Origin of the sequence: Paractinoplanes globisporus DSM 43857 (assembly GCF_000379645.1) — a bacterium.
GTDB lineage: Bacteria > Actinomycetota > Actinomycetes > Mycobacteriales > Micromonosporaceae > Actinoplanes > Actinoplanes globisporus.
Genome location: NZ_KB903302.1, coordinates 115344 through 170260, shown reverse-complemented (window position 1 = coordinate 170260; position 54917 = coordinate 115344). Strand labels below are relative to the sequence as shown.

Genomic DNA, 54917 nt, shown 5'->3' with positions numbered 1-54917 from the left:
GTCAGCCTGCACATGGTGTTCACCGGCAACCCGGGCACCGGCAAGACGACCATCGCGCGACTGATCGGGAAGATCTTCGCCGGCCTGGGGCTTCTGCGGCGCGGGCAGCTCATCGAGGCCAAACAGGCGTCGCTGGTGGCCGGCTACGTCGGACAGACAGCGCTCAAGACTTCCGAGGCGGTGTCGTCGGCGCTGGACGGCGTGCTCTTCATCGACGAGGCGTACACGCTGACCCAGGGCGGGGAGAAGAACCACGACTTCGGTCAGGAAGCGGTGGACACGTTGCTCATCGCGATGGAGGACCACCGGGAGCGACTGTCCGTGATCGTGGCCGGGTACACCGCACCGATCGAAGAGTTCGTCAGGTCGAATCCGGGGCTGTCCTCACGCTTCACGCGGGTGATCCACTTCGCCGATTACGCGCCCGACGAGCTCACGGCGATCTTCACCGCGCGCTGCCGCGAGGCGGACCTGGAGCTCAGCGCCGACGCTGCGGCCGCCGCGCGCGAGCTGTTCGCGCGCCTGTACGCAGGCCGGGACGCCCATTTCGGCAACGGCCGCGTGGCCCGGACGCAGTTCGAGACCGTCGTCGAGCGGCAGGCGGCCCGGCTGCTGGACGACGTAGAGGCGTCGACGCGCATCATCACGGCGGAAGACATCCCGGCCCTTCCCTGAATCTCTGACGCGGACGGGCCGGAGTCGCTGAGCGGCCCCGGCCCGTCGTGGTGGGTCAGCTGCAGGTGGTGCCGTTGAGTTTGAAGCCGGTGGGGGCGGCGGCGTTGCCGGTGTGACTGGCCTGGTATCCGATGGTGGCCGAGCCTCCCGCCGGGAGGGAGCCGTTGTAGCTGACGTTGGTCGCGGTCACCGTGCCGCTGGCCGGGGAGTAGGTGGCGCTCCAGCCCGAGGTGATCGTCTGTCCGGCGGCCAGGGTGAAGGTCAGGGTCCAGCCGTTGATGGCGGCGGTGCCGGTGTTGGTGATGGTGATGTTGTTGACCAGGCCGGTGTTCCACGCGCTGACCGCGTTGCCGATCCGGCAGGTGCCGGTGCCGCCGGGGCTGGTCGTCGGGGCCGTGGTGGGCGGCGTGGTCGGTGCGGTGGTCGGCGGCGTGGTGGGCCTCGTGGTCGGCGGCGTGGTGGGCTGGCCGCCGCCCGCCGCGGTGATGATCGCGCTGAGGATGCCCTGCTGGGTCACCGTGGCCGAGCTGCGGTTGAACAGCCCGAAGCCGTACTGCCCGTTGTAGCCGTTGTCCCAGTAGGCGGTGGCGGCGCCGTACTTCTTGGCCGTGGACACCAGGGCGCGCGCGAAGTTCGCCCGGTACGTGTTGTTCGCCGAGTCGAAGGAGGTCTTGTCGATCGAGCCGTATTCACCGACAAAAACCGGATATCCGCGTACGACGAAAGCGTCGTACATCTTCTTCAGCATGGTGTCCATGTAGTCTTCCTGTCCCCAGGTCGACTTCTTGGCCGGATTGGTCGCTGCCGATCCCCACTGCGTGATGTTGCCGTCCTCCTGGCCCGTGAAGTCCCACGGGTCGTAATAGTGGACGGAGATCATGATCCGCTGCTCGCCACTGGGGATCGAGCTGGACCGGTACTGGTCGGTGGGCAGCACGAAGCCGTAGTTGCCGGCGGTGTACTCGATGTTGGTGTTCCAGCCGGGGACGAGCAGCCATCGCGAAGCATTGGTGCCGCCGGTCCGCCGTACGGTGTCCACGAAGATCTGGTTGTAGGCGTTGATGTTCGAATAGCACGCCGAGGTCGGGTTGCCGTACTGCCCGTCGAACTCCTCGTTCATGGATTCGAAGATCAGGTGCTCGTTGTAGCTCTGGAACTTCGTCGCGATCTGCTGCCAGACCTTCTGGTATTTGTCCTTGATCGTCGTCTGGTCGGCGGAGTCGCAGATCAGCCAGGAGCCGGTGACGGACTTGTACCCGTCGCCATGCATGTTGATGAGCACGTAGAGGCCCTGGTTGTAGGCGTAGTTGACGACCTCGGCGATTCTGCTGAGCCAGGCCGAGTTGATCGTGTAGTTCGGGCCGGCCCCGATGTTTCCCAGGTAGGAGACCGGGATGCGGATCGTCTTGAAGCCCGATGCCTTCACCCGGTCGATCAGGGCCTGCGTGACGACCGGGTTGCCCCACGCCGTCTCGCTGGGGATTCCGTTGGCGTTGGCCTCCAGCTGGTTTCCCAGATTCCAGCCGGCGCCCATGTCGGCGACCAGCTGAGGAGCGGTCAGCTGGGCCGTGACGTCGGCCGATGCCGGCCTGGTCACGCCGTACACGGCTCCGGCGAGGGCCAGGGCGGCGGCAGCGAGTGCGAGCCCGGCCCTCCTTGCTGTCGAACTCATGGATCTTCCTCTCGTACGGTCTCGAGCGCTGGAACCGGCGGTGGATCCGGTCCGCGCCCGGCGAGGAGAGTCGCCGCGGACGCGCCAGCATGGCCATCGAAGCGCTTCGATGGCTACCCGGTCAAGGGGGCTAGCATCGGCCGATGAATGTCAACCCGGACGCGCGCACGGTGCTGTGCTTCGGTGACTCCAACACCCACGGGCAGCGCGCCGAGGATGTCGACAGGGGACGGTGGCCGATCGACATCCGCTGGACCGGGCGCCTGCAGCGGCTGCTCGGCGACGGCTATGCGGTGGTCGAGGAAGGACTCAACGGCCGGACCGTCGACCTCGACGAGCAGCGGCCCGGCCGCAACGGCCGCACGTACCTGATCCCCTGCCTGGAGAGCCAGCAGCCGGTTGACGTCCTCGTGCTCGGGCTCGGCTTCAACGATCTCAAGCCGCAGTTCCGGCGGGATGTGCCGGAGGTTGCCGCCTCCCTGGGCCAGCTGCTCGACGACGTCGCGACCGCGCCGGCCAACTGGGGCGGCCGGCCACCCCGGGTCGTGCTGCTCGCCCCGCTGCCGATCGACGACACCCGGCCCGATTTCCACGAGTTCTTCCCCCGCGACATCGCAACCGATCTGGTCGTACGGTCACACGCGCTGGCCGCCGCGGTCCGGGCCCTGGCGGCCGACCGCGGGCTGGGCCTCGTCGACCTGGGCAGTGTGGCCAAGACGGGCGACGACGGGATCCACCTCAGCGTCGACTCGCACCCGGCCGTCGCCGCGGCCGTCGCCGCCGAGGTTCGGGCCGGCTGAGCACCGAGCCCACGAAGATCCGCGAGATCGTTAAGAAATGCCCGCCTTCGGCCGATGAGCTGCTCGGACCGGAAACGGTCCCGGCATCTTGCGGAGGGCAGATGACAGCGCACGAGGACAGCAGAGCCGCGGACAACACCCGGTGGATGTCGGTGGGAAACTCCGTTCTGAGCGATTCCTACCAAGCCGGGCAACAGGCCGCGGCCGAGGCCATCACCGGCGAGGATCCGAAGCTGCTGCTGGTTTTCGCGGCAATCGGGCATGATCCCGAACGACTGGCCGAGGGGATCGCGGCCGCGGCGCCCGGCGTGCCGATGATCGGCTGTTCCACCCACGGCGAGATCCACCCGGACGGCCCCCGGGACGGCAGCGTCGTCGTCACCGCGCTGGGCGGTGCGGGCTTCTCGGTGTCCACGGCCGCGATCGCCGAGATCAGCGGTCGCCAGCGGGAGGCCGGAGCTGAGGTCGCCGAGGTCGCGAAGACCGTCGACGACGAGTTCCCGCACCGCGCGCTGGTGCTGCTCACCGACGGCCTGGCGCGGGATCAGGAACTGGTCCTTCGCGGTGCCTACGGCGTACTCGGCGCCGGTGTGCCGCTTTTCGGCGGGGCCGCCGGCGACGGGTGGCGGATGACCGGCACCTTCCAGCTGCACGGCACGCAGACCTTCGGCAACGCCGTCGTGGCCGCCTGCATCTCGTCCGTGGCGCCCATCGGCATCGGCATCAGCCACGGCTGGCGCCCGACCGGCGAGCCCATGGTGGTCACCGCGAGCGGCGACGGCCGGGTGCACGAGCTTGACGACGAGCCCGCGCTGGACGCTTACCTCAACCGCCTCGGGGCTCCCGAGACGGTCTACCGCGACCGTTCCGAGCTGCAGCAGTTCGCCCTCAGCCGTCCCCTCGGCGTACAGCGGCGCAGCGGGATCGAGGTGCGCAACATGAGCACCGAGGTGGACGTCGAGGGCCGCTCGATCGGCGGTGGCGGCGACCTGTCGCTCGGCGGTCTGACCTGGGCCATGGAGGGCGACGAGGACTCCGTCCTGACGGCGTCGGCCGAGGCCTGCCGGTCGGCGATCGACCAGCTCGGTGACCGCAGTCCGGTCGGGCTGCTGACGTTCAGCTGTGCCGCCTGCCGTGCCGTGCTGGGCGACGACGGCATCGTGAAGGAGGGCGCCCGCATCGCCGAGCAGGCACACGGAATCCCGTTCGCGGGCTTCTACACGTACGGCGAAATCGCTCGTACCAAAGGAATCAATGGCTTTCACAACCAGACCATGGTGGTCATGGCTCTGGGCTGAGCCCTCCGCGCCGAACCGGGGAAATCGTGAGGGAGGAGGCACCGGCCGTGTCCGGCGAGGGACTTGCCGCTCAGCAGCTTGTCGAACTGCTGGCCGTTGTCTCATCCAGCGACGACGAGGAAAGCGCGATCCGGGCCGCGGTGGAGCGGGCGGCCGAGACACTGGAGGCCGAGATCGGTGCCGTCGTCTTCGACGGCACCGTCGCGCAGGCGGTCGGGCTGCCCCAGGGCTCCGGCGGCTATGACGCACTCGCCGCCGTCACGCCGGGCGCGAGCCAGACACTGGAGCTGGCCGCCGTGGGCCTCTGCCATGCCGGATCGGCGCATCTCGGCGCCGCCGGGGAGGGCATCCTCGTGCTGGCCCGGTGCGAGCAGTCCTTCTCCGCGGCGGAGCGCAATCTGATCCGCGGCATGGCTCGCGTTCTCGGTCTGACGCTGCGGATGCTGCGCACCCTGGACGCCGAACGCCGGCGGCAGCGGGTGATGCAGCACCTGTACACGCTGCAACGGGCCATTTCCCGGCGGGTTCCGCTGCCCGACGTCCTGGGGATGACCGTCGCCGCCGCCCTGGACGTCCTCGCCAACGGGACCGGGCGCGTCCAGCTCTGGCTGATCGACACTCACGACGCCGGCGCGGCCGTCCTGGTCTGCCAGGCCGGCGAGCTGCTGCACCACGTCGAGGGCGAATCACGGCTCTCCGTCGCCGACGATGAGCTGGCGGCCGGCGCCATCCGCGCCGACCGGGTGCACGAGATCGAGACGGGCGCCGACGGCCGGCCGGGATGGTCCATGGCCGCGCCCGTGCACGAGGACGGCCGCACGGCCGGTGTTCTCATCGTCACCGGTTCCGCCGAGCGCCGCCGTACCGATGCGGAACGCGACAACCTGCTCTCCTTCGCCGAGCACATCAGCCTGGCGCTCACCGATGCCAAGACGCAACGCGAGATCAACAACGCCATGCACGACACGGTGACCGGACTGGCCAACCGCGCGCTGTTCACCACGCGCCTGCGGGCACTGCTGGCCGAGGACGGCGGCCAGGGCCGGGTGACACTGCTGTTCGTCGACCTCGACCGCTTCAAGGCCGTGAACGACACGCTCGGGCATGCCGCCGGCGATGCGCTCCTGAGTCAGGTCGGACAGCTCATGCTGCGGACGATCAGGCACGGCGACCTGGCCGGCCGGCTGGGCGGCGACGAGTTCGCGCTCGCTCTCCGCGACACGTCCGAGGATGACGCCGCGGCGGTCGCCGACCGGATCATCGACGAGATCGCCCAGCCGTTCCACGTGCCCGGCGGCCGCGCCGAGGTGGGCGCCAGCGTCGGGATCGCCTCGAGCCTGCGGGCCGGACCCGATGAGCAGGAGCTGATCCGGCGGGCCGACATCGCCATGTACCAGGCGAAGCGGGGTGGCCGCAGCCGGCACGTGACGTACCGGAACAGCATGGACGCGAGCTCCACTGTGGTCGAGGAAGCGGAGAGCGTGCTGCGCGCGCTGGTGGATCCCTAACGGATGTGGTCGGTCGCGGCCGCGGCCAGTTGGGCTCGCGTGGTGGTGTCGAGTTTGGTGAAGATGTGGGAGAGGTGGGTCTTCACCGTGCCGCGGCTCATCAGGAGACGGGCACCGATCTGCGGGTTGGTGAGGCCCTCGGCGACCAGGCGGACGACTTCGAGTTCGGTCGGCGTGAGGCTGGACCAGCCGGTGGCCGGGCGGCCCCGGCGTCCGCGGGCCCGGCGGGCGTACTCGACGGCCTGGTCGAGGGTGAGTCGCGCGCCCTCGGCCGCCGCCCGATCGAACGTGGTCGCCCCGAGCGCCCGGCGTAGGGCGGCGGTCGTGTCGTCGTACGACCGCTGCTGGTCGGCACCGCGAGGAAGGCCGGTGGTCGCGCGGGCCAAGTCGGCCGCATGCAGGATGCGTACGTCGTCGGCGGCCGGCTGGATGGCCGCACCGACCCGGGCGAGTGCCTCCAGGCTGTCGATCTGGGCGGTGCGGAGCCGATGGTCGACGCGGATGGTCAACGCCGCGTGGTGGAGCTCGACGGCATGGGTGAGCCCGTCCGGGTCGGTGGCGGCCAGGTCGGCCCGTGCGGCGTACGCCTCGGCCAGTGGTCCCGGCATGTCCAGGCGTCGAGCCACCTCCACCGCCCGATCGAGCGTCGCCACCGCCTCATCGGTACGGCCGGCGGCAGCAAGGGCCGCACCGAGCCGGGGCAGGGCCCGAGCAGCGAGCCAGGTCGCGGCGCCCCGGTCGGTGGAGCCGGCGGCGCGCCGCCACGAGTCCATCGCGGCCGACGGGTCATCACGGCGCATCGCCAGCACCGCCATCGCGTGGTCGAGACCGGGGATGAACACGTCGGCCAGGCGCAGCACCGGGTCGATCACTTCCGTCGCGCCGGCCAGGTCGCCGGTCAGCGCCTTGATCTGGGCGAGCACCGAGCGGGCCATCCCGACCCGCAGGTGGTCGCCGAGGGGTTCGGCGACCAGCAGCGCCTCCGTGGCGAGGTCCAGCGCACGGACCGGGTCGCCGCCGGCCAGGGCGCCCTCCGCCTGGTAGGTCAGCAGCGTGGACAGCACGCCTCGGTGGGCTTGCAGGCTCTTCCGGACGGACTCGTCGACGACCAGCTCGGCTTCGGTGTGCCGATCCCGCAGGTGAAGGATCATCGCCTGCAGCGCCCGTGCGCCACCAAGAACGAACCCCGCCTCCGCCGCGGCGTACGCCTGCTCACACAGCCGCCAGGCCTCGTCGAAGTCGGTGTAGAACGAGCCGACCGCCAGCAAGGTCAGGCAGAGCGCACGCAGTCCTTCATCGCCGACGTCGGTCGCCAGGTCGAGCGCTCGCGTGGCGGCGTCATGCTCGACGTCGAGCGGGCCGGCCGTGTCGGCGACGAGGGCAAGACCGGTCATGAGCCGGGCCTGAAGCCGGGAGCGTTCGCCGGGTGCGCGGTCGATCGCTCGATGGAGGAAGCCGATTCCCTCCCGGCCGCGGCGATCGAGATGCCACAGCCAGGCCAGTGACGCCGCCAGTTGCCGGCCGGCCCGGGGGTCCTCGGCCGCGAGGCCCCACTCCAGCGCCGCGCGCAGGTTGTCGTAGTCGAGCACCAGCGCCCGCCGCCATCCGTCGGCATCGGGCTCCCGGTCCGCCTCCGCCGCCTCGACGAACCGCAGGAACCAGGCGAGGTGTCGTTCGCGCAGTGCCGTGTCCTCCTCCGCCTCGACCAGGCGGGCCCCGGCGAAGGCCCGGATGGTCTCGAGCAGCCGGTAGCGCGACTCGTCGGCGCGTACGTCGGCCACCACCAGCGACTTGTCCACCAGGCGGCCCAGCGCCGGCAGGACCTCGGCGGCGGTCACCGGTCCGCCGGCGCAGAGGTCCCGCGCCGCGGAGAGCCCGAACGTCCCGGCGAACACTCCGAGCCGCCGGAGCACGACGCGGTCGGTCTCGTCCAGCAGCGCGTGACTCCAGTCGATGGATCCGAAGAGCGTGCGCTGCCGGCGCTGTGCTCCCCGGGGACCGCGCACAAGCAGCGCGAACCGGTCTTCGAGGCCCGCCTCCACCTGCTGGGGTGTCAGGGTTCGCACCCACGCCGCGGCCAGTTCCAGCGCCAGCGGTATCCCGTCCAGGTGGGCCGCGATCGAACGGATGGCCGCTTCGTTGGCCGCGTCGAGCGCGAATGACGGCTGCACGAGGCGGGCGCGATCGACGAACAGGGAGAGCGCATCGTCGTCGGACAGGGGCGGAACCCCCAAAACCGCCTCACCCGGTACGCCCAACGGCTCGCGGCTGGTGACCAGCACGGTGATTCGCGGGCAACCGTGCAGCACCGCCTCCACGGTGCTCGCAACCCCTTCGAGCAGGTGCTCGGCGTTGTCGAGGCACAGCAGCGACCGCCACGGCGCCAGATGCGTACGGAGGGCGGCGACCCGCCCTCCGACGACCGGGGCGCCGACGGCCTCGGCAATGGTCTCCGCGACCGCCGTACCGTCAGTTGTCGTGGCGAGGTCGACCCACCAGACGCCGTCGGGGTACCGATCGGACCGACCGGCCGCGACGTGCGCCGCCAGCCTCGTCTTGCCGGCTCCCCCGGGCCCGGTCAGGGTCACCAGCCGGTGGCGTTCGAGCAGCCCGGCCGCGGCTTCGATCTCCGTCTGCCGCCCGACGAACGACGTCAACGGCACCACGAGATTGCCTGTGCCTCCGCGCATGGCCACCACAATGCCAGGCCGCCCATCGGCCACCTGGCAGATGTTCCGCGACCGCGCGACAGAGAGGCTTTTGGGCATGCCAAGACAAGCCGACGGCCCGCTCGCCGTCTCCACCCGTAACCCCCGCTACTTCACTCCGACCACCGGGCCCGGCGCCGGCCGCGCCGTCTACCTGACCGGGTCGCACATCTGGAACAACCTGCACGACGGCATGGGTCCCGGCCCCGACGGCCCCGACGAGCCGGAGCGGATGGACTACGACGCCTACCTGCGGTTCCTTACCGAACGCGGGCACAACTTCATCCGGCTCTGGCGCTGGGAGCAGGTCCGGTCGCAGGCGGCGGGCGGGAACTACCACCTGAACATGTCGCCACAGCCGTGGGCGCGAACCGGGCCGGGCACCGCGAAGGACGGCAAGCCCCGGTTCGACCTGGAGCAGCTCGACGAGGGCTTCTTCCGGCGGCTCCGGGAGCGGGTCACGGCGGCCGGAGAGGCGGGCATCTACGTCGGCGTCATGCTGTTCGACGGCTGGGCACTGCACCTCAGCCCGCCGCCGGACCACGTCGAGGGCCATCCGTTCCACGCCGGCAACAACGTCAACGGCGTCTCCGCGACCTCGATCAACGACCTGCGGGTGCTGCCGCTCGACCCGCGCGTCCGGGCCATTCAGGAGGCGTACGTCCGGAAGGTTGTCGACACCCTCCACGACCTGCCCAACGTGCTGTGGGAGGTGGCCAACGAATCGTGCGGCGGAGGCACGGTGACCGACGAGTTCGCCGGGTTCCTGGGGATGGACAAGGCGCCGTCGTGGGGCGACTCGACCGACTGGCAGTACTGGGTCATCGACACGGTCAAGGAGCACGAGGCGGCGCGCGGTTACGACGCGCACCCGATCGGCATCACCATGCAGTTCCCCGTGGCCGAGCAGACCAAAGTCAACGAGCCGCTGCTGGGCAGCCGCGCCGAATGGATCTCGCCGGGCTACGACGACGACATCTTCGCCCACGGTGGCCACCCGATGGCGCCGGGCGCCCCGCCGTCGCGCTGGTACGCCGATCCGCCGATCGCCGACGGCGCCAAGGTGGTCATCAGCGACACCGACCACTACGCACCGGGGCAGGGCGACGCGCTCTGGGCCTGGAAGTCGTTCCTGCGCGGCCACCATCCCATCCTCATGGACTACGGCCTCATCGCCGGGCTCGAACCCGGCGCCGAGTCGCCGGCCGAGAGCGGCGTGCCGCCGTTCGCCCACTACGAGCCCGCGCGCTGGGCGATGGGCGACACCCGCCGGTACGCGGAACGCATCGGACTGATCGACATGCAGCCCCGGCGCGACCTCGCCTCGACCGGGTACGCCCTGGCCAACTCCGGCTCGGAGTACCTCGTGCTGGAGCCGGAGGGCGGCGGCGCGTTCACCGTCGACCTGCCGGCCGGCTCGTACCAGGTGGAATGGTTCGATGTCACCACCCGCGAGACGACCGCGGCCGACGTGCTGAGCGCCGAGTCGGAGGGGAAGATCGAGCTTTCCTCGCCGTTCCCGCCCGGCCCGGCCGTGGTGTATCTGAGAGTCCGTGATGACATCTGACGATCTCGCCGCACACGCGCGGACGCTGCTCGACACGAACCTCTACCTGACCCTGGGCACCGTCGACCCGAGCGGCCGGCCCTGGACCTCCCCGGTCTACTTCGCCGCGGCCGGCGTGCGCGAGTTCTACTGGACCTCGGAGACGAACGCCGTGCACTCGCGCAACCTCGCCGAGCGCCCGCAGGTGAGCATCGTGGTGTTCGACTCGACCGTCCGCCCCTACCACGGCCGGGCCCTGTACGCGGCCGGGGAAGCGCGCGAGCTGGCCGGCGACGATCTCGAGCGCGGACTCGAGGTGTATCCGGGGCCCGCCGACCGGGACGCGACGGGGCTGACCTGGGATGACGTGACCGGGTCCTCCCCGTACCGCCTCTACCGGGCAACGGCGACCGACGTGTGGGTTCTCTGCCCGCGCGAGCCGCGACAGCCGTGTCCGCTGCACGGCCTCGCCAAGGACCACCGGGCCCGCATCGAACAATGACGCCGGATCGGCCGAGCGACGACGTGGCGGCCCTGGCCGTACGAACAGAAGGGCCGTCGCTCAGTTGACGCCGCGGCGGCCCCACCAGATCCAGAGGTCGAGGGTCAGCAGGACCATGGCGAAGCCGAACAGGAGGTCCTCGACCGGGGCGTGGGCTATGCGCCAGCCGAGGATCGCGGACGGGTCGTACATCACGATGTTTCGACCGGTCAGGATGCCGTTCGATAAAAGCTGAAAAATCAGGACAAGGGGGTACGTGGCCCAGAAGACCAGCCGGCCCAGGAGGCGCACGCGCAGGACGGCCAGGTCGAGGGTCACGGCCGCCAGCACGCCCAGGACCGCGGCCGCGGTGTAAGTCACTCGTCGCCGGCGGGGCGCCGCAGCACCGTGCGCACCGCCTCCAGGCCGAGGATCGCGCAGACCGGCACCACCAGGAAGAACAGCACCTCGTCCAGCGGCAGGCCGCCGGGGAACACGACCCCGGTCATCTGCGAGCGGTCGAAGTGCCAGTGACCGGCCGCGATCGCCGCCAGGTCCCACAGCACGAAGACGGCCGCCACCGGCAGCACGGTCAGCAGGAGCCGCCGCCAGCGCCGGAACACGCGGACCTTGAGCACCGGCTCCAGCCAGATCGCCGCGACGAGACAGCCGGCCAGCACCGACACGTACGCGAGATGGCGCATCAGAAGCCGAGGGCCTGCGCCCGCCTCTTCACCTCGCGCGCGCGGTGCCCGGCCAGCCCGAGCGCCGCGTTGCCGTCGAGATCCGAGTCGGGCTCGTAGAGCCACCGCAGGGCCTCTTCGTCGTTATACCCGGCGTCGCGCAGCAAGGTCAGTACGCCCGGGAGGTGCTTGAGCACGGTGCTGTTGGCCACCAGCTCGGCCGGGACCTGGCGCACCCCGTCGTGCTTGACCGCGAGCAGCTGCCCGTCGCGGATCATCTGGTGCACCTTGCTGATCGACACGCCGAGTTTCGCGGACACGTCGGGCAGGTTGACCCAGGCGGCCGGGGCGGCGGTAACGGAATCGCTCACTCCTACAGCGTGCCAGATCGGAGAACCAACTCGATGAGCCTGTTGCGGAGAGTCCGTGGCGAGCTGTCCGGAGCGCTGCGGTCGATGCGCTACGACATGGGCCGGCGACCGGTCGAGCCGCCGGCGCACGGGCCGGATGTGACGTCGACCGGGATGAACACGTTCGGCGGGCACGTCCTGGAGCCGGAGCCGGCGCGGCGGCCGCCGCGCCGGGTCCCGATGGTGGCCGCCTTCGGGGTGCTGACCATCGTGGCCGCGGCCGGCGCCTATCTGGGGGTGGTGCGGATGCTGGCCCAGACTCCGGCGGCCGCCGACACGTTCCCGCCCGGACCCGCGGTGACCTCGACCTTCACGCCGAACGCGGGAATCGGCGGCGGGCCGGCGACGATGACCCGGCCGGGCACGACCCTGCCGAAGGCCGCCGACGCCGTCCCGGGCCCGACGACGGCCCCGGCGGTCGCGCCGGATCCGGCCGATCCCACGGTGGCCAGGAACGCGAGTCCGATTCGGACGACAAACCCGACAAAGGGGGAATGCGCGTGCGGCTTTCCCCCGGTGCCGACGCCCACCGCGCCGGCCACGTCGCCCTTGACCTCACCGTCCAGCGGGCCGAGCGACTCGCCGTACCCCAGCGACAGCGGTGACCCGTCGCCGAGCGAGACGTCGGCCACACCCAGCGATTCGGCCGAACCCAGCGATAGTCCGCAAGCCCGGCATCACCGTCGGCACCACTAAATCAGCTTTTGTCGGGGCAGAACACCGCGCCTGGGCCGCTCGGCGTACCCGTTTGGACTCAGCTATGACATCCTGGTCTGCCCTCACGCGAAAGACACATACACTTCACGCCGATGGACACCACAGTCGCCGACACGTTGATCGGCACGACGATTGACGGCCGCTACCGGATCACCGGTCGCGTCGCCCGTGGTGGCATGGCGACCGTCTACACGGCCACCGACCAGCGACTCGAGCGCACCGTCGCGCTGAAGATCATTCATCCGTCGCAGGCGACGAACGTCCACTTCGTGGATCGGTTCACCGACGAGGCCAAGACGATCGCCCGGCTCACCCATCCCAACGTCGTGGCCGTCTACGACCAGGGCCGCCACCAGGGCCTTCCCTACCTCGTGATGGAGTACGTGCAGGGCAGCACCCTGCGCGACCTGCTCACCCAGCGCCGCCGGCTCAACCCGGTCGAGGCCTGCGCGATCCTCGAGCAGATGCTCTCCGCGATCGCCGCCGCCCACCGGGCCGGCCTGGTCCACCGTGACGTCAAGCCGGAGAACGTGCTGGTCGCCGAGGCGCCGAGCGGCGGCCAGGCCAACCTGGTCGACGCCGTCGTCAAGGTCGCCGACTTCGGCCTGGCCCGCGCGGTCGAGGCGAGCAGCGTCGACGACTCCGGCCAGCTGATGGCGACCGTCGCCTACGTCGCGCCCGAGCTGGTCACCGACGGGCGCGCCGACGCCCGCACCGACGTCTACTCGGCCGGCATCGTGCTCTACGAGATGCTCACCGGCCGCGTCCCGTTCGACGGCGACGACCCGGTGCGCGTGGCCTGGCAGCACGTCGACAACGACGTCCCCGCCCCGTCCGACACCGTGAAGGGCGTGCCCAAGGCGCTCGACGACCTGGTCGCCCGCGCGACCCGGCGCGACCCGGGCGCGCGACCCACCGACGCCGGCGCGATGCTGGCCGAGGTGCAGTCGGTGCGCGACGACCTGGGCGCGGCGAACGTGCAGACCGCTCTTCTGCGCCAGGTGCCGCAGTCCCGGCACGCCGCCGCCGACGCGACCGCCATGGTCCCGGCGGTCACCGACCGGCCGAGCTGGGCGCGCCTGCCCGAGCAGGCCCGCAACGCGCAGACCTACCGCCGGGGCGACCCCGACCTGCGCCCGGCCGGCGGGACCGACCGCCGGCGCGTCCTGCTCTCGGTCGCGGTCGCCGTGATGGTGCTCGTGGTCCTCGGCAGCACCTGGTGGGTGACGCTGGGCCGGTACACCGAGGCCCCGCCGATGGTGAACATGACCAAACAGCAGGCCGAGTTGTACGCCCGGCAGCACAACTGGGAGCTGTTCTACGCCGACGGCGCCTACAGCGAGAGCGTCCCCAAGGACACGGTGGTCAGCCAGAAACCCGCCCCGCAGGAGCGGATCGTCAAGGGCGGCACCATCACGCTGACCCTCTCGCTGGGCCAGGAGCGCTTCGAGGTGCCCGACCTCGCCGGTCTCGAGCTGGCCGCGGCCAAGACCGAGCTGGCCCAGGCCAACCTGAAGTACAAGGACGGCGCCGGGCAGTACAGCGACACCGTGCCCGAGGGCGCCGTGCTCGCCACCAACCCGGCCAAGGGCACCGAGCTCAAGCGGGGCGACACGGTCACCGTCGTGGTCAGCAAGGGCAAGGCGCCGATCCAGGTGCCCAACCTCGTGGGCAGCAACGTCAACGACGCCCGCAACCAGCTGCAGCAGCTCGGCCTCACCGCCGTCGAGCGGTACAAGGACAGCGACCAGCCGACCGACACGGTCATCGCGCAGACGCCCAAGCCGGGCAGCGGCGTGGCCAACGACGCCGAGGTCACCCTCGACGTGAGCAAGGGCCCGCCGCAGGTCACCGTCCCCGACCTGACCAACCAGCAGTGCCAGCAGGCGCAGCAGGCCCTCCAGCAGATGGGCCTGGCGGTGCAGGTCGTCGGGTTCAACCCGAACGGTTTCGTCCGCGGCCAGAACCCGCCGGGCAACACGCCGGTGGCGCCGGGCTCGCAGGTGGTCCTGCAGTGCTTCTAGACCGCCGCATCGGGTCACACACGAAGACGGCGGGCGGGCTGGCCAAGTCCGCCCTCCCGTACGTGGACGCCGCCGAGTCGGAGACGTTGCAGGTCTACGTCTCCAACTCGCGCGGCTGGGCGCTGCCGCCCGGCGACCCCCAGCAGGACACCCTGTTCCGCGACGGCATCGGCGAGCGCGGGCTCCCGGCGTACGTGCATGCCTCGCTCTTGGTGAATGTGGGGTCTCCGACCGAGCTGACCGTCGAGCGCTCGATCGCGACCCTGGCCCACGCGCTGGAACGCGGCCGGGCGATCGGTGCCGCCGCGGTGGTCTACCACGCGGGCAGCGCGGTCGACGTGGAGCACGAGGCCAAGGCCATGCACCAGCTGCACGAGGCTCTGCTGCCGCTGCTCGACGACGCGGCGGCCCGCGGCCTGCCCAAGCTGCTGGTCGAGCCGAGCGCCGGCGGCGGCCGCAGCCTGGCGTCGAAGGTGCAGGATCTCGGCCCCTACCTGGCGGCCGCCGAGCAGCACCCGTGGCTCGGCGTCTGCTTCGACACCTGCCACGCCTGGGCGGCCGGCCACGACCTGGCCACCCCCGGCGGCATGACGGCCACCCTCGACGCGCTGATCGCCACGGTCGGCCCCGACCGCCTCATGCTGATCCACGCCAACGACTCGAAGGACGAGTGCGGTTCCACCCGCGACCGCCACGAGACGATCGGCAAGGGCCGCATCGGCACCGCCGCCTTCGCCGAGCTGATGGCCCACCCGGCCACGGCGGGCATCCCGGTGATCGTCGAGACCCCGAGCGTCGAGCACGAGGGCCACGCGGCCGACATCGCGCTGCTCAAGTCGCTGCGCTGAGCAGGGCGGCGAGCCGCTCGGCCGGATCGTCGGCGACCGTCTCCAGGCGCAGCAGCTCCACCCGGTGCACCAGCCGCGGCGCGCCCACCGGAACTCCGGCCAGGCCGGGGTGGCTCGCGACCAGCGGGAGCGGCAGGACGGCCAGGCCGTGACCGCCCGCGACCAGGCCGGCCAGCACCGAGGCGTCGGCGCCGTCGTAGCGCAGGCCCGCGCGAAGGCCGTCGATCGGCAGGCGGGTGAAGGGCGCCACCTCGGGTGCGTCGATCCAGTACGCGTCGGCCAGGTCGGCCAGGTCCACCGCCGTCCGCCGGGCGAGCGGGTGGGACGTGGGGACCGCCACCACGGCCGGGCTTTCCGCGACGCCCAGCGAGCGGGAGCCGGCGCCGGGCTCGGGGAGGCGGAGCGGGTCGCTGGGGGCCGTGAAGCCGTCCACCAGGCCCAGGTCGATCTCGCCGGTGGCGACCGCCTCGACGACGCGGTGGTGGTCGGCCACGCGCAGGCGGGTGTGCAGCCGCGCGGACTCGGCCCGGATCGTGGCCAGCGCCGTTGCCACGGGGGCGGCCCAAGCGAGCGGCGTGAGCCCGAGGACCAGGCGGCCGGGCGGAGCGACCGCCCGCGTGACATCGGCGCGTGCGGCTTCGAGGCGTACGAGAAGAATTGCGGCATGCCGACGCAGCCGGTCACCGGCGGGAGTCAGCGCCACCGGGCGCCGGGTGAAGAGCGGGGTGCCCAGATCGGCCTCGAGGGCGGCGACGTGCTGGGAGACCGCGGACTGGGTGTAGCGCAGGTCGCGGGCGGCCGCCGAGAACGAGCCGGTCTCGGCGACGGCCAGGAACGTGCGCAGCAGGTGCGGGTCCACATCAGGGATGCTAATGCCTGCTCCGGAAATCATCGTTGGACGTGATGTCGGTGCGGGCCGCAGCATGGAGGCATGATTTCGATTGCCCTGGTGGGAGACCGTTCCCCGGCCGTGCGCGCGCACTCGCGCATCCCCGTCATCCTCGACGCGCTTCGCGAGCAGGAGCAGATCGACCTCGACGCCTACTGGATCCCGACCACCGACGCCGCCGATCCGGAGGCGCTGCGCGGGTTCGCCGGCGTCTGGCTGGCGCCGGGCAGCCCGTACCGCAGCGAGCAGGGTGCGATCGTCGCGGCGCGCACCGCCCGTACCGAGGGAATTCCGTTTCTGGGCACCTGCGGCGGGTTCCAGCACGCCATGCTCGAGTACGCCCGCGACGTGTGCGGCCTGCCGGAGGCACGGCACGCCGAGAACGCCGGCGACAACGGCGCCGACGCGCTGATCACCGAGCTGTCCTGCTCGCTGGTCGGGCACGAGGGCGCGATCCACCTCGCGGCGGGCTCCCGGATCGAGCGGCTGCTCGGCGCCGCGCGCACGGTCGAGCGATACCACTGCAGCTACGGGGTCTCCCCCGCCTACATCGACCTGCTCGCGGCGCACGGCATGGTCTTCTCCGGGCATGACGACGGCGGCGACGTCCGCGTGGCCGAGCTGCCCGGCCACCCGTTCTTCCTGGCCACGCTCTTCCAGCCGGAGTTGCACACGGACGGCGTCCACCCGGTGATCCGGGGATTCGCTCAGGCCGCGGTGCTCACTGCCGGAAGTCTTCAGGCGAGGTGAAGAAGCCGACGACGGTCGCGGCCGGGATGTCGAAGCCGAGCGTCAGGAACCGGCCCGGCGCCACCTCGGCGCTCGACGGGTTCGCCTGGTCGCGGTGGCCCGAGTCGTAGAGCAGCACGTCGGGGTAGCCGTCCCAGTCGCCGGCCGGATCGCGCACCAGCCGGCCCGCGGTGACCCGGCGCTCGCCGAACCGCTTGGACAGGTCGCCGTAGGTGACCAGCACCTCGCCCGACTCCAGCGCCAGCGCGTGGTGCGACGAGGCCGGCATGTCGGTCGGCATCGGCTCGCTCCAGGTGCGGCCGCCGTCGGCCGAGCGGGACAGGTACGCGGGCACGTCGTCGGTCCGGATCATCGAGACCACCTCGTCGCCGACCAGGGTCAGGGTCGGCTCCTGGAAGTTGATCCCCTCGCCGGCCGCGATCGTGACCTCGTCGTCCCAGGTGCGCCCGCCGTCGGTGCTGCGCACGACCGAGGCCCGCCACCACTTCTCCTCGGCCCGGTGGCCGTAGATCGGGTAGAGCAGGTCGCCGCCGGGCAGTTCGAGCACCGCGCCGTGCGAGGCGTGCCAGGCGAGGATGCCGCCGCCGGTCATCCCCATCCCGCCGGTGGCCGGCTCGCTCCAGGTCAGCCCGCCGTCGTCGCTGCGGCGGACGTACGTGCCGAGGGTGGTGTGCCGCGGCTTGCTGCTCCAGTCGATGACGAAGTAGCTCAGCAGCAGCGTGCCGTCGGCCAGGCAGGCGAGCTTGGGGTCGCGGTCGTCGTACGCCCCGTCGACGGCGACCCGCGGCGCGCCCCACGTCTGTCCACCGTCGTCGCTGCCGACCACGCTTATCCGCCCGCGCGGACCCAAATGGCCGGTGCCCTCACGGAACGCGGCGAGCAGCCGGCCACCGCCGCGGCTCACGAGGTCGGGGAAGTGCGGCACGAGCCCGGTTCCGGCGCGGGCCACGACGATCGGTTCCGGCGTCATCAGCGGTCTTCCTGTCCGTCGAGGACTCGGGTCAGCAGCGCCACGAATTGACGGCGTTCCCCGGGCGACAGTGCACCGAGCAGTTTGTCCTGCACCCGCTCGAGGATACGGTCGAGTTCCGCGAGCCGCCCACGCCCGGCATCGGTGATGGTGATGATGTTGCGGCGGCGGTCCTCGGGATCGGGCGCCCGCTCGGCGAACCCCTGCTCGACCAGGTCGTTCACGATCGCGTGCGTGTCGCTGCGGTCGATGCCGATGCGCTGACCGATCTCCATCTGGCTGGCCGCGCCGAACTCGTCCAGCGCGGCGAGCACCAGGAAGTGGTGCCCGTGCCCGCCGACCGGCGCCACGGCGTCGGTGAGCAGCCGGTGCGCGTGCACGGACGTTTTGTTGATCAGCCAGCTGGCCTTGCTGCGTGCCCGGGTCGGCGCGGTCCTCATGACTTCGAGCCTAGGGCCTGCCCTGAGCGAGACCGTTGACCAGACCAACGATCCCGACTACCGTTGGCTCGTCCAACGTTGGCTTTGCCAACGGCTTGCGGAGGGATCACCATGTCCACACAGGCAATGCGCACCGCCGCCCCCGAGGCGACGCCCGACCCCCGGCGGTGGTGGGCGCTCGCGGCAGTCGCCACCGCCCAGCTCATGGTCGGCATCGACCTCACGATCATGAACATCGCGCTGCCGTCCGCCCAGCGCGATCTCGGCCTGTCCGACCCGACCCGGCAGTGGGTCGTCACCGTCTTCGCCCTCTGCTACGGCGGCCTGCTGCTGCTCGGCGGGCGGCTGTCCGACGTGCTCGGTCGCCGGCGCGCCCTGTTGATCGGGCTCTCCGGCTTCGCCCTGGCGTCGGCGCTCGGCGGCGCCGCCACCGGCTCGGCGACGCTGCTCACCGCGCGCGGCCTCCAGGGGGCGTTCGCCGCGCTGCTCACCCCGGCGGTGCTGGCGACGCTGGCCGCCGCCTTCCCGGTGCCGGGCGAGCGCGCCCGCGCCTTCGGCATCTACGGCGCCGCCATGGGTAGCTCCTCCGGGTTCGGCGTTCTCGCGGGCGGGGTGCTCACTGCGTACGCGAGCTGGCGCTGGTGCATGTTCGTGAACCTGCCGATCGCGGTGGCCGCCGCGGTCGGCGTGCGGTTCGCCGTGCGGCCCGGCCGGGGTGCGCAGGCGCGAGTCGACATCCTCGGAGCGGTGCTGGCCACGCTCGGCCTGATGGCGCTGGTGTTCGGGTTCTCCCGGGCCGAGACCGACGGCTGGGGCGCGGGCGTCACGATCGGCGCGCTGGCGGCGGGCGTGGTGCTGCTGGCCGCGTTCGCGGTGACCCAGGGCCGGGTGAGCCGGCCGCTGCTGCCGCCCCGGGTCGTCCTGGATCGCCGCCGGGCGGGCTGCTACCTGGCCGTCTTCGCCCTAGCGATCGGCCTGTTCGCCGCCCTGTTCTTCCTCACGTTCCACCTGCAGAACGTGCTCGGCTACAGCCCGATCCGGGCCGGCCTCGCCTTCCTGCCGCTGACCGCCGGTCTCATCGCCGGTGTCCGGATCGCCGGCCGCCTGCTCCCCCGGGTTCCGGTGCACGCCCTGCTCGCGTCGGGCCTGCTGATCCTGGCCGCCGGCCTCGGACTGCTCTCGCGCCTGTCCACCGGCGGCGGCTACCTGGCGCACGTACTGCCGGTCTTCCTGCTCGTCGGCCTCGGCGCCGGCTGGGTGCTGATCACCGCGAACAGCACCGCGACCCTCGGCGCCGGCCCGGACACGGCTGTGGCCGGTGCCATGGTCATGACCTCCCAGCAGATCGGCGCCTCGCTCGGCACCGCCCTGCTGGCCACGATCGCCGGCACCGCCACGGCCCACTACCTGCACACGCATCCGGCCGCGACCGGCGCGGCGGCGGTGCACGGCTTCGCCGACGCCAGCCTCGCCGGAGCCGCGTTCCTCTGCGTCGCGGCAGTCGCCGTCTACCTGCTGTCCGCCCCGAGGAAGCCGACCGCTTCGGCGTAATACAAGGAGCCCTCCAAGTGGAGCGCGATCTCCCGGGGCGTCCAGGCGCCGGCGTCGCGATGGTCGAGCTGGTCCGGGGTGAGCGCGCCCAGCCGGATCTCGTAGAGCTGGGCCAGGCGGGTCAGGCGGCTGCGGGCCTCGTCGAGGTCCTCGGCCGTGAACGGGGCCAGGTCGGCCGCCGTCGTGATCGCCGACGCGTGCCAGTGGTCGGGGATCGTCGCGACGCCGGCCACCCGCGCCTCGATCTCGGCGAGATGGTCGATCAGGTGGTCGGCGACCCGGCGGATGGCCTTCTGCGGCGTGTAGATCCGATCGTCGACCGCCCGGGGCTCGCCGTCCCAGGCAATCCAGGTGGCCGCCCGCTCCAGCACCTGCTCCACCAGCACGGTCACCACGTCGGCCGGATTCCGTTGGTCTGTCATGCGGGCCAGTAGATCCCCGTAACATTTCGGCTGTCGCCGAAACCTGTTTGCACCCGCGCGACCACTTACCCGGGCCGTGGCACCGCCGAAATCTCTGGCCGGGAAACATCAGACAGAGGCGGTGGTCGGGATGACGTGGCGAATGCTGACGGACCGGCGGGTCGGCACGAAGATCATGATCGCGGTGGGACTGGTGGCCGTGTTCGGCGCCGGCGACGGGCTCTACGCGCTGACCAGCCTCGGGGCGACGAACCAGCAGGTCAAGACGGGGTACGTGCACCAGCAGGAGCTCGCGGCGATCGGCGACCTGCGCGCCTCGGTCAACCGGGTCTGGCTCGGTGTCGACGACTATCAGCTCGCCGCCGACGCCGCCGAGCGCACCACCGACGAGGCCGCGGTGACCGACACCCGGTCCAAGGTCGGCGAGTACGCGCGGGCCTACCGGGCGTACCCGATCAGCGCCGAGGCCGACGCCGCGATCGCCCGGTTCGAGACCGACTGGTCGGCGTACGACTCCCTGCTCACGGCCGACGTGCTGCCGGCGATAGCGACCGGCGCCCGGATCGACGACACGAAGCTGACCGCGTCCATGAACACGGTCCGCGACGACCTGAGCTCGCTGGCCGACATCACCGTACGGGCCGGCGCCGAGCAGGAGACCACCGCCGAGGGCCGCTACCAGCACACCAAGTGGCTGGTGAGCGTGCTGCTCGGGATCGCGCTGCTGCTCGGCCTGGCGCTGGCCTACGGCGTCGCCCGGCTCATCGTCCGGTCGCTGTCGCGCTGCGTGGACGCGCTGCGCCGGATCGCCGACGGCGACCTGACCGCCCGGGTCGACGTGGACAGCGCCGACGAGGTGGGCCAGATGGCCGCCGCGCTGAACACCACGGCCGAGTCGATGGCCGGCATGGTCGGCCGCATCCACGTCAGCTCCGACCTGCTCGCCGAGGCGTCCGACGAGCTGTCGGCCGTGTCGTCGCAGCTGTCAGCCTCGGCCGAGGAGACGTCGGTCCAGGTCGGCTCCGTCTCCGACTCGGCCGAGCGGGTCTCCGAGGGCGTACGCGCGGTCGCGGCCGGCGCCGGCGAGATGGGCGTCTCGATCCGGGAGATCTCCAACAACGCGAACGAGGCCGCGACGGTCGCCGCCGAGGCGGCCCGGGCCGCCGCGACCAGCAACGCGAGCGTGTCCCGCCTCGGTGAGGCGTCCACCCAGATCGGCGCGGTCGTCCAGATGATCACGTCGATCGCCGAGCAGACCAACCTGCTCGCGCTCAACGCCACGATCGAGGCGGCCCGGGCGGGCGAGTCCGGCAAGGGCTTCGCCGTGGTCGCCTCCGAGGTCAAGGACCTGGCGATGGAGACGGCCCGGGCCACCCAGGAGATCACCGCCCAGGTCGGCGCGATCCAGGCGGAGAGCGGCGCCGCGGTGACCGCGATCCAGGAGATCAGCCGGGTCATCGCGACGATCAACGACTACACGACGACGATCGCGGCCGCCGTGGAGGAGCAGACCGCCACGACCGGCGAGATCACCCGCAGCGTGGACCGGGCCGCCGAGGGCTCGTCCACGATCGCCGAGACGATCGCCGGGGTCGCCGACGCGGCCCGCCACGTCACCGCGGGCGCGACCGAGACCCAGCAGACCGCGGGCGAGCTGGCCCGGACCGCCGCCGAGCTGCAGGCGACGGTCGCGACCTACCGGCTCTGATCGAGGATCTCGGTCAGCACCGTGGTCGCCTGGTCGAGGCCGTTGTCGTCGACGTCCAGGTGGAACACCACGCGGACCAGGTGCGGCAGCATGGCGGCGACGTGGACGTCCCGCTTCGCGGCCTCGGCGGCCAGGGTCGGGGCGTCGATCGAGGTCCCAGTGAGATCGATCGGCACGAGGTTCGTGCGCACTTCCTCCGGATTTACCACGTTAAATTTCGACAAAGCCTCGGCGAGACGGCGGGCGCGTGCGTGATCCTCGGCCAGGCGGGAAACGTTGTGCGTGAGCGCGTAATCGCCGGCCGCCGCCAGGATGCCGACCTGCCGCATGCCCCCGCCCATCCGCTTGCGGATCACCCGGGCCTCGGCGATCCGCGCGGCGCTGCCCACGACCAGCGAGCCGACCGGCGCGCCGAGACCCTTGGACAGGCAGACCGACAGCGTGTCGAAGAGCGCGCCGTACTCGTGCAGCGGGACGCCGTCGGCGACGTGCGCGTGCCAGATGCGAGCGCCATCACAGTGCATGAGCAAACCGGATTTGTCCGAGATCTCGCGCAAAGTCCGCAGCGTCGCGAGCGGAATCACCGTACCGCCGCCAAGGTTGTGGGTCTGTTCCACGGCGATCGCTCGAGTGGGCAGCGACGGATAGCCCTGCGGCCGGATCATCGAGGCGATCTGCCCGACATCGAGCGAGGCGCCCACCGCCGGCCAGGTGCGGGTGGAGATGCCACCGATCGCCCCCGCCGCACCCAGCTCATAGGTCACCACGTGGGCGTCCGCCCCGGCCAGCAGCTCGCCGGCCCGCGGCGTGACCAGCTGCAGGGCGATCTGGTTGGCCATCGAGCCGGAGGGCGCGAACAGCGCCGCCTCGTGCCCGAACAGCCCGGCGACGCGCGCCTCCAGCGCGTTGACGGTCGGGTCGTCGGCGAAGACGTCGTCGCCGACCTCGGCGGAAGCCATCGCCTGGCGCATCCCGGCGGAAGGCCGGGTCACCGTATCCGACCGGAGGTCGACGGCCGGCTTTGTCGAACGAAGATCAACCACGAAGCATCTCCGCAACGAGGAACGCGAGCTCGAGGCTCTGCTGGGTGTTCAGCCGCGGGTCGCAGGCCGTCTCGTATCGATCCGGGAGGTCGAGGTCCTCGATGCCCTGGGCGCCGCCCAGGCACTCGGTGACGTCCTCGCCGGTCAGTTCGATGTGGATGCCGCCCGGGTGGGTGCCGAGGCCGCGATGCACCTCGAAGTAGCCCAGCACCTCGTCGACGATCCGGTCGAAGTGCCGGGTCTTGTAGCCGTTTGACGACTCGTGCGTGTTGCCGTGCATCGGGTCGCACTGCCAGACGACCTTGGCGCCGGTCGCGGTCACCTTCTCCACGATCGGCGGCAGGGCGTCGCGGACCTTCCCGTTGCCCATCCGGCTGATCAGCGTGAGCCGGCCCGGGATGTTGCCGGGGTTGAGCTTCTCGCACAGCTCGATCGCGGTCTCGGGACTCGTGCCGGGCCCGAGCTTCACGCCGATCGGGTTCGCTATCCGGCTGATGAAATCGACATGCGCGTGGTCGAGCTGGCGGGTTCGCTCACCCACCCAGAGAAAATGACCACTCAGGCCGTACGCCCGTTCGTCGCTCACCCGGGTCAGGGCGCGGTCGTACTCGAGCGCGAGGGCCTCGTGCGAGCAGTACAGGCTGACCGTGCGGAGCGCCTCGCTGTCGGTCATGCCGCAGGCGCGGATGAAGTCGAGCGCGCGGTCGATCTCGCGGGCGATGGCCTCGTAGCGCTCGCCCGCCGGCGAGGCGCGGACGAAATCCTTGTTCCAGTCGTGCAGGCCGTGCAGATCGGCCAGACCCCCGGCCAGGTACGCGCGGAGCATGTTCATGGCGGCGGCGGAGTTCGCGTACGCCCGGATCATGCGCTGCGGATCGGCGACCCGGGCCGCCTCGTTCGCGTCCAGCGAGTTGATCAGGTCGCCGCGGTAGGCCGGCAGGCCGAGCGAGTCGGTCGGCGCCGAACGGGGTTTCGTGTACTGCCCGGCGACACGGGCGACCTTGACCACCGGCATCGAGGCGCCGTACGTCAGCACGACCGCCATCTGCAGCAGCGTCCGGGCGTTGGCGAGCAGGTGGCTCTCGGTGTTGTCGGCGAACGTCTCGGCGCAGTCGCCGCCCTGCAGCAGGAACGCGCGGCCCTCGCACACCTCGGCGAGCTTGGCGCGCAGCTGGTCGACCTCGTACGGCGCGACGATCGACGGGACGTTGTCGAGGACCTTGCAGACCGAGGCGACCTCGTCCATGTCCGGCCACGGCGGCATCTGCACGCGGGGCAGGGACCGCCAGCGGTCGAGGCCGAGCGCCTCGTCCTCGGCGGAGTCGGTGGACGGGCGGGACGTCTGGAAGGCCGGGTTGCCGACCCCGGGGTAGCTCAACTGGTGCCACTCACGGCGCATGGGGAAAGCCTACGAAAGCGGGGCACCCGGCTCGCGCCCGGTGCCCCGCTTCTCACCTGAGGAGATGAGAGGTGTAGCAGCCTAAAGGTTGTTCTTGATCGCGGTGATCAGCTCACCGTTGGAGGTGTCGCCGGAGAACTCCCAGAAGAAGGCGCCGCCGAGACCCTGGTTCTTCACGTACGTCATCTTTCCGGCGACGGTCGACGGGGTGTCGTACCCCCACCAGTTGCTACCGCACTTGGCGTAAGCCGTGCCGCCGATCGTGCCGGTGGACGGGCAGCTGTTCTTGAGGACCTTGTAGTCCTCGGTGCCCGCCTCGTACGTGCCCGGCGCCGGGCCGGTGGCCGTGCCGCCGGGACCGGCCTGGGTGACCCCGGTCCAGCCGCGGCCGTAGAAGCCGATGCCGAGCAGCATCTTGTTGGACGGTACGCCCTTGCTCTTCAGCTTCTGGATCGCCGCGTCCGACCAGAACCCGTTGGTCGGGATGCCGGCGTACGAGGTCAGCGGCGAGTGCGGTGCGGTCGGGCCCTGCGGGCTGAACGCGCCGTAGTAGTCGTACGTCATCGGGAAGACCAGGTTGAGCTTCTGGATGCCCGAGGCGTAGTCGGCCGCGTCGAGCTTGCCGCCGTTGGAGCCGTCGGCCGAGATCGCCGAGGTGATCAGGAAGCTGGAGCCGAACTTGTTGCGCAGCGCGGTGATCACATTGTTGTACGAGGCCGGGCCGCTCGAGTCGCACTGCAGGCCACAGGCGTTCGGGTACTCCCAGTCGATGTCGATGCCGTCGAAGACGTCGGCCCAGCGGGAGTCCTTGACCAGGTTGTAGCAGGAGTTGGCGAACGCGGTCGGGTTAGCGGCGGCCTGGGTGAAGCCGCTCGACCAGGTCCAGCCGCCGAACGACCAGATCACCTTGATGTTCGGGTACAGCTTCTTGAGCTTGCGCAGCTGGTTGAAGCTGCCGCGCAGCGCGCCCGCGTCCCACGTGTCGGCGACGCCGTCCACGCTGTTCGCGGTGGTGTAGGCCATGTCGTAGTCGGCGTACGAGTCACCGATCGAGCACTGGCCGCCGCTGGTGTTGCCGAACGCGTACAGGATGTGGGTGAGCTTGGCCGCCGAGCCGGACGTGACGATGTTCTTCACGAAGTACTGGCGGGCGTAGACACCCCATTCGGCGAAGTAGCCGACGACGTTCTTGCCGCTGGGGCCGGACGTCGGCGACGTGGTGGGCGGCGTCGTCGGCGTGGTGGTGGGCGCCGTGGTCGGGGTCGTGGTGGGGGGAGTGGTGGGGGTGCCGCCACAGGCGCCGCCGTCGATCCAGACGTCCCACTGACCGCTGTGCGTGGCGGGCGACTCGTTCTGAGTCCACCACTTGGCGGTGTAGTTGTGACCGTTCTGGGAAGCGACGTTGTCCTTGACGTACACGGCGGTGGAGGACCAAGCGGGGGCACAGGCCACCGCGGCCGAAGCCTGGGTCACCGGCACCATCGCGGTGGCGGCCACCGCGAGGAGACCGGCCCAGAGAGCGCGGCGGAGGGATTTCTGCACTTCGTCTCCTCTGAACAGTTAGGAAAGTTTCCAAAAAGTTCGTAGAAGAGACCGTAGTCACACGTATTCACAGTCGTCAAGATGTTCGTTCTCTATTGAGCATGTGTCTCAACTTCTCGACGACGACGGGTACAGGGTGCACACGAACGGACACTGCGCGTAGTCTGCCGTCATGACCATCTTCGACGTCGACATCGACGCCCACACCGGTCGGCGATGAGCATCCACGTCATAGGCGTCGATGCGTACGCCCTCGGGTGGGTCGGGGTCGAGCTGCGGGACGGCTCGTTCGGCCGGGCGGTGCTCGCCGCCTCGCTCTACGAGATAGTCACCAGCAGCTCGGGCGCCGCGGTGATCGGCGTCGACATCCCGCTCGGCATGCTGCCCGACCGCTGGCGCGCCGCCGACACCCTCGCCGCCGACCAGCTCGGCCCGCGCCGCGGCAGCATCTTCCGGGTCCCGCCGCGCGCGGTCTGGCAGGAGGCCGATTTCGCCGCGGCCAACCGGGTCTGCCGCGAGCTCACCGGTTCCGGCCTCAGCCGCCAGTCCTGGGCGCTGCGCCCCAAGCTGCTCGAGGCCAACGCGATCTGGGAACGGCATCCGGGCCTGCTCTTCGAGGCGCACCCCGAGGTGTCTTTCCGCGCGATGGCCGGCGAGCCGCTGCAGTACGCCAAGAAGACGTGGGCCGGACAGACCCGCCGCCGCGAGCTGCTGGCCCGCAACGGCATCGTGCTGCCCGACCAGATCGGACCGGCCGGCCAGGCCCCGCCCGACGACATCCTGGACGCCGCCGCGGTCGCCTGGTCGGCACACCGCATGGCCAGCGGCACCGCGATGAGCCACCCGTCCCCGCCCGAGGAGTGCAACGGGTCGAAGATCGCTATCTGGTACTGAGCACGACCTTGCCGGTCGCCCGGTTGTCCTCCATGTACCGATGGGCCGCGGCGATGTCGTCCAGGCCGAAGACCCGGTCGACGTGCGGCGCGTAGACACCGGCCTCGACCTCGCCGACCACCCGCCGCAGCGTGGCCGCATCGCCCGCGGCGTCGCCGCTGTGGAAGGACGTCAGCCGGGTGCCGGACGGGATCATCGCGATCGGCTCGAACTCCGGGATCAGCCAGCCGCTGAGCGAGCCCGAGACGCACACCGTCCCGCCCCGGCGGACCGCGCGCAGCGAGTCGACCGCGGTGTCCGCGCCGATCAGGTCGAGAACATAGTCGGCCCAGCCCGGTACGGGGTCGGTCAGCACGTGCTTCACGCCGGCCGCGGTCAACGCGCCCGCCTTCTCCTTCCGCCGGGTCGTGGCCGCGACCTCGACTCCATGGGCGGAGGCGATCGACGCGGCCGCCATCCCCACCGACGACGTGCCGCCCCGGATCAGCAACCGGCCGCCGGGAGCGACGCCCAGCGCGTCGAGTGAGCCCTGGGCGGTCAGGTAACTCTCCGGCAGCGCGGCCAGGGTCTCCCAGGGCAACGCGGTGGTGACCGGCATCAGCAGCGAGTCCGGCAGCAGCGCGTACTCCGCGTAGCCGCCGTCGAACTCCCGGCCCATCTCCCCCATCACCGCGGCGACGGTCGTGCCCTCCGGCAGCGCCGGGTCGGCCGAGGCCGCCACGACACCCACGCATTCGATTCCCAAAACCCGAGGCATCCGTACGCCCGGCGAGTGCCCCTGCCGGGTGCGCAGCTCGGAGCGGTTCAGGCCCGCCGCCATCACCCGCACCAGGCTCCAGCCGGGCCGGACGGCCGGCACCGGCAGTTCGCGGATCTCCAGCACCTCGGGGCCACCCGGCCGCACACAGACCGCCGCTCGCATCGTCTTCGTCATACCGGAACTGTCGTCGGCCGGCGGCGCGGCGGGCCACCGATAGAATGCCAAGCTATGCCCATCGGCCGCCAACCCGAGTCGCGGCTGTTGCCGTCGGCCGGCATGCACCTCTGGCCGTCGGGCGGCATGAGCGCGGCGGATTCCCACGCGCAGGGGCACCTGGTGTACGCGGCGAGCGGCGTCCTGTCGGTGCACACCGAGCGCGGCACGTCGATCGTTCCCGCCAACCGGATCGCCTGGACGCCCGCCGGGTTCACCCACCAGCACCGCGCGCACGGCCACACCGATATGCGGATCGTCTTCCTGCCGGCGTCGCTCGCCCGGCTCGTGCCCGACCGGCCCGCCGTCTTCCTGGCCTCCGGCCTCGCCCGCGAGGTGCTGCTCACCCTGGCCGGCCCGCGCGACCTCGACCGGACCGCGCGGGCCCGCCTGCAGCGCGTCCTCGTCGACGAGTTGCACGAGGCGCACGAGCGGCCGTTGCAACTGCCCGAGCCGCGCGACGACCGGCTGCGGGCCGTCGCCCGGCTGTTGTACGAGAACCCGGCCGACACCACGCCGCTGGCCGCGCTCGGGCACCGTACGGGCGCCAGCGCCCGTACGCTCAGCCGCCTCTTCCACGACGAGCTCGGCATGACCTTCTACGAGTGGCGCACGCAGGTCCGCGTCTACCAGGCGCTCGTGCTGCTCGCGGAGGGCCACGACACCACGCGCGTCGCGCACGCCTGCGGGTGGGCCAACCCGAGCGGCTTCATCGCGGCCTTCACCGGGGTCGTCGGCACCACGCCCGGGCGCTACGCGGCGACGATCCGCCGCAGCACGTAACAGCCGTCGTCGGTGAAGCCGGTGACCTCGAATCCGTCGTCGAGCGCGGACACCAGGCCACGGCGTACCTCCCGCCGCCACTGTGCCGCGCGCTCCGGTTGCTCCACCCGGAGGCGCTCGATGTCCTCCGGCGTCGGCACGAACAGGGTCCCCGCGGGCTTCCCCGGCGGCGGTGCCGTCACGTCCCACTCGACCAGCAGGCGGTCGGTGACGTCGCCGTCGTTGAGACCGTCCTGCAACGAGCCGTAGTGGTTCTCGAGGTAGCGCACGACGCGGGCGCCGAGCTTGCCGAGGTTCACGTGGGCGTTGCGCCGCACCAGCGGGTCGAAGGTCCACTGGAGCGTCCGCAGGCCGCGCTCCAACGCCCACTCCCGCTCGTGCATCTTGAGCTGCTGACCGAGACCACGGCCTTGATGTTCCGGCCGTACGCCGACGAGGTGCGAGTAGAGGCGATCGCCGCCCGCCCGCCAGCCGACCGAGACACCGGCCATCTCGCCGCCCACGAAGATGCCGGCCACATAGTTGCCGGACATGTCGAGCGCGACGAGCACCGACGAGTTGATGAGATCCAGCGGGGTGTCGACCGTCCATGCCGCACACAGCACCCGCACCGCGTCCTCGAACTCGGGCACGGTGTGCAGCATGCGCACCTCCGCCACGGCGCCTACGCCTTCGGCGTGGCCATCTGCGTGGCGATCTCGGTGGCCCGGTCGCGCGCGGCTTCCAGGGCGGCGAGCAGAGCGGCGCGTACGCCATGGTTCTCGAGCTCGCGGATCGCCGAGATGGTCGTACCCGCCGGGGAGGTCACCGCCTCCCGCAGCTTGACCGGGTGCTCGCCGGAGTCGCGCAGCATCACGGCCGAGCCGATCGCGGTCTGCACGATCAGCTCGTGCGCGACCTGGCGGGGCAGGCCGAGCAGGATACCGGCGTCGATCATGGCCTCGACCAGCAGATAGAAGTACGCCGGGCCGGAGCCGGAGAGCGCGGTGACGGCGTCCTGCTGCGACTCGGGGACGCGCAGGGTCTTGCCGAGCGGCTTGAAGATCTCCTCGGTGAGGGCGAGGTGCTCCTCGGTCGCGTACGGCCCCGGGGAGAGGACCGTCATCGCCTGGTCGACCAGCGCGGGGGTGTTGGTCATGACCCGCACCACCGGGATGCCGCCGGGCAGCCGGTCGGCGAAGAAGCCCGTGGTCAGGCCCGCGCAGAGCGAGACGACAAGCTTGTCCGGCGGGACCCTCATGCCGAAGTCGTCGAGCAGCTTCGCCGCGTCCTGCGGCTTCACCGCGATCAGCAGCACGTCGGCCTGGGTGACCGCGGTCAGGTTGCGCACGACGTGGATGCCGTACCGCTCGGCCAGCTCCGCCGAGCGCTCGGGGCGCCGGGTCGTGGCCAGCAGCTGCTGCGCCGGCCAGCCCGAGCGCAGCAGTCCGGAGAGGACCAGCTCGCCCAGCTTGCCCGCGCCGATCACGGCGACACTGTGGTCGGTCATTGCGCCCTCTCGTGGAACGGAAAAGGGAGCGACCCGGCGGCCGCTCCCTTTTGCCAGTCGGCTCAGCTTCCGAAGAAGACCTCGGCCTCTTCGTAGCGGGAGAGCGGGACCGTCTTGAGCTCGCCGGTGCCCTCGATCAGCGGCACGCGGACGATGTCGGTGCCCCGCAGCGCCATCATCTTACCGAAGTCGCCCTCGTGGACGGCGTCAATCGCCTGCAGCCCGAAGCGGGTCGCGAGCACCCGGTCGAACGCGGTCGGGGTGCCGCCGCGCTGGATGTGACCGAGGACGACCGTGCGGGCCTCCTTGCCGGTCTTGTCCTCGAGCTGCTCGGCGAGCCACTGGCCGATGCCGCCGAGGCGGACGTGGCCGAACGAGTCGAGCTGCTGGTTGACCAGCTGCATCTGGCCCTCGAGCGGCTGCGCGCCCTCGGCGACCACGACGATCGGCGCGTACTCGACCTGGAAGCGCTTGGTCACATAGGTGGCGACCTGCTCCACGTCGAAGTTCCGCTCGGGCAGCAGGATCACGTTGGCGCCACCGGCCAGGCCGGCGTGCAGCGCGATCCAGCCGGCGTGCCGGCCCATGACCTCGACGACCAGCGTGCGGTGGTGCGACTCGGCGGTGGTGTGCAGCCGGTCGATCGCCTCCATCGCGATGTTCACCGCGGTGTCGAAGCCGAAGGTGTAGTCGGTCGCGTTCAGGTCGTTGTCGATCGTCTTCGGCACGCCGACCACGTTCACGCCGAGGTCGTTGAGCTTGGTCGCGACGCCGAGAGTGTCCTCGCCGCCGATGGCGACCAGCGCGTCGACGCCCTGCTCGGCCAGGTTGGCCTTGATCCGGTCGACGCCACCGTCGATCTTGAACGGGTTGGTGCGCGAGGAGCCGAGGATGGTGCCGCCGCGCGGCAGGATGCCGCGGACCTCCGCGATGCCGAGCGGCTTCGTCAGGCCCTCGAGCGGGCCCTTCCAGCCGTCGCGGAACCCGACGAACTCGTGACCGTACGCGGCGACGCCCTTGCGGACCACCGCCCGGATCACCGCGTTGAGACCGGGGCAGTCGCCGCCTCCGGTGAGCACGCCGATACGCATGTTTTGCTCGTCCTCCCTGAATCGGGTTGCGAGAAGCCGATAGCCCGTCGGAGCCCCAGGGAGCGTTCTCGTCGGCAGCGTTGCCGGCCCGGGGCGGGCCGCAAGCGCACTCTAGCGGCCCCCGGAAACCTGGGCGAAAGCGCCCCGACACCCAGCCTAGACACGTAAGGGCCAGGTCGGGTGCAGACTTGGCACGATGCGAGCACTCGGGAGGAGCCACATGACCGAGAAGCGATCTTTACAAGAACAGTGGGATGCCATGCGTCCGTGGCAGCGCACCGGAACGGTGATTCTGGGCGCCGTCGAAATCGTCGCGACCACCGCCGCCGTCGTCGACCTGGCGCGCCGCCCCCGCGACGAGGTGCGCGGCCCGAAGGCGCTGTGGTGGCCGGCCTTCGTGGTCCAGCCCTTCGGCCCGCTCGCCTACCTGCTCCTGGGGCGGCGCCGTTAGCCCTTCATGGCGTTCCAGCGGGCCAGGTTGTGCTTGGCGTCGACCAGGGCGTCGTGCCGGCCGGACATCGTGGGCAGCGGCGGGCGGCCGCGGTCGTCCCAGAGCTGACGCAGGTCCTTGGTGAAGCGCGGTATCTCCCGCGGGAGGGCCGGCATCGCGCCCCACAGCTGGGCGAGCGCGACGTGGTCGTACGCGGCGAACCACGCCCACAGCTCCATCTGCTCGTCGCGGCCGCGCAGCGGCTCCATCAGGAACGCGTAGAGGTCGTCGCGGATGCGCTCGCGGGAGCGCCACGCCTTGTCGGAGGGCGAGGGCAGCTTGTCGAGGACGTTGCGGCGCACCCAGGGAATCGCCCGGGTGTCGTCGAACTCCGTGCTGACCGCGTAGAACTCGCGGCCGAACTCGTCGACGACGCCGATCGACACCAGGTCGACCAACCGGCCGTCCTCGATGAACTCGCAGTCATAAAAATAGCGGTAGACCATATTGCCCCCATCCTTGCCGATGGTCATCCGGCCGCCGCCTCCAGGGCCTCTCGCGCTTGGTCGAGCGTCCCGGCGTCGCCCCGCCGGGCGGCCCGGTCGGCGCGGACCGCCCAGCGCAGCCGCAGCAGCACGGGCAGGGCGGCGTCGAGCTCGTCGCGGTGCACCGGCCCGGCCGCCACGTAGCCGTCGATCAGCTCGGCGGCGCAGCACGGCCCGCCCGTGTAGTGGACGGCCGCGGCCACGTCGTACACGAGCGGCCCGACCCCGCTGGCGCCGCAGTCGAGCAGGCCGGCTCGCCCGGTGCGGTGGTCGACGACAAAGTTCCCCGGCGAGGGGTCGCCGTGCAGCACCCCGTAGGTGAGCCGGTCGGTGACGCTCAGCCGGGTGACGGCGCCGACCGCGTCGGCGACGGCCGCGCGGAGCCAGGGCTCCGCGGTCAGATGCGGCGCGTTCGGATCGAGCGGCTGCCATGGACGCAGGCCCGCATGATGGAAATGCTGCAGGGCCCGGTGGACGGCGCCCAGCCGGTCGCCCCACCACTGCTGGTCGACCGGGTCGCGGCCGTCGAGCCGCCGGCCGGGCACCCGGCGCAGCAGGGCCAGCGCGCCGGCCGGGGTCTGCGCGGTGAGGGCGCCGCCGAGGGTACGCACCGGCTCGCCGGCCGCGATGTTCCGGATCCGCAGGTGCTCGGCGGCGAGCAGGCCGGCCTCGACCGGGTGCCGGGCGCCCGGTTCGGCGAGCCGGCACACGTACCGCTCGGGTCCCGCGGTGATCTCCCAGCCGCGGGACAGGAGCTCCTCGGGGAGGGGGGCGATCTCGCTGGGGGTCAGATGCCACTGGTCCCGCAGGGTTGATCGAACGAGGTCGTCATCCGGCACGGCGGGATTATCGCGGCATAGACCGAAAATCCGACGGACAGGGTGGGCGACAATCACGCCTCGCAATCGAGAGGTTTACAGATAGCGACGCGCGCGGAATGATCGTACGAGGCCTCGGCGGCACCCCCGCTCAGAAATGGCGCGGGAGGGCCACAACGTGCTATTAGTGATCGTTCGCGTCGAGGGGCCGACGCCGGCCGGGTTCGTCGACGCGGTCCCCGCCTGGGGGAGGGATAACGCCGTGGACCATCGCATGCCGGACTCCGGCGACGCGCTGACCGGCGTGGAGATGTTCGCGGGCCTGGAGCCGGATGTACGGCAGCGGGTCATAGCCACCGCGGTTCCACGCACGTATCGCAAGGGACAAATCATCTTCGTCGAGCACGATCCCGGCGAATCGCTGATCATCCTGAAGCGCGGCGCCGTCGCCATCTTTCGCACCGCGCCCACGGGGGAACGCGCGGTGCTGACCGTGGTCCGCCCGCCCGACGTGCTGGGTGAGGTGTCCCTTTTGGACGCCGCCACCCGCAGCGCCTCGGCCGAGGCGATCGAGGACTGTCAGGCGCTCACGCTGTCGCGTGCCGCCTTCATCGACCTGGTGCATTCCAACCCGCGCATCCTCGACGCGGTGATGCGCTCGGTCGGCGCGCTGATCCGCCGCCTGACCGAGCAGAACACCGATCACGTCTTCCTCGACCTGCCCGGCCGGGTGGCCAAGACGCTGGTGCGGCTCGCGGGCGAGAGCCAGGCGCCGATGATCACGATCGAGCTCAACCAGAGTCAGCTGGCCGAGATGGCGGGCGGCTCCCGGCAGAGCGTCAACCAGGCGATCGGCTCGTTCGCCAGCCGCGGCTGGCTGCGCACCGAGGGCCGGCGCATCGTGGTCACCGATCTGCAGGCGCTCCGGCGTCGAGCGGGGATGGCAGCCGCATAGGCCCGGGCGGCTCGACCGTGGTCTTCAGCTTGCTCGCGTAGACGTCTACGTACGGGCGGCCGGAGAGCACCATGAGCTCGTACATGATCTCGTCGGTGATGGCCCGCTCGACGAACCGGTCGCCGCGGGCGCTGTCGTAGCGGGAGAAGTCGAGCGGTGCGCCGAACCTCATCCGTACCCTCTTGATTTTGGGGATGAGGGTGCCGGTGGGCTGGATCTCGTCGGTGTTGAGGAGCGCGACCGGTACGACCCGGGCGCCGCTCTCCAGCGCCAGCCGGGCCACACCCGTCTTGCCCCGGTAGAGCCGGCCGTCGGGCGAGCGGGTGCCCTCCGGATAGATGCCCGCGACGCCGCCCTCGCCAAGCACCCGCAGCAGTGTGTCCAGCGCCGCCTGGGCGGCCTTGCCACCCGAACGGTCCACCGGGATCGTCCCGGTCGCGAGGAAGAACTGCCGCATCAGTCGGCCTTTGATGCCTTTGCCGGTGAAGTACTCCGCTTTCGCGACGAACGTCACCCTGCGACGGACCATCAGGGGTGTGAAGATCGAGTCGGAGAAGGAAAGGTGGTTGCAGGCCAGGATCACCGGACCGGACTCGGGCACGTTGTCCAGGCCACGCACGTCCGGGCGGAAAATCGTTCGGAGCAGCGGGCCAAGGACGACGTACTTGAGCAACCAATAGAACACGGAGAGGTCCTTTCCCAGATCTAGGGAAGTCTGAAGCGTACGGAGCGGGGACGGCGCGCCACAACGCACTCCCGCAACCGGTGGTCGGCGTGTCACCATTCAAGGCACGGTCGGCGAGGGAGTGTGCAGGGTGACAGCGGGTGGCGCCCGCCGTGGGCGGCGGGACAACGGGCTCGACGCGGCCGACTTTGCGGTGGCCGGCGACGTCGATCCGCGCGTCGGCGAGCACCTGCTCGACGTGCTGCAGGCCGCGGGCATAGCGGCGTATTTGCAGCCCACGGCCGACCTCAATCCGATCCTGCGCGCCACCACGCTGCCGTCGCGCCCCACCGACCGGCTGTATGTGGATCGCACCCAGCTCGAGGCCGCCCGCACCTACCTGAACAAGGTGACCGGCGGCCAGCCGCCGACCCCGCCGCCCGACCCGACCCGCGAGCCCGACATCGAGTCCGAGTGGGCAAAGATCGTCGCGGGCTTCCACACGCCGGTCGACCCGACCGCGACGCCCTGGCCGTCCGTGGAGGATCTACCGGCCGCCCCCGAGCCGCCGCCGCCCGCGACCGAGCCGGTCGAGCACAACCGCCGCCGCAGCGACCGGCCGGCCGAGACGGCCCCCGAGCCGACGCTGCTCGACGGCGTCGACACGTTCGGCGCCGAGACCGACGACGATGAGGACGAGGACGAGGACCGGTTCATCCCGCCGCCTCCCCCACCGCTGCCGCACATCTCCAAGTACGCGATCATCGGCGTACTCGCCGTGCTGGTCGGTTTCGTGGTCTTCGTCTTCCCCGGACTGATCCCGATCCAGCGCGACTACTCCAACCTGATCGGCTTCGCGGCGATCGTCTCGGGCGCGGTCATGCTGGTCTGGCGGCTACGGTCCGGTGATGACGACGAGGACGACTTCGACGACGGCGCGGTCGTTTGATACCCGTCCTGTCGAATTGACCACTGTCTGTGTAGCTCAATGGTGGGTGTCCGGTAACCTTCGGTGATGCGCCAGAGCTCCTTGGTCGTGGTCGCCAACCGTCTTCCGCTCGACGACAACGCCGCTCCCGATGGCGCCTGCGAGTGGCGACGCAGCCCCGGCGGGCTGGCCAGCGCTCTGCACGCCATCCTCGAGCAGACCCCGGCCACCTGGGTCGGCTGGGGCGGCGGGGTCGGCCCGGCGCCCGCGCTCCCCGACATCGGCACCCTGCGGCTGCGCCCGATGTCGCTGACCGAGGACGAGCTGCGGGGGTACTACGAGGGCTTCGCGAACTCGACGCTGTGGCCGCTCTACCACGACGCCGTCGAGCAGCCCGTCTTCGACCGCGGCTGGTGGGAGGCGTACCGCAAGGTCAACCGGCGCTTCGCCGAGGCCGCGGCCGAGGTCGCCGAGCCCGGCGCCGCGGTCTGGGTGCAGGACTACCACCTCCAGCTCGTGCCTCAGCTGCTCCGCGAGCTACGGCCCGACCTGCTGATCGGCTTCTTCATGCACGTGCCGTTCCCGCCGCCCGAGCTGTTCATGCAGCTCCCCCGCCGCGGCGAGCTGATCCGCGGGATGCTCGGCGCCGACCTCGTCGGCTTTCAGCGGGAGCAGGCCGCGCACAACTTCGCCCAGCTCGCCGGCAAGCTGCTCGGCGCGGAGGGCGCCGACGACGCGATCCACTTCGACGGGCGGATCGTGCACACCGGCGCGTTCCCGGTGTCGATCGACGTGGCCGAAATGGAGTCGCTGTCCGCCCGGCCGTACGTGCGCAACCAGGCCCGGCAGCTGCGGCGTGACCTGGGAGCGCACAAGAAGGTGCTGCTCAGCGTCGACCGGCTCGACTACACCAAGGGGATCGAGCACCGGCTCACCGCGTACAGCGAACTGCTGCGCGACGGGCGGGTCAAGCTGCGCGACATGGTGATGGTGCAGGTGGCGGTGCCGAGCCGGGAGCGGGTGGGCAACTACCGCGGCCTGCGCGAGCGGATCGAGGGCGAGGTCGGCCGGATCAACGGCGAGTACGGCCGGGTCGGCGAGCCGGCCATCCACTACCTCAACCAGCCGTTCGACCGGGCCGACCTGGCGGCGCTCTACCAGACCGCGGACGTCATGGTGGTGACGCCGCTGCGCGACGGGATGAACCTGGTCGCCAAGGAGTACGTGGCCGCCCGCGGCGACGACACGGGCGCGCTGGTGCTCAGCGAGTTCGCGGGGGCGGCGGCCGAGTTGTCGGACGCGTTCCTGGTCAACCCGCACGACGTCGACGGCCTGAAGGAGACGCTGCTGCGGGCGCTGGACGCCGACCCGGCCGATCTCGCCCGGCGGATGGCGGCGATGCGGGCGCACATCACCGACCACGACATCCACGCCTGGGCGCGGGCCTACCTGACGGCGCTGGACCACACCGGCGGGCTCGCCCGGCACCTGCCCCGGCAGCGGCGGTCGCTAGCTCGCCGATAGCTCCTTGGTCAGCCAGTCGAGGATCGCGTCGATCGGCTCGGCCCAGCCGGCGTCGAGCATCAGCTCGTGGCCCATGCCGGGGAAGAGCAGCGGCGCTCCCCCGTACTCCGCGGCCGTGCGGTCGAGCGACTTCCGCGAGACCACCCGGTCGTCCGGCGACCCCACGACGAGTACGGGCGGGTCGCCGACCGGGCGCGGCGGAGCGGACGCCCGCAGCGGCCGGTGGAAGGTCATCCGGTTCAGATAGCCGTCGGCCTCGTCGGCGGGGAGCGCGGCGCTGAACAGCTGACGCTTGGTGAGTCGCAGCCGGCCGCCGAAGACGGCCGGGAGCGTACCGAACGGGTTGGCCTTGAAACCGGCGCCGATCGCGCCCGCCCGGCCCATCACAGGCGCCGCCAGGACCGCCGCCCGCGCCGGGTAGCGGCCCAGCGCCCGGGTCACCACCAGCGCGCCCTGACCGTGCCCGACGAGCACGGCCTGGCGGGGCAGCGACGCCGCGACCTGGACGACGTCGTGGACATGGGCGCGCGTGTCGGTTCCTTCGCGCGGCGTCAGCGCGTACGCGGGAAATCCTCTGTTGGCCGCATGGCCGAGCCAATGCTCGGCGAACGCCCACGCGCCGCGGCCCGGTCCGGGGATGAACAACAGCGGCGGCTGCTCGGTCTCGCCCTCGATCAGGCGGGACACGACCTCGCGCTCGACCGCCGGCACCGGCGACGTCCAGTCCTCGAAGCGCAACAGGTTGTCGCTCACTTGGCCGGCTCCATCTCCCGCAACAGACCGCCGACGGCCTTCAGGTACGCGATGTGGTCGACCTCGAACCAGTGCCGGCGGGTCGGTATCACCTGGCGCCGCGACCAACTGCGCACCGGGCGGGCCGACTCCTTCTGCTGTACGGCGGCGGCGCGCACCGGGTCGTCGTGGCGCAGCCGGAGCCAGCGGGCGACCGCCACGCCCTGCCAGTGCGCCAAGGGCAGCAGACCGGCGTCGGGCTGCAGCAGACCGACCACGGCGAGCGTCGGGTGCTTGCGGGCGAACGCGTGCAGGTGCAGGTCGGGGCGGCCGTCCTCCTCGGTGTCGAGCAGCTCGGGGGCGAGGAACTCGAAGCGCGGCCGGTACCCCGTCGCGGTGATCACCAGGTCGGGGTCGATGCGGCGGCCGTCGGCCAGCTCGACCTTGCCGTCGGCGAACCGGGTCACGTCCGGCACCGGGCGGATCCGGCCGTGGCCCAGGTAGTACGGCAGCTGGGAGTTGACGATCGGGTGGCTCTCGTACGGCCGGTGGTCGGGCGCGGGCAGGCCGTACCGGGTCAGGTCGCCGGTCGTGAAGGCCAGCGTGCGGCGGTAGAGCCACTGGCGCAGGCGCAGCGGCAGCCGCCATTTCAGCATGCGGTCGTTGACCTGGTCGGCGGGGCGGCCGAGCACGTACTTCGGGGCGTACCAGTAGCCGCGGCGAGTCGAGTGCCAGACGGTGGTGGCCTGCTGGGCGGCCTCGACCGCGATGTCGCAGCCGGTGTTGCCGCCGCCGATGACCAGCACCTTGCGGTTGCGCAGTTGGGCCGGGTCCTTGTACTGCGCCGAGTGGATGACCGTCCCGCGGAACTCCCCGGGGATCTCCGGTTTGGCCGGGGACCAGTTGTGGCCGTTCGCGACGATCACCGCGGCGTAGCGTTGCACGCGGTGCGAGCCGCCGCCGGTCGACTGGGTGGTCACGTCCCACCGGCCGTCACCGACCGGCTCGCACGACACCACCTCGGTGCCGAACCAGATGTGCTCGCCGAGCCCGAAGTGCTTGGCGTAACGCTCCAGATAGGACAGAAGCTGGCTGTGGTGCGGGTAGTCCGGCCAGCTGTCCGGCATCGGGAAGTCCGGGAACTCGGTCAGCGGCCGGGACGAGATCAGGTGGGTGGCCGCGTACACCGGGCTGCGGTCGTGCCGCCAGTTCCAGGCACCGCCGACCGAGGTCTCGCGCTCGTAGCAGTCGACGGCGAAGCCGTGCTCGCGCAGGTTCTTGATCGCGGCGAGACCGCTGGCGCCGGCGCCGATGACGCACACCGCGTCCCGACGGTCGGCGATGTCCGGAGTGTCGTGCACGCGGCGATACTGCCAGAAGGCGGCGCTATGCGGAAGGCAGCGTCAACTCGGCCAGCACAGGAAGATGATCACTTGCCTGGCGGGCCAGGTCGGACTCCACCACCTCGTATTTCTCGATGGTGATGTCCGGGGTGACGAACAGCCCATCGATGAGCCGCGCCGGCAGCGTCGCCGGGAAGGTGAACCGGCCGGCCGCCGAGGAGACCAGGCCGTCCTCGACCGTGCGCCAGGCCCCGCCGCCCGGTCCCTCGTTCAGGTCGGCGGCGGCGATAACCGGGCCCTCGATCGCGTCGAGGGCCTCCTTCCAGAGCGCGGCCTGGGCGGGCCGCTCGGCCGGGTCGGTCGCCAGGTGCGCGCCGGAGACGGTGAACCGGCCGCCGCGCACCGAGCCGCGCACGAACGCCGCGCCGCGCAGGTGGCGGCCCGGCGTCAGCGGGAACCGCACGCACCACGTCTCGTGCACCTTGACCCGCAGGCTGACCAGCACCAGGTTGCCCAGAGCCGGCAGCCCGCCGGCGGCCACCACCATGCCGGCGTCGTCGGCGAGGGCCGCGCACTTGTGCCGCCAGCGGAACCGGCGCGGCGCCTCCTGCACGACCAGCACGTCGGGGTTCGCCTCGCGGATGAGGGATATCAGGGCCGCCCGGTCGTCCTTCAGGCCGTGGACGTTGTAGCTCATCACCCGTAGCGGCACCCCGGACACCGTCGTCCCTCTCTCGCCCCGTCGCTCCTGCTCAGATCCGCCGGGCCAGATCGGCCGCGCCGACCACGCCCGCTGTGTTGCCGGTCTCGGCGGCCACCACGTCGGCGACCGGGAACCGGCCACGCTGTTCGAGCTGATCGCGGTACGTCGTCCGGGTCGGCGTCATCAGCAGCTCGCCCGCGTCGACCACGCCGCCGCCGACCACCAGGATCTGCGGGTCGAGGGCCTGCGCGAGGTCGGCCATCGCCACGCCGAGCCAGTACCCGATCTGCGCGAACGCGTCCCGCGCCACGCCGTCGCCGGCCCGCGCCGCCTCGGTGATCTGCCGCCCGGAGATCGCCAGCGGGTCGCCCCCCGCCAGCTCGAGCAGCCGGCTCGCCCGCTCGGGCTCCTGCCGCGCGCCGGCCCGGGCGAACCGGACCAGGGCGTTGCCGCTCGCGTACTGCTCGAGACAGCCGAGCCGGCCGCAGCCGCACGGGTGGCCGTCCGGCACCGACTGGATGTGCCCGAGTTCCCCGGCGATCCCGTTGGCGCCCCGCCACAGGTTGCCGTTCAGCACGATGCCACCGCCGATCCCGGTCCCCACGGTGATCATCACCATCGAGTCGTCGGCGTGCCGCGCCACCCCGAACCGGAACTCGGCCCAGGCCGCGACGTTGGCGTCGTTCTCGAGCACGGTAGGCAGGCCCACGGCCTTGGCCACGTAGTCACGCAGCGGCTCGTCCCGCCAGGCGAGGTTGGGCGCGAACAACACCGTCGCCCCCGGCGCGTCGATCCACGCGGCCGCCCCGATCCCGATGGCGGTGGCCTGCGGAAACTCCTGCGCCAGCTCGGCCGCGACCTCGACGATCGTGTCGCGGGTGCCGGCCGGGTCCTCCGCCGGGGTGTCGCGGCGGTTCGACGCCAGCACGGTGCCGTGCTCGTCGACCACCCCACCGGCCACCTTGGTGCCGCCGACGTCGACTCCGATGGTCAGCGTCACGCTGTCTCCTCTGTTTACCTGCTCAGACTCACGCCGCGCCGTCGCCGGGGGCCGCGTCGCCCGCCGCGCCGTCGCGCTCCGCGGGCGCCGCAGCGCCCGGACCATCATGATCCACCGTCCCGGCCCGCGCCACGTCGCCAACACCCGCTTCCGCGGTGGCCGCGGCCCACACATCAAACCTTCGAGGGGTACGCCCGGAGCGCTCGCCCCCGCCCTCCGCGTCACCACTCTCGCCGCGCCGCGCCCGCGCGCCCGCGCCACCCGCCGTGCCCGCGCCACCCGCTGTGCCCGCGCCACCCGCTGTGCCCGCGCCACCCGCCGTGCCCGCGCCACCCGCCGTGCCCGCGCCACCCGCCGTGCCCGCGCCACCCGCTTTGGCCGCGCCGTCGGCACCGCTCGGTTCGGGCGCGCCACCTGCCCGGGTCGCCTCGGCCAGCGCGGCGGCTTCGGCCACGCGCCGGGCGGCTTCCGCGGCCGCGGCGCGTGCCTTTTTCGCTGCCGCGCGCCGCTCGGCCTGCTCGGCCGCCCGCGCCGCCGCGGCAGCCGCACGCGCCTCCGCGGCGGCGGCCTGCTCCTTGGCGGCGGCAGCCGCGCTGGCGGCGGAGGCGGCCGCCCACGGGTCCCCGCTCACGTCCTCTGCCGGATTTTCCGGATTTGTCGCCACGCGATCGGAGGGCGCACCGGTCCTCGTCGCCGTCGCCCACGCCTCATCCGGACTCGGCGCGGGTGGTGCCGGCCGGGCCGCCGGCTTGCGGCGGTCGCCGGCCAGGCCGGAGAGGCCACGCATCAGCCCCGCGACCCCGTTCGCGATGTCGCCGGCACCCATGGCTATACGGACGGCGGCCTCAGGACTCGGGTCACGCACCGCGGCGATCGCGCGGCACACCGGGCACACGCAGCACTCGGCACTGCCGGTCGCCCAGCCCTTCGTGGGCCGGTGGCGGGTCCCAGCCGCGGCGCCGTGGCCAGCGCTCCCCTGGCCCGCGCCGCCGGCTGCGCCCGCGCTCCCCTGGCCCGCGGTGCCAGCTGCGCCCGGGCCGCCCTCCTGGCCGACCTTCGCCAGGCGGTCGACGGCGCCGGCGACCGTATGAGCCAGGCCGCTCAAGCCGGCCGCGAGCGCGTCACGCCCGCCCGGGGACGCGGCCATCGCCATCGCGGCGGCGACGAGCCGCTCCGCCTCCTCTCGCGCCGAACTCGGCATCGCGCCCACCCCGCCCTAGCTCGCCAGAAGGCTCTCGACCCGGCGCTTGAGCTGCTTCAACGCCGTGTCCATGATGATTTTCTCGGCCTTGCGGCGGAACATGCCGAGCATGCCGATCGAGAGCTCGACCTCGAGCATGTAGGTCACCGTGGTGGTGCCGTCGCCGTTGTCGTCGAGGTCGTAGGAGCCCTGCTGCGACTTCTGCGTTTTCGACGGCTCGACCAGGTGCCACTCGATGCGGGTCAGATCGTCGGCATACGCGTACTCGAGGGTGTAGTCGTCGGCCATCACGCCGGCGTCGATCACGAAACGGACACGGGCCGCGTACCCGTCCTCGTACTCCTCGAGGACCTCGATCTGCTTGAGCGCGTCGACCCACTCGGGGTACCGCGGGAAGTCGCAGATCACCGCGGCCACGCGGTCGACGGGCGCGAGAACCTGGATCGACTGCGTCGAGGTATCCGCCATGCAACGGAGCCTAGCCCGTCCCTGTGACATTCCCGACGACCGGGCCGAGCCCTATCTTGCAGCGGCGACTACCATCCGTCAGGTGCCGGTGCTAGCCAGTGTCTCCACGCGCGTCCAGCCGCTCGCGGTGACCGCGCGCGTCATCATGCTGGTGCTGGTCGCTGCCCTCACCCTGATCGCCACGCAGGACCCGGGCCAGCTGCGCTGGATCGCTCTGCTCGTCGTCGCGGCGCTGCCCGCCTTCTTCGCGCCCGAGCACCGCGTCCTCGCCCCGCTGGGACGGTTCGCCGAGGTGACGATCGTCGGGCTCGCGGCCGGCTCGGTCGCCGCCGCGGCCGATCTCTCCGGCACAGTGGACGCCGGCTTCGGCGCCGAGGCCGTCCTGCCCTACCTCGCGGTCCCCCTGCTCTCCGCGGCCCTGCGGCGGCGGCCCACCGAGGGCGCCGCCCTGCTCGGCGTCGCGGCCGTCTCGATGGTGGCCGGCGGCGTGTGGCTCGGCGACGTCAGCCCGATCAGCCAGCCCGGCTTCCTGGCCGCCTGCGGGCAGTGGCTGGTGCTCGGCGCGATCGTCACGTTCGCGGCCGACACGATGCGCCAGCTCATGGCCCCGGCCGAGCCGACCCCTCAGCCGTACGCGGAGGCCACCCGCCTGCTGACCCAGCTGCGCAGCGTGGCCCGGTCGCTGCCGGGAGCCACTCTGGACCCCGGCGGCATCTCCGAGCACCTGCTGGAGGAACTGCGCCTGGTCGCGGCGGCCGACCGCGCCGCCGTGCTCTCGACCAGCGGCGGCGGCCGGCTCGTGGTGCTCGCCCAGACCGGCGCCGACCGGGTCGACTGGGAGACCACGCTCGACTCCGACTCGGCGATCGCCGATGCCTGGGCCAGCCAGCAGCCGCAGGTCGCCAGCCGCTCGCAGGGCCGCTCGAGCCGCCGCGGCGAGGTCTCGTCGCTGGTCGTCCCGCTGGTCGCCGGCGTACGCACGATTGGTTTGGTGATCCTCGAAGCGGACGTCTCCAACGCGTACCCTTCATCTGTGGTCTTCGATGTCACGGGTGTCACCGAGCCGGCCGCCATCCGGCTCGAGGCCGCTCTGCTCTTCGACGACGTGCGCTCGCTGGCCACCAATGAGGAGCGTCAGCGGCTGGCCCGCGAGATCCACGACGGCGTCGCGCAGGAGCTCGTCATGGTCGGGTACGGCATCGACAACGCTCAGGCCACCCTGCCCGAGGGCGCCGAGGAGACCGCCGAGGAACTGCGCACCCTGCGCAACGAGGTCACCCGCGTCATCACCGAGCTGCGGCTCAGCCTGTTCGAGCTGCGTTCCGAGGTGGACCGCAACGGCGGCCTGGCCGCCGCGATCGCCGAGTACGCCCGCACCCTGGGCACCTCGGCGGGGCTGCGCGTGCACTTCACCTTCGACGAGTCCACGGCCCGGCTGCCCGCCGCGACCGAGGCCGAGCTGCTGCGCATCGCCCAGGAGGCGATCACCAACGCGCGCAAGCACGCCGGAGCCTCTAATCTGTGGGTTACCTGCACCGTGGACCCGCCGTACGCGGAGATCGAGGTCTCCGACGACGGCAAAGGCTTCGCCGACGACCGCCCGGACGGTCGTTACGGTCTGACCATCATGGCCGAGCGGGCGGAACGGATCCGGGGCCGATTGAAGATCACGCCGCGACACCCCAGCGGGACAACCGTAGCCGTAGTGCTCGGATCGCCGGGTAAGCGCGATAGCGTGCGGGAAAGCGTTTCCGCTCCAGCTCCAGAAGGGGAGTAACTCAGGCATGTCGACCAGTCCTGCGCCGACCACGCGCACCAAGGTCCTTCTCGTCGACGACCACGACCTGATTCGTAAGGGGCTGCGACACGCATTCGAACGCGACCGCCAGTTCGAGGTCGTCGGCGAGGCAGCCACCGCGGCCGAGGCGGTGCGCCAGGCGGGCGCCCTCCAGCCCGACGTCGTGATCATGGACTTGCGCCTGCCCGACGGCAGCGGTCTCGAGGCGACCAAGGCGCTGCGGAAGAACAACGCCAACATGGGCATCGTGGTGCTCACCATGTACGCGGGTGACGACCAGCTGTTCGGCGCTCTCGAGGCGGGCGCGAGCGCGTTCGTGCCCAAGACCGCCCCGGCCGACGAGGTCGTCGCGGCCGCCCGGCACGCCGCGTCGGCGCCGAGCGCGTTCACCGCGGCCGACCTGGCCGAGGCGATGAAGCGCCGGCTCGCCCCGTCCGGCCCGCAGCTCTCGCCGCGCGAGGGCCAGGTGCTCCGCCTGCTCGCCGACGGCATGAGCGTGGCCGGCATCGCGAAGCAGCTGTTCGTCTCGGAGTCGACAGCCAAGACCCACATCTCGAAGCTGTACGAGAAGCTGGGCGCGGCCAACCGGGCGCAGGCGCTGATGACGGCGCTGCGACTGGGTCTGCTCGAGGCCCCCGACGCCCCGAAGTTCTAAGCCTTCTGGGCGGCGAGCCGGCGAATCGCCAGGTACGCCTCGCAGCCCAGGCAGAGGCCGAAGGCCGCGTTCAGGAATGCCGCGAGCAGCCCGAACGCGGCGAACACCACGCCCAGCGCGGTCAGCCCGGTGAGGTATCCGACCGTGGCCACCGCCAGGAACGTGAAACCGACAGTCTGGGCGAATCGGACGGGCGCGGCGGGCTCCCTCTCGGCGGGCGGGCCGATTCGGGGCAAGATCAAAAGCCGATAGAGGTACGCGTACGGGCCCTTGCGGGGATCGAGGGCCGTCACGGCGAAGACGGCGGTCTGTGCCAGTGCCAGCCAGCCCCAGCCGGTGGCCAGCACCACGATCAGGACGGCGCTGGTCAGGGCCGCGGCGAAACGCTGGCCGCGGGGATCGAGTTCCATGTTTCGAAGCGTCGCATTGATTGTTCAAAAACCCGACGTGGGCCGCATCACTACCGGGCCGGTCAACTTTCCAGGGATCGCACGACCTTGCGCAGCAGGGTGTTGAGCTGCACCAACTCGTCGGGCGACAGGACGCCCAGCAGCTGCCGATCGCGCGCCATGCCCTCGAAGATGTGCTTGTCCCACGCCTCGCGGCCCTTGGCGGTCGGCCGCACGAGCACCCGCCGCCGGTCGGTGGGGTCGACCTCGCGGGTCACCAGCCCGGCGCCGACGAGCCGGTCGAGCCGGCTGGTCATGGCGGCCCGGGTCACGTGGGTGGCGTCGGCGAGCTGGGCCGGGGTGGCCTCGGTCGGGTAGGGCTGGACCATCAGCGCGTGGAGGGTTTTGTAGTCCTCCAACGTGAAGTCATCGTTGCCGGCGAAGGCGGCCGCATCGCCCCGGCGCGCCCACTTCGCGATGTCGTACATCCGCACCAGCACGCCCTCGATCTCGGGGTCGAACCGGGAATCGTCCTTCCAGAACGCCGCCCAGCGCGCCACGTGTGCGTCGACCCCGTCCCGCTCCTCAGTCATGCCGCTCATTGTTCCACGACCGATATTTAGATTGCGAATAGTTAGACGCCGAATTAGCGTCGCTCGCATGATCTCCGACTTCCGCCTCCTCGCCGCCGGCCAGACCCTGTCCTGGATCGGCAACGGCTTCCAGACCGTCGCCCTCGCCTTCGCGATCGTGCGGGCCGACGGCGGCGCGGGCGACCTCGGCATCGTCATGGCCTGCTCGTTCACCGCGCTGCTGGCCTGCTCGCTGTTCGGCGGCGTCTGGGCCGACCGCCTCCAGCCGCAGCGCGTCATGGTCGTCTCCGACCTGATCCGCCTGCTCGCCTCGGCCGCGATGGCCCTCATGTTCGCCGGCGGCGGCTACCACCTGCCGCTGCTCTGCGCGTTGGTCGCGGTCTCCTCCGGCGCCGGCAGCTTCTTCAACCCCGCGATGACCGCGCTGCGCCCGCTGCTGGTCCCGGCCGATCGCCTGCAGTCGGCCAACGCCACGCTGAGCATCCTGCAGACCGGCAGCTCGGTCGCCGGGCCCGCGCTCGGCGGCCTCACCGTCGCGGCCTTCGGCGCCCCCGCGGGCTTCGCGGTCAACGCGGTCAGCTTCCTCGCCTCGATGGCCGCCTGCCTGCTGCTGCGCGCCCGGGCCACCCGCGGCCCCCGAGCGCCCATGCTGCACGAGCTGCGGGCGGGCTGGCGCGAGATCTCCAGCCGCGACTGGCTGATCGGTGGCCTGTTCGGCGCGACGGTCTACCACGTCGCCAACGGCGTCATCCTCGTGCTGGTGCAGGTGATCGCCATCAAGCGCCTGGGCGGCGCCTCCGCCGCCGGCTTCATCGCCGCCGCCGAGGGCCTGGGCGGCGTGATCGGCGCCGCGGTCGCGTTGCGCTTCAAACCCCGTCGCCTGCTCCGGGCGGGCTGGCTCACGCTCATGCTGATGCCACTCTGGGCTTTTGCGTACGTCTGGCCGGCCACCCTGGTGGCGGTACTGGCGGGTGCCGTGATCGGCTGGGCCGGCCTGATCTTCTTCGACGTCGCCTGGGAAACCGCCATCCAGGACCAGATCCCGCAGACCGCCCTGGGCCGGGTTGCCTCGTGGGACACCCTGACCTCGTTCCTGGCGATGCCGATCGGCAATGCCCTGGCCGGTCCGTTGTCGGCCCGGTACGGCGTGAACCCGGTCCTCACCGTCTGCGCGGCGATCCTGCTGGCCTCGGCCGTCTCTCAGCTCCTGATTCCCGGCGCGCGGACACTGACCCGAACCACTGGCACCGCGCCGGCCCACACCCCGGCCGAGATCCTCGACTCGACCCCGGCCTGACCAGCGATCAGTCGGCGGCGGGGAGCAGGTCGGCCAGCGCGGCGATCAGCTGGGGCTTGCTCGGGACGCCGGTGGCGCGCTTGACCACCCGGCCCTCGGCGTCGAGGACCAGCAACGTCGGCGTACGCCAGATGCCCAGCTCACGCACCTCGTCGAGGTGGCTCTCGGCGTCGATCTCCACGTGCTGGACGCCGGGGAGCAGCTCGGCGACCTCGGTGCTGACCCGGCGCACCGCTCGGCAGGGCGCGCAGAAGGCGGACGAGAACTGCAGCAGCGTGACCGGGGCCGGTCCGACCCCGAGACGCTCCAGGAGCCCGGGTGCCAGCCGCTCGCCGGCGGCACTCGGGTCGCCGGGCGAATCCTCGACGACGCCGGGCTCTTCCTCGGTGTCGGGAACGACGACGGGCTCCGATGCCGTGGGGGCGGGCGCGACTGCCGAGAGCGGCCGGGCCGGCGGGTGCATGACGTGCGTGCCGGCCACCGCCGCGGCCGCCGCGGTCGAGGCCGCCTTGGCCGCGGTGGTCGCGGCCGCGTTCGGCTCCGAGCGGTCCGGGATCTCGACCACCTCGAGGCCCGCCGCGGCCAGGATGTCGGCGCGGCGCTTCTTCTCCGCGGCCTCGTCGCGGATCACGCCGTCCGTGCGACGGCGCCACAGGCCGAACGTCGTCGCCACGATCAGAACGGCGACGATAACTGCCACACCCAGCGGGTCCATGAGAAAACTCTGCCACGGGAAAGTTGCCGGGCCGGGCGGTGCGACCAGACTCACGCGGATTGATATGCGCTGGCCTGCAGCGTGAACAGCTGGGAATAGATGCCGCCGGACGCCATCAGCGTCGAGTGATCGCCCTGCTCGACGACCGAGCCGTGGTCGAGGACGTAGATCCGGTCGGCGTCGCGCACGCTGGCCATCCGGTGCGTGATCAGCACGACCGTACGGCCCGCGGCCAGCTCACGCAGCCGCTGGTAGACGTCGTGCTCGGCGCGGGCATCGAGGTTCGCGGTCGGCTCGTCGCAGATCAGCAGCGGCGCATCGCGGTAGAAGGCCCGGCTCACCGCCAGCCGCTGCCACTGCCCGCCGGAGAGGTCGGCGCCGTCGGTGAAGTGCCGGGACAGCAGCGTCTCGTACTGCCGGGAAAGCTCCATCACGAAGTCGTGCGCGTCGCCGGCCCGCGCCGCCTCGTGCACGGTCTGCACGGTGACGGCGCGGTCGTGGCGGCCGATCGTGATGTTGGTGCGGGCCGACATCGGCCAGCGGGTCGGCTCCTGCATCACCACGGCCACCCGCTCGCGCAGCGTCTCCGGGTCGAGCCCGGTCACGTCGAAGCCGTCCCAGGTCACGCTGCCCTCCTGCGGGCGGTACAGCCCGGCGATCACCGCCGCCAGCGTCGATTTCCCCGAGCCGTTCTCCCCCACCAGCGCGATCACCTCACCCTTCCGCAAGGTCAGGCTTATGTCCCGTACGGCCGGATTGTCGGCATCCGGATAGCGGAAGGTGACCCGGTCGAGCGTGATCTCGCGGAAGCTACGCGGAGCGACGCCGTCCGGCGTCGGTTCCGCCCGCTGTCGCGACAGTTCGCAGAAGCCCTGGAAGTCGTCGAAGTAGAGCCCCATCTCGAAGGCCCGGTTGGCGGTCAGCGTCAGCTCCCGGAGCTTGCCGATGCCCATGTTGATCGCGTACGCGGCCCCGCCGCCGGCGGCGAGCTCCATCCGCCCGGTCCAGAGGAGCCAGAACAGCACCGCATACGTGACGCCGGTCGCGACCGCGCTGAGCGCGGTGCCGATCAGCGAGGTGCGCACCCGTCGCGTATTGACCCGGATCTCCTCGTCGGTCGACTTCGCGATCAGCCGCCGCACCTCGGCCAGCATGAACTCGCGCAACGTGAAGGCCCGCATCTCGGGCGCGGGCTCGCGGGCGGCGAGCAGGTCGAAGAGCATCCGCTGCCGCCGCCACACCGCGATGAGCCGCAGCACCCGCCGGCGCTCGAGCCGGGCCGACCGCACGGACGCCCAGGCCACCGGCAGCACCGACAACACGAGCAGCGGAAGCAGGACCGGGTGCAGCACGAGCAGGACGCCGGCCGCCGCGGCGATCCCGACGATGTTCGTGACGAGCTCGATGGCCCGGTCGACGAGCTGCTCGGCCGCGTTGATGCCGCGGTCGCGGGCGCGCTCCATGGCGTCCCGCCACGACGGGTCGTCGAAGGTCGCCAGGTCGACCCGGGTGGTGAGGGTGAGCAGCCGCATCTGGGCGGCCTGGTAGACCTTCGGCGTCAGCCGGCCGTTCGCCGCGGCGGCCCCCGAGACGAGAGCGCCCCGCAGGGACACCGCGCCGACGAGCAGGACCAGCGAGGGGATGGCGGCCCGCACGCGATCCGGGGTGGGACCGGCCTGGAGCAGCCCGTTGAAGACCCCGACCACGCTGATGACCCCGAGCGCGCTGGCCGCGCCCGCGGCGATCTGGAGCACGGCGAGACCGGCCGCGGTCCACGGATCGACCCGCCAGGCGAGCAGCCACGCCTCGCCCAGCAGTTTCGGCAGCCGCCGCAGCATCCGCCCGAACGAGGTGTTGGCCGCCTCCTCCGTGCTGGTCAGCCAGTACGGAAGGTCGAGCTCCCCCTCTTCGAACTCATGCCGCACGTCGGCTTCGACGGTGTCGGGGGCGGGCTGCTCGGGAACGGGGGCGTCGGTGATGGCGTCCGGCATCGAAGGCTCCGTCTCGGGGAAGCTCTCCGCCCTTCCTACGCCGCCCGGCCGGGCCCGTCTGTCAGGTTCCGGCGCGGGCGTGGTTCATTCACGCCAGCAGATGCTCCAGGCGGGCGGCCTGCGTCTCCCAGCGCCACTCGCGCTCGACCCAGGCGCGCCCGGCGGTGCCCATCGCCTTGGCCCTGGCCGGGTCGGTGAGCAGCTCGGTCAGGCGGGCGGTCAGCGCGGCGAGGTCGCGGCCGCCGACCACGTAGCCCGTCTCGCCCTCGCGGACGGCGTCGGGTGCGCCGCCCGAGTCGCCGCCGACGACCGGCAGTCCGGTCGCGGAGGCCTCCAGGTAGACGATGCCGAGGCCCTCGACGTCCAGACCGGCGGCCCGCGTGCGGCACGGCATCGCGTAGACGTCGCCGGCCGCGTAGTGCGCGGGCAGTTCCGCCCACGGCACCGAGCCGGTGAAGACCACGGACGACTCCACCCCCTGCTCGCGAGCCAGGCGGGCGAGCTTGGCGCGGGCCGGCCCGCCGCTGACCAGCAGCAGCGCGGCGTCGGGTACCCGGCGCCGGACCGCGGGCAGGGCGCGGATCAGCATGTCCTGTCCCTTGCGCGGCACCAGCCGGGAGACGCAGACGATCACCGGCCGGTCGGTGAGCCCGTGCCGGGCGCGGACCGCCGAGCCGTCGACGCCGGGGTGGAAGGCGTCGACGTCCACGCCCGGGGCCAGGCGCTCGAGGTCGGTAAGCCCGCGCAGGGCCCGGTCGAGCCGGGTGCGCTGGTAATCCCCCAGGTAGGTCACCACGTCGTTGCCGCGGGCGATGCGCCGCAGCAGCCGGCGGGCGCCGGGCAGCGCGGCCCAGCCGATCTCGTGGCCGTGGGTGAGCGCGACCGCCCGGGTCACGCCGGCGGTGCGCCGCAGCCCGTCGGCGAGCAGCCCGAGCGGGGCGGCCGCGCCGAACCACACCCGATCGCAGCCGTGCTCCCGGGCCAGCGACGCGGCCCGTTTCGCCACGGCCGGCGTCGGCAGCAGCACCCCGGTCCGCTCGCGGACGACCTCGAACGGCTGCTCGGCGTCGAATTTCTCCGCGCCCTTCCAGGTGGAGGCGTAGACGACCAGCGACCCGGCCGGCTGCCGGACCGCCAGGTTGTGCACGAACTGCTGGATGCCGCCCGGCCGGGGCGGGAAGTCGTTGGTGATGAGCAGGGTGCGGCCCATCAGCGCTCGCCCCGGGCGTAGGCGCGGGCGGCGGCCATCCGTTCCACGGTGGACGGGTGCGAGGCGGAGATCACGTACTCCCAGGTGGGCGGGTCGGGGTCGGACAGGTTGACGGTGCCGAGGCGGCGCTGCATGGCCTCGAACGTCTCCGGGTCGCCGGTCAGCGTCAGCGCGTGCTCGTCGGCCCGGGCCTCGATGCGGCGCGACACGTACGCCTGGGCGGGCCCGGCGACCAGCCCGGCCACGGTGACCACGGCCAGCATCAGCCCGATGGCCCGCGGTGAGCCGATCGAGTCGACGTCGGCCAGACGCAGCAGGCCGGACCAGGAGCCGAGCAGGAACAGCGCGATCACGGCGGCGGCCGTGCCGAGGGCGCCGAGGATCGTGCCGATCAGGACGTCGTTGTCCTTGGCGTGGCCGAGCTCGTGCGCCACCACGGAGACGACCTCGTCGGGCGTGGCCTCGGTGAGCATGGTGTCGTAGACGACGATGCGCCGGGTCGGGCCGAGCCCGGAGACGTAGGCGTTGACCGCCCGGGTGCGCCGGGACGCGTCCGCGACCAGGACGTCCCGCACGGGAACGCCGTCCCGGTCGGCCAGGGCGATCAGCTCGGTGCGCAGTGGGCCGTCGGCCATCGGCGTGAACTTGTTGAACACCGGCTCGACCAGCACCGGCAGCACGAACGAGAGCAGCACCACGAGCCCGGCCGCGCCGGCCGCCCCGAACGCCCACCACCACCGCGGCGCGAAGTGGGTGATCGTGTAGAAGCCGAGCAGCGCCACCCCGCCGATCACGGCGCCGACCGCCCACGACTTGAGCAGGTCGACCGACCAGGCGCCCCAGCTCTGGGTGGAGATGCCGTAGCGCACCACGACGACGTGCCGCCAGGCCGCGAACGGCAGCGTGATCACCTCGGCGACCAGCACGACGGCGAGGCCGCCGAGCAGGGCCTCGGCCACCCAGTTGCCGCCGAACGCCCGGCCGACCTGAGTGACTATCCAGGCGCCGAGCGGGGTCAGCCCGAGCACCAGGGCGACGAGCAGGCCGATCGCCATCGCGCCGTACGACCCCGGGCGCAGCTCGGCGTGGAACTGGCGGGCCCGGGCCACCTTGTCGGCCGGCAGCGAGCCGAGGGCGGCGAGTTGATCGGCCCGGGGCGCGGGCGGACGATGCCACGGGATGGTCACGGCGGCGAAGACGGCGAGCAGCACGAGCAACACAACGAGGGTGCCGGTCGCCCAGGCCCGCGACGTCATCATCCGAGCAATCCTAGAGAGATCACGCCACGTGACGGCGCGGCAGCATCGGGACGACGACCGGAGGCTCCGGGGTCTCCACGATCTCCACTTCGAAGCCGGCCAGCTCGAACGTCTCGATCGCCCGCAGCTCGCCGGGGGTCAGGTCGGCAATGCCATCGGGCGTGTCCAGCAGCGCGCTGACCAGGCAACCCCGGCACGCGTCGGACGGCCCGGCGCAGCGACCGCAGTCGACGATCATCACTCCTCCTCACCCGGGTGGTTCTCCGACCACCATCGGTGACCGTCACGCTAGGCGAGGGGTACGACAAAAACCGGCATCCTCTCGGGGACGCAGAATAAATGAGCTGCCCGCGATCGCCCCGCCGATGAGCGGGGCGATCGCCCGCGGAGCGAAGCGGAGCCAGCCAGCTCAGCTCCGAGCGAGGCGCCTGAGCAGGGAATCGGCGCCCATGGGGTAGGCGCCGTGGCGGCGCACGCCGTCGGCGACCTCCCGGTCCGAGGAGATCACGACGATCGGCCGGCCGGCCGGCTCGGCCCGCACCAGCTGGCGGATCAGCTCGTCGGCGGTGTCGCCCTTGCGGGAGAAGAGCACGCGGACCCCGCGCGGGGCCGGCGGCAGGCCGTGCACCCGCTCGGCGCCGTCGAAGACCACGGTGATCTCGTCGCCGGTCTGCGCCGCGATGCCGCCCAGGCCGGTGATCAGCCGCTTGCGCTGCTGCTCGAGCGACATCTCGGCGAAGCCGCGCTTGGTCACGTTGTACCCGTCGACGATCAGGTGCGCCCGGGGCAGGGCCAGCAGCTGGTCGAGGCGGCCGGGGTCGTCGGTGTCCTGGGCGCGGGCCCGGGACCGCTCGGGCGAGCCGGGCCGGTCGGCGGCGGCGTCGGCCACGAAATCGGCGGGCAGTTTCTCGGACGGGCCCAGCGCCAGCTCGCGCCGCAGCCCCGAGGCCGCCTGCCCGATCGTCTCGATGAGCAGCCACAGGCGGGCGTCGTCGGCGGCGCGGGCGTCCTTCGCGCTCTGCTTGCCCGTCGCGGCCTGCGCCTCCGCCTCGGCCAGGCGCGCCTTCAGACGGCGTACCTCCGCGTCATGGTCCGCGGCGATGCGCGACGCGCGTCCCTTTTCCGTGGCCAGCAGGTCGCTCGCGCGTTTCTGCCCGGCCTGCGCCTCACGCAGGGCCTTGGCGGTGGTCCGCGACTCCTCGCGCAGGGTGCCCAGCTCCTCGCGCACCCGGGCGAGCTCGTCGCGCAGCTTGTCGGCCTCGACCCTCGCCACCGTGCGGTCGTGCTCGGCGCGCTCGGCCCGGCGCTCGGCCTCGCGGATCTGGCTCGCCACGGCGGCGCTGTCGGCCTCGGCCCGGACCGCCTCGCCGGCCCCCTCGATCAGGTCGCGCCAGCCCTCGGGACGCGCCAGATAGGCCAGCGCGGCGACCTCGACCGGGTCGGCGGCGGCCGGCGCCATCCCGGCGACCACGGCGCTGCCGAGGTCACCCGCCTCGGTGACGACCCGGCCGCTGATCCGCTGCCGGAAGAGCGGGTCGGAGGTGAGCTGCGCGGCGATCTCGCGGCCGCCGAGCCGGGCCCGGCGGTTGGGTGCGAAGCGGGCGACGCGGCGCAGCACCACCGGGATCTCGTCGCCGGGCAGGCCGGGCAGGGCCGCCGCGGCCAGGGCCGTTATCCGCTGCCGGACCGGCTCGGGAAGGATGGGCTCCGGGACGAACTCCACGTCTTGAGCCAACTCAGCCTGGGCAGCCGCCGCCTCCTCCGCGGGGCGGTCGCCGGGAAACGAAGGCTCGGACATCTACCCATTCTCACACCGTGGACCGCAGAAAAGCTTGTCGAAGCAAGTGATCTTTTCAAGGGCCGCTCCCGGGAATTTGTCGTACCCCCTCTCTAATCTCCCCGCCGTGGCACAACCCGCTTATGTCCAGGGCACTCTGGACACGCTTCTCACCGATCCGGCGGCGCTCTCCCTGGCCGACACCACGTTCGTGGTGCTCGACCTCGAGACCACCGGCGGCGCGGCCGACGGCGCCGGCGTGACCGAGATCGGCGCCGTCAAGGTCCGCGGCGGCGAGGAGCTGGGCGTCTTCGCGACCCTGGTCAACCCCGGTGAGCGCATCCCGGCGTTCATCACCGTCCTGACCGGCATCACCGACGCCATGCTGGCCCCGGCCCCGCCGATCGAGGTGGTGCTGCCGAGCCTGCTCGAGTTCCTCCGGGGGTCGGTGCTGGTCGCCCACAACGCGCCCTACGACGTCGGCTTCCTGAAAGCGGCCTGTGCCCGCCACGGCTACCCCTGGCCCAACCCGCGGGTGCTCGACACGGCCGCCGTGGCCCGCCGCGCGCTGACCCGCGACGAGGTGCCCAACCGCAAGCTCGGCACGC

Annotated in this window: 55 protein-coding genes (2 of these 55 cut by a window edge); 21 read left to right on the top strand and 34 right to left on the bottom strand. The window is 71.8% G+C overall.

Annotated elements, in window-relative coordinates; all coding sequences use genetic code 11:
• Positions 1-675, top strand: the 3' portion of a protein-coding gene (locus tag A3CQ_RS57485) for an AAA family ATPase (RefSeq protein WP_020512169.1). The gene continues 2910 nt to the left of window position 1, outside the view; 675 of the gene's 3585 nt are visible here — the last part of the coding sequence; the start codon falls outside the window, past its left edge; the stop codon is at positions 673-675.
• 55 nt (positions 676-730) lie between these two features.
• Here A3CQ_RS57485 and A3CQ_RS0117105 read toward each other — a convergent pair whose 3' ends face one another.
• Positions 731-2347 carry a cellulase family glycosylhydrolase gene (locus A3CQ_RS0117105; RefSeq protein WP_026205789.1) on the bottom strand — a complete coding sequence of 539 codons (1617 nt, stop codon included), beginning with the start codon at positions 2345-2347 and terminating at the stop codon, positions 731-733.
• A 143-nt stretch (positions 2348-2490) separates the two neighbouring features.
• Here A3CQ_RS0117105 and A3CQ_RS0117100 point away from each other — a divergent pair, with 143 nt between their 5' ends.
• The 3 genes from A3CQ_RS0117100 to A3CQ_RS53165 all read left to right on the top strand — a co-directional run bounded on the left by A3CQ_RS0117100 (position 2491) and on the right by A3CQ_RS53165 (position 5953).
• Positions 2491-3147, top strand: coding sequence for a GDSL-type esterase/lipase family protein (locus A3CQ_RS0117100; protein ID WP_020512167.1), 657 nt, complete (start codon positions 2491-2493; stop codon positions 3145-3147).
• Positions 3148-3248: 101 nt separating this feature from the next.
• Entirely contained in the window at positions 3249-4445 is a 1197-nt protein-coding gene (locus A3CQ_RS0117095) for an FIST signal transduction protein (RefSeq protein ID WP_063713574.1), read from the top strand.
• A 47-nt stretch (positions 4446-4492) separates the two neighbouring features.
• Positions 4493-5953, top strand: a complete 1461-nt coding sequence (locus A3CQ_RS53165) for a GGDEF domain-containing protein (protein WP_020512165.1) — start codon at positions 4493-4495, stop codon at positions 5951-5953.
• Here A3CQ_RS53165 and A3CQ_RS63655 read toward each other — a convergent pair.
• Positions 5950-8643, bottom strand: a complete 2694-nt coding sequence (locus A3CQ_RS63655) for a helix-turn-helix transcriptional regulator (protein ID WP_169516284.1) — start codon at positions 8641-8643, stop codon at positions 5950-5952. The genes A3CQ_RS53165 and A3CQ_RS63655 overlap by 4 nt on opposite strands.
• A 76-nt stretch (positions 8644-8719) precedes the next feature.
• Between A3CQ_RS63655 and A3CQ_RS0117080 the strand changes: the two genes are divergently transcribed.
• Positions 8720-10228, top strand: a complete 1509-nt coding sequence (locus A3CQ_RS0117080; RefSeq protein WP_020512163.1) for a hypothetical protein — start codon at positions 8720-8722, stop codon at positions 10226-10228.
• A complete protein-coding gene (locus tag A3CQ_RS0117075; RefSeq protein ID WP_020512162.1) occupies positions 10218-10709 on the top strand; it encodes a pyridoxamine 5'-phosphate oxidase family protein in 492 nt (163 codons plus the stop codon). Before A3CQ_RS0117080 ends, A3CQ_RS0117075 begins: the two co-directional genes overlap by 11 nt.
• Before the next feature lie 60 nt (positions 10710-10769).
• Here the strand turns inward: A3CQ_RS0117075 and A3CQ_RS0117070 are convergent, their stop codons facing one another.
• The 4 genes from A3CQ_RS0117070 to A3CQ_RS0117050 all read right to left on the bottom strand — a co-directional run bounded on the left by A3CQ_RS0117070 (position 10770) and on the right by A3CQ_RS0117050 (position 12413).
• Positions 10770-11069, bottom strand: a complete 300-nt coding sequence (locus A3CQ_RS0117070; RefSeq protein ID WP_020512161.1) for a lycopene cyclase domain-containing protein — start codon at positions 11067-11069, stop codon at positions 10770-10772.
• Positions 11066-11392 (bottom strand): lycopene cyclase domain-containing protein, encoded by a 327-nt coding sequence (locus A3CQ_RS0117065; protein ID WP_020512160.1) that lies wholly within the window; start codon positions 11390-11392, stop codon positions 11066-11068. Before A3CQ_RS0117065 ends, A3CQ_RS0117070 begins: the two co-directional genes overlap by 4 nt.
• Positions 11392-11742 carry an Rv2175c family DNA-binding protein gene (locus A3CQ_RS0117060; protein WP_020512159.1) on the bottom strand — a complete coding sequence of 117 codons (351 nt, stop codon included), beginning with the start codon at positions 11740-11742 and terminating at the stop codon, positions 11392-11394. Before A3CQ_RS0117060 ends, A3CQ_RS0117065 begins: the two co-directional genes overlap by 1 nt.
• Positions 11743-12008: 266 nt before the next feature.
• Positions 12009-12413, bottom strand: coding sequence for a hypothetical protein (locus A3CQ_RS0117050; RefSeq protein WP_020512157.1), 405 nt, complete (start codon positions 12411-12413; stop codon positions 12009-12011).
• A 177-nt stretch (positions 12414-12590) separates the two neighbouring features.
• Between A3CQ_RS0117050 and pknB the strand changes: the two genes are divergently transcribed.
• Both pknB and A3CQ_RS0117040 read left to right on the top strand, forming a co-directional pair.
• Complete coding sequence (gene pknB, locus A3CQ_RS0117045; RefSeq protein ID WP_020512156.1) at positions 12591-14522, top strand: Stk1 family PASTA domain-containing Ser/Thr kinase; 1932 nt, start codon at positions 12591-12593, stop codon at positions 14520-14522.
• Positions 14513-15370, top strand: a complete 858-nt coding sequence (locus A3CQ_RS0117040; RefSeq protein WP_020512155.1) for a deoxyribonuclease IV — start codon at positions 14513-14515, stop codon at positions 15368-15370. Before pknB ends, A3CQ_RS0117040 begins: the two co-directional genes overlap by 10 nt.
• On the opposite strand, the gene A3CQ_RS0117035 is transcribed toward A3CQ_RS0117040, so the two are convergent.
• On the bottom strand, positions 15354-16229 hold the full coding sequence (locus A3CQ_RS0117035) for a LysR family transcriptional regulator (protein ID WP_020512154.1): 876 nt from the start codon (positions 16227-16229) through the stop codon (positions 15354-15356). The two genes, A3CQ_RS0117040 and A3CQ_RS0117035, sit on opposite strands and share 17 nt — an antisense overlap.
• A gap of 72 nt (positions 16230-16301) precedes the next feature.
• Here A3CQ_RS0117035 and A3CQ_RS0117030 point away from each other — a divergent pair, with 72 nt between their 5' ends.
• Positions 16302-17009, top strand: a complete 708-nt coding sequence (locus A3CQ_RS0117030) for a CTP synthase C-terminal region-related (seleno)protein (protein ID WP_020512153.1) — start codon at positions 16302-16304, stop codon at positions 17007-17009.
• On the opposite strand, the gene A3CQ_RS0117025 is transcribed toward A3CQ_RS0117030, so the two are convergent.
• A complete protein-coding gene (locus A3CQ_RS0117025; protein ID WP_020512152.1) occupies positions 16981-17979 on the bottom strand; it encodes a sialidase family protein in 999 nt (332 codons plus the stop codon). The two genes, A3CQ_RS0117030 and A3CQ_RS0117025, sit on opposite strands and share 29 nt — an antisense overlap.
• Complete coding sequence (locus tag A3CQ_RS0117020; RefSeq protein WP_020512151.1) at positions 17979-18419, bottom strand: MarR family winged helix-turn-helix transcriptional regulator; 441 nt, start codon at positions 18417-18419, stop codon at positions 17979-17981. Before A3CQ_RS0117020 ends, A3CQ_RS0117025 begins: the two co-directional genes overlap by 1 nt.
• Positions 18420-18530: 111 nt before the next feature.
• Between A3CQ_RS0117020 and A3CQ_RS0117015 the strand changes: the two genes are divergently transcribed.
• Positions 18531-19970 carry an MFS transporter gene (locus A3CQ_RS0117015; protein ID WP_211216622.1) on the top strand — a complete coding sequence of 480 codons (1440 nt, stop codon included), beginning with the start codon at positions 18531-18533 and terminating at the stop codon, positions 19968-19970.
• On the opposite strand, the gene A3CQ_RS0117010 is transcribed toward A3CQ_RS0117015, so the two are convergent.
• Entirely contained in the window at positions 19928-20392 is a 465-nt protein-coding gene (locus A3CQ_RS0117010; RefSeq protein ID WP_040432506.1) for a hypothetical protein, read from the bottom strand. The two genes, A3CQ_RS0117015 and A3CQ_RS0117010, sit on opposite strands and share 43 nt — an antisense overlap.
• 130 nt (positions 20393-20522) lie before the next feature.
• Here A3CQ_RS0117010 and A3CQ_RS0117005 point away from each other — a divergent pair, with 130 nt between their 5' ends.
• On the top strand, positions 20523-22100 hold the full coding sequence (locus A3CQ_RS0117005; RefSeq protein ID WP_040432505.1) for a methyl-accepting chemotaxis protein: 1578 nt from the start codon (positions 20523-20525) through the stop codon (positions 22098-22100).
• Here the strand turns inward: A3CQ_RS0117005 and A3CQ_RS0117000 are convergent.
• The 3 genes from A3CQ_RS0117000 to A3CQ_RS0116990 all read right to left on the bottom strand — a co-directional run bounded on the left by A3CQ_RS0117000 (position 22088) and on the right by A3CQ_RS0116990 (position 26084).
• Positions 22088-23143: a threonine aldolase family protein gene (locus A3CQ_RS0117000; RefSeq protein WP_026205787.1), complete on the bottom strand. Its 1056-nt coding sequence runs from the start codon at positions 23141-23143 to the stop codon at positions 22088-22090. The genes A3CQ_RS0117005 and A3CQ_RS0117000 overlap by 13 nt on opposite strands.
• The gene (locus A3CQ_RS0116995) at positions 23136-24542 is read right to left on the bottom strand and encodes a class II 3-deoxy-7-phosphoheptulonate synthase (RefSeq protein ID WP_026205786.1); all 1407 of its coding nucleotides are present in this window, start codon (positions 24540-24542) and stop codon (positions 23136-23138) included. The genes A3CQ_RS0117000 and A3CQ_RS0116995 overlap by 8 nt, the downstream gene beginning before the upstream one ends.
• An 81-nt stretch (positions 24543-24623) precedes the next feature.
• Positions 24624-26084 (bottom strand): glycosyl hydrolase family 18 protein, encoded by a 1461-nt coding sequence (locus A3CQ_RS0116990; protein WP_020512145.1) that lies wholly within the window; start codon positions 26082-26084, stop codon positions 24624-24626.
• A gap of 216 nt (positions 26085-26300) precedes the next feature.
• On the opposite strand from A3CQ_RS0116990, the gene A3CQ_RS0116985 reads away from it, so the two are divergent.
• Positions 26301-26978: a DUF429 domain-containing protein gene (locus A3CQ_RS0116985; protein ID WP_020512144.1), complete on the top strand. Its 678-nt coding sequence runs from the start codon at positions 26301-26303 to the stop codon at positions 26976-26978.
• On the opposite strand, the gene A3CQ_RS0116980 is transcribed toward A3CQ_RS0116985, so the two are convergent.
• Complete coding sequence (locus A3CQ_RS0116980; protein ID WP_020512143.1) at positions 26965-27912, bottom strand: zinc-binding dehydrogenase; 948 nt, start codon at positions 27910-27912, stop codon at positions 26965-26967. The two genes, A3CQ_RS0116985 and A3CQ_RS0116980, sit on opposite strands and share 14 nt — an antisense overlap.
• 54 nt (positions 27913-27966) lie before the next feature.
• On the opposite strand from A3CQ_RS0116980, the gene A3CQ_RS0116975 reads away from it, so the two are divergent.
• A complete protein-coding gene (locus tag A3CQ_RS0116975) occupies positions 27967-28734 on the top strand; it encodes an AraC family transcriptional regulator (RefSeq protein WP_020512142.1) in 768 nt (255 codons plus the stop codon).
• On the opposite strand, the gene A3CQ_RS0116970 is transcribed toward A3CQ_RS0116975, so the two are convergent.
• The 3 genes from A3CQ_RS0116970 to A3CQ_RS0116960 form a co-directional block, all read right to left on the bottom strand.
• Positions 28704-29393 (bottom strand): GNAT family N-acetyltransferase, encoded by a 690-nt coding sequence (locus tag A3CQ_RS0116970; protein WP_020512141.1) that lies wholly within the window; start codon positions 29391-29393, stop codon positions 28704-28706. The two genes, A3CQ_RS0116975 and A3CQ_RS0116970, sit on opposite strands and share 31 nt — an antisense overlap.
• A 5-nt stretch (positions 29394-29398) precedes the next feature.
• Complete coding sequence (proC, locus tag A3CQ_RS0116965) at positions 29399-30223, bottom strand: pyrroline-5-carboxylate reductase (protein WP_020512140.1); 825 nt, start codon at positions 30221-30223, stop codon at positions 29399-29401.
• Positions 30224-30285: 62 nt separating this feature from the next.
• Positions 30286-31314, bottom strand: coding sequence for a 6-phosphofructokinase (locus tag A3CQ_RS0116960; protein WP_020512139.1), 1029 nt, complete (start codon positions 31312-31314; stop codon positions 30286-30288).
• A gap of 220 nt (positions 31315-31534) precedes the next feature.
• Between A3CQ_RS0116960 and A3CQ_RS0116955 the strand changes: the two genes are divergently transcribed.
• On the top strand, positions 31535-31765 hold the full coding sequence (locus A3CQ_RS0116955) for a PLD nuclease N-terminal domain-containing protein (RefSeq protein ID WP_040432504.1): 231 nt from the start codon (positions 31535-31537) through the stop codon (positions 31763-31765).
• Here the strand turns inward: A3CQ_RS0116955 and A3CQ_RS0116950 are convergent.
• Together A3CQ_RS0116950 and A3CQ_RS0116945 are read right to left on the bottom strand one after the other, a co-directional pair.
• The gene (locus tag A3CQ_RS0116950) at positions 31762-32250 is read right to left on the bottom strand and encodes a polyadenylate-specific 3'-exoribonuclease AS (RefSeq protein ID WP_020512137.1); all 489 of its coding nucleotides are present in this window, start codon (positions 32248-32250) and stop codon (positions 31762-31764) included. The two genes, A3CQ_RS0116955 and A3CQ_RS0116950, sit on opposite strands and share 4 nt — an antisense overlap.
• Before the next feature lie 23 nt (positions 32251-32273).
• Positions 32274-33128, bottom strand: coding sequence for a phosphotransferase enzyme family protein (locus A3CQ_RS0116945; RefSeq protein ID WP_020512136.1), 855 nt, complete (start codon positions 33126-33128; stop codon positions 32274-32276).
• 253 nt (positions 33129-33381) lie between these two features.
• On the opposite strand from A3CQ_RS0116945, the gene A3CQ_RS0116940 reads away from it, so the two are divergent.
• Positions 33382-34062 carry a Crp/Fnr family transcriptional regulator gene (locus A3CQ_RS0116940; protein ID WP_020512135.1) on the top strand — a complete coding sequence of 227 codons (681 nt, stop codon included), beginning with the start codon at positions 33382-33384 and terminating at the stop codon, positions 34060-34062.
• Here the strand turns inward: A3CQ_RS0116940 and A3CQ_RS0116935 are convergent.
• Positions 34013-34747: a lysophospholipid acyltransferase family protein gene (locus A3CQ_RS0116935; protein ID WP_020512134.1), complete on the bottom strand. Its 735-nt coding sequence runs from the start codon at positions 34745-34747 to the stop codon at positions 34013-34015. The two genes, A3CQ_RS0116940 and A3CQ_RS0116935, sit on opposite strands and share 50 nt — an antisense overlap.
• Positions 34748-34877: 130 nt before the next feature.
• On the opposite strand from A3CQ_RS0116935, the gene A3CQ_RS0116930 reads away from it, so the two are divergent.
• Positions 34878-35675, top strand: a complete 798-nt coding sequence (locus A3CQ_RS0116930) for a hypothetical protein (protein ID WP_026205783.1) — start codon at positions 34878-34880, stop codon at positions 35673-35675.
• Positions 35676-35741: 66 nt separating this feature from the next.
• Positions 35742-37178: an alpha,alpha-trehalose-phosphate synthase (UDP-forming) gene (locus A3CQ_RS53155; RefSeq protein ID WP_040432503.1), complete on the top strand. Its 1437-nt coding sequence runs from the start codon at positions 35742-35744 to the stop codon at positions 37176-37178.
• Here A3CQ_RS53155 and A3CQ_RS0116920 read toward each other — a convergent pair.
• The 6 genes from A3CQ_RS0116920 to A3CQ_RS0116895 are packed head-to-tail and all read right to left on the bottom strand — an operon-like array spanning position 37164 to position 42625.
• A complete protein-coding gene (locus A3CQ_RS0116920) occupies positions 37164-37931 on the bottom strand; it encodes an alpha/beta hydrolase (protein WP_020512131.1) in 768 nt (255 codons plus the stop codon). The two genes, A3CQ_RS53155 and A3CQ_RS0116920, sit on opposite strands and share 15 nt — an antisense overlap.
• The gene (locus A3CQ_RS0116915) at positions 37928-39271 is read right to left on the bottom strand and encodes a flavin-containing monooxygenase (RefSeq protein WP_020512130.1); all 1344 of its coding nucleotides are present in this window, start codon (positions 39269-39271) and stop codon (positions 37928-37930) included. The genes A3CQ_RS0116920 and A3CQ_RS0116915 overlap by 4 nt, the downstream gene beginning before the upstream one ends.
• 25 nt (positions 39272-39296) lie before the next feature.
• Complete coding sequence (locus tag A3CQ_RS0116910) at positions 39297-39950, bottom strand: endonuclease/exonuclease/phosphatase family protein (RefSeq protein ID WP_020512129.1); 654 nt, start codon at positions 39948-39950, stop codon at positions 39297-39299.
• Positions 39951-40005: 55 nt separating this feature from the next.
• Positions 40006-40956, bottom strand: coding sequence for an ROK family glucokinase (locus A3CQ_RS0116905; RefSeq protein ID WP_026205781.1), 951 nt, complete (start codon positions 40954-40956; stop codon positions 40006-40008).
• 28 nt (positions 40957-40984) lie between these two features.
• Positions 40985-42157, bottom strand: coding sequence for a hypothetical protein (locus tag A3CQ_RS60170; RefSeq protein WP_157295982.1), 1173 nt, complete (start codon positions 42155-42157; stop codon positions 40985-40987).
• A 15-nt stretch (positions 42158-42172) separates the two neighbouring features.
• On the bottom strand, positions 42173-42625 hold the full coding sequence (locus tag A3CQ_RS0116895; protein ID WP_020512126.1) for an SRPBCC family protein: 453 nt from the start codon (positions 42623-42625) through the stop codon (positions 42173-42175).
• An 82-nt stretch (positions 42626-42707) separates the two neighbouring features.
• Between A3CQ_RS0116895 and A3CQ_RS0116890 the strand changes: the two genes are divergently transcribed.
• Complete coding sequence (locus A3CQ_RS0116890) at positions 42708-44402, top strand: sensor histidine kinase (protein WP_020512125.1); 1695 nt, start codon at positions 42708-42710, stop codon at positions 44400-44402.
• Between the two features lie 7 nt (positions 44403-44409).
• Positions 44410-45078: a response regulator transcription factor gene (locus A3CQ_RS0116885; protein ID WP_020512124.1), complete on the top strand. Its 669-nt coding sequence runs from the start codon at positions 44410-44412 to the stop codon at positions 45076-45078.
• Here the strand turns inward: A3CQ_RS0116885 and A3CQ_RS0116880 are convergent.
• Together A3CQ_RS0116880 and A3CQ_RS0116875 are read right to left on the bottom strand one after the other, a co-directional pair.
• Positions 45075-45488, bottom strand: a complete 414-nt coding sequence (locus A3CQ_RS0116880) for a DUF4395 domain-containing protein (protein WP_020512123.1) — start codon at positions 45486-45488, stop codon at positions 45075-45077. The two genes, A3CQ_RS0116885 and A3CQ_RS0116880, sit on opposite strands and share 4 nt — an antisense overlap.
• 62 nt (positions 45489-45550) lie before the next feature.
• Complete coding sequence (locus A3CQ_RS0116875) at positions 45551-46060, bottom strand: MarR family winged helix-turn-helix transcriptional regulator (RefSeq protein WP_020512122.1); 510 nt, start codon at positions 46058-46060, stop codon at positions 45551-45553.
• A gap of 67 nt (positions 46061-46127) precedes the next feature.
• On the opposite strand from A3CQ_RS0116875, the gene A3CQ_RS0116870 reads away from it, so the two are divergent.
• Entirely contained in the window at positions 46128-47357 is a 1230-nt protein-coding gene (locus A3CQ_RS0116870; RefSeq protein WP_020512121.1) for an MFS transporter, read from the top strand.
• Positions 47358-47364: 7 nt separating this feature from the next.
• Here the strand turns inward: A3CQ_RS0116870 and A3CQ_RS62790 are convergent, their stop codons facing one another.
• The 6 genes from A3CQ_RS62790 to A3CQ_RS0116840 all read right to left on the bottom strand — a co-directional run bounded on the left by A3CQ_RS62790 (position 47365) and on the right by A3CQ_RS0116840 (position 54330).
• A complete protein-coding gene (locus A3CQ_RS62790) occupies positions 47365-48072 on the bottom strand; it encodes a thioredoxin family protein (RefSeq protein WP_020512120.1) in 708 nt (235 codons plus the stop codon).
• Positions 48073-48122: 50 nt separating this feature from the next.
• Positions 48123-50063 (bottom strand): ABC transporter ATP-binding protein, encoded by a 1941-nt coding sequence (locus A3CQ_RS0116860; RefSeq protein ID WP_020512119.1) that lies wholly within the window; start codon positions 50061-50063, stop codon positions 48123-48125.
• Positions 50064-50151: 88 nt separating this feature from the next.
• A complete protein-coding gene (locus tag A3CQ_RS0116855; RefSeq protein WP_020512118.1) occupies positions 50152-51273 on the bottom strand; it encodes a glycosyltransferase family 4 protein in 1122 nt (373 codons plus the stop codon).
• Positions 51273-52529 (bottom strand): M48 family metallopeptidase, encoded by a 1257-nt coding sequence (locus A3CQ_RS0116850; RefSeq protein ID WP_026205778.1) that lies wholly within the window; start codon positions 52527-52529, stop codon positions 51273-51275. The genes A3CQ_RS0116855 and A3CQ_RS0116850 overlap by 1 nt, the downstream gene beginning before the upstream one ends.
• A gap of 22 nt (positions 52530-52551) precedes the next feature.
• Positions 52552-52770 carry a hypothetical protein gene (locus A3CQ_RS0116845; protein ID WP_020512116.1) on the bottom strand — a complete coding sequence of 73 codons (219 nt, stop codon included), beginning with the start codon at positions 52768-52770 and terminating at the stop codon, positions 52552-52554.
• Positions 52771-52941: 171 nt separating this feature from the next.
• On the bottom strand, positions 52942-54330 hold the full coding sequence (locus A3CQ_RS0116840; protein WP_026205777.1) for an NYN domain-containing protein: 1389 nt from the start codon (positions 54328-54330) through the stop codon (positions 52942-52944).
• Between the two features lie 106 nt (positions 54331-54436).
• Here A3CQ_RS0116840 and A3CQ_RS0116835 point away from each other — a divergent pair, with 106 nt between their 5' ends.
• Positions 54437-54917, top strand: the beginning of a protein-coding gene (locus A3CQ_RS0116835; protein ID WP_020512114.1) for a DEDD exonuclease domain-containing protein. Its footprint extends 1304 nt past the window's final position; 481 of the gene's 1785 nt are visible here — the first part of the coding sequence; the start codon lies at positions 54437-54439; the stop codon falls past the right edge of the window.

Bases quoted from the DNA above. Each gene is read 5' to 3' on its own strand.
- A3CQ_RS0117105 (WP_026205789.1), bottom strand. From the start codon at position 2,347: ATGAGTTCGACAGCAAGGAGGGCCGGGCTCGCACTCGCTGCCGCCGCC.
- A3CQ_RS0117100 (WP_020512167.1), top strand. From the start codon at position 2,491: ATGAATGTCAACCCGGACGCGCGCACGGTGCTGTGCTTCGGTGACTCC.
- A3CQ_RS0117095 (WP_063713574.1), top strand. From the start codon at position 3,249: ATGACAGCGCACGAGGACAGCAGAGCCGCGGACAACACCCGGTGGATG.
- A3CQ_RS63655 (WP_169516284.1), bottom strand. From the start codon at position 8,643: ATGCGCGGAGGCACAGGCAATCTCGTGGTGCCGTTGACGTCGTTCGTC.
- A3CQ_RS0117080 (WP_020512163.1), top strand. From the start codon at position 8,720: ATGCCAAGACAAGCCGACGGCCCGCTCGCCGTCTCCACCCGTAACCCC.
- A3CQ_RS0117075 (WP_020512162.1), top strand. From the start codon at position 10,218: ATGACATCTGACGATCTCGCCGCACACGCGCGGACGCTGCTCGACACG.
- A3CQ_RS0117065 (WP_020512160.1), bottom strand. From the start codon at position 11,392: ATGCGCCATCTCGCGTACGTGTCGGTGCTGGCCGGCTGTCTCGTCGCG.
- pknB (WP_020512156.1), top strand. From the start codon at position 12,591: ATGGACACCACAGTCGCCGACACGTTGATCGGCACGACGATTGACGGC.
- A3CQ_RS0117030 (WP_020512153.1), top strand. From the start codon at position 16,302: ATGATTTCGATTGCCCTGGTGGGAGACCGTTCCCCGGCCGTGCGCGCG.
- A3CQ_RS0117025 (WP_020512152.1), bottom strand. From the start codon at position 17,979: ATGACGCCGGAACCGATCGTCGTGGCCCGCGCCGGAACCGGGCTCGTG.
- A3CQ_RS0117020 (WP_020512151.1), bottom strand. From the start codon at position 18,419: ATGAGGACCGCGCCGACCCGGGCACGCAGCAAGGCCAGCTGGCTGATC.
- A3CQ_RS0117015 (WP_211216622.1), top strand. From the start codon at position 18,531: ATGTCCACACAGGCAATGCGCACCGCCGCCCCCGAGGCGACGCCCGAC.
- A3CQ_RS0117010 (WP_040432506.1), bottom strand. From the start codon at position 20,392: ATGACAGACCAACGGAATCCGGCCGACGTGGTGACCGTGCTGGTGGAG.
- A3CQ_RS0117005 (WP_040432505.1), top strand. From the start codon at position 20,523: ATGACGTGGCGAATGCTGACGGACCGGCGGGTCGGCACGAAGATCATG.
- A3CQ_RS0116995 (WP_026205786.1), bottom strand. From the start codon at position 24,542: ATGCGCCGTGAGTGGCACCAGTTGAGCTACCCCGGGGTCGGCAACCCG.
- A3CQ_RS0116985 (WP_020512144.1), top strand. From the start codon at position 26,301: ATGAGCATCCACGTCATAGGCGTCGATGCGTACGCCCTCGGGTGGGTC.
- A3CQ_RS0116980 (WP_020512143.1), bottom strand. From the start codon at position 27,912: ATGACGAAGACGATGCGAGCGGCGGTCTGTGTGCGGCCGGGTGGCCCC.
- A3CQ_RS0116975 (WP_020512142.1), top strand. From the start codon at position 27,967: ATGCCCATCGGCCGCCAACCCGAGTCGCGGCTGTTGCCGTCGGCCGGC.
- proC (WP_020512140.1), bottom strand. From the start codon at position 30,223: ATGACCGACCACAGTGTCGCCGTGATCGGCGCGGGCAAGCTGGGCGAG.
- A3CQ_RS0116960 (WP_020512139.1), bottom strand. From the start codon at position 31,314: ATGCGTATCGGCGTGCTCACCGGAGGCGGCGACTGCCCCGGTCTCAAC.
- A3CQ_RS0116955 (WP_040432504.1), top strand. From the start codon at position 31,535: ATGACCGAGAAGCGATCTTTACAAGAACAGTGGGATGCCATGCGTCCG.
- A3CQ_RS0116950 (WP_020512137.1), bottom strand. From the start codon at position 32,250: ATGGTCTACCGCTATTTTTATGACTGCGAGTTCATCGAGGACGGCCGG.
- A3CQ_RS0116940 (WP_020512135.1), top strand. From the start codon at position 33,382: ATGCCGGACTCCGGCGACGCGCTGACCGGCGTGGAGATGTTCGCGGGC.
- A3CQ_RS53155 (WP_040432503.1), top strand. From the start codon at position 35,742: ATGCGCCAGAGCTCCTTGGTCGTGGTCGCCAACCGTCTTCCGCTCGAC.
- A3CQ_RS0116910 (WP_020512129.1), bottom strand. From the start codon at position 39,950: ATGAGCTACAACGTCCACGGCCTGAAGGACGACCGGGCGGCCCTGATA.
- A3CQ_RS60170 (WP_157295982.1), bottom strand. From the start codon at position 42,157: ATGCCGAGTTCGGCGCGAGAGGAGGCGGAGCGGCTCGTCGCCGCCGCG.
- A3CQ_RS0116895 (WP_020512126.1), bottom strand. From the start codon at position 42,625: ATGGCGGATACCTCGACGCAGTCGATCCAGGTTCTCGCGCCCGTCGAC.
- A3CQ_RS0116885 (WP_020512124.1), top strand. From the start codon at position 44,410: ATGTCGACCAGTCCTGCGCCGACCACGCGCACCAAGGTCCTTCTCGTC.
- A3CQ_RS0116880 (WP_020512123.1), bottom strand. From the start codon at position 45,488: ATGGAACTCGATCCCCGCGGCCAGCGTTTCGCCGCGGCCCTGACCAGC.
- A3CQ_RS0116875 (WP_020512122.1), bottom strand. From the start codon at position 46,060: ATGACTGAGGAGCGGGACGGGGTCGACGCACACGTGGCGCGCTGGGCG.
- A3CQ_RS0116870 (WP_020512121.1), top strand. From the start codon at position 46,128: ATGATCTCCGACTTCCGCCTCCTCGCCGCCGGCCAGACCCTGTCCTGG.
- A3CQ_RS62790 (WP_020512120.1), bottom strand. From the start codon at position 48,072: ATGGACCCGCTGGGTGTGGCAGTTATCGTCGCCGTTCTGATCGTGGCG.
- A3CQ_RS0116860 (WP_020512119.1), bottom strand. From the start codon at position 50,063: ATGCCGGACGCCATCACCGACGCCCCCGTTCCCGAGCAGCCCGCCCCC.
- A3CQ_RS0116855 (WP_020512118.1), bottom strand. From the start codon at position 51,273: ATGGGCCGCACCCTGCTCATCACCAACGACTTCCCGCCCCGGCCGGGC.
- A3CQ_RS0116850 (WP_026205778.1), bottom strand. From the start codon at position 52,529: ATGACGTCGCGGGCCTGGGCGACCGGCACCCTCGTTGTGTTGCTCGTG.
- A3CQ_RS0116845 (WP_020512116.1), bottom strand. From the start codon at position 52,770: ATGATCGTCGACTGCGGTCGCTGCGCCGGGCCGTCCGACGCGTGCCGG.
- A3CQ_RS0116840 (WP_026205777.1), bottom strand. From the start codon at position 54,330: ATGTCCGAGCCTTCGTTTCCCGGCGACCGCCCCGCGGAGGAGGCGGCG.